61 protein-coding genes and 2 pseudogenes (1 of these 63 only partly in view) are annotated in these 57015 nt (G+C 41.7%); 40 read left to right on the top strand and 23 right to left on the bottom strand.

Going from position 1 to position 57015, the window contains the following annotated elements:
• Both SIC45_RS16490 and SIC45_RS16485 read left to right on the top strand, forming a co-directional pair.
• On the top strand, positions 1 to 265 hold the 3' portion of the coding sequence (locus SIC45_RS16490) for an AbrB/MazE/SpoVT family DNA-binding domain-containing protein (RefSeq protein WP_319633066.1). The gene continues 2 nt to the left of window position 1, outside the view; only the last 265 of its 267 coding nucleotides appear in the window; only part of the start codon is in view: it crosses the left edge, with 1 base visible at position 1; it ends in the stop codon at positions 263 to 265.
• A gap of 20 nt (positions 266 to 285) precedes the next feature.
• Complete coding sequence (locus tag SIC45_RS16485; RefSeq protein WP_319633065.1) at positions 286 to 699, top strand: type II toxin-antitoxin system death-on-curing family toxin; 414 nt, start codon at positions 286 to 288, stop codon at positions 697 to 699.
• Positions 700 to 1203: 504 nt separating this feature from the next.
• On the opposite strand, the gene SIC45_RS16480 is transcribed toward SIC45_RS16485, so the two are convergent.
• From SIC45_RS16480 to SIC45_RS16470, 3 genes are all read right to left on the bottom strand, one after another.
• Positions 1204 to 1494: a helix-turn-helix transcriptional regulator gene (locus SIC45_RS16480; protein WP_319633064.1), complete on the bottom strand. Its 291-nt coding sequence runs from the start codon at positions 1492 to 1494 to the stop codon at positions 1204 to 1206.
• A 28-nt stretch (positions 1495 to 1522) separates the two neighbouring features.
• Positions 1523 to 1951: a hypothetical protein gene (locus SIC45_RS16475; RefSeq protein WP_319633063.1), complete on the bottom strand. Its 429-nt coding sequence runs from the start codon at positions 1949 to 1951 to the stop codon at positions 1523 to 1525.
• A 185-nt stretch (positions 1952 to 2136) separates the two neighbouring features.
• Positions 2137 to 3054 (bottom strand): DMT family transporter, encoded by a 918-nt coding sequence (locus tag SIC45_RS16470; protein ID WP_319633062.1) that lies wholly within the window; start codon positions 3052 to 3054, stop codon positions 2137 to 2139.
• A 118-nt stretch (positions 3055 to 3172) separates the two neighbouring features.
• On the opposite strand from SIC45_RS16470, the gene SIC45_RS16465 reads away from it, so the two are divergent.
• On the top strand, positions 3173 to 4015 hold the full coding sequence (locus SIC45_RS16465) for a LysR family transcriptional regulator (RefSeq protein WP_319633061.1): 843 nt from the start codon (positions 3173 to 3175) through the stop codon (positions 4013 to 4015).
• 382 nt (positions 4016 to 4397) lie between these two features.
• Here the strand turns inward: SIC45_RS16465 and SIC45_RS16460 are convergent, their stop codons facing one another.
• Both SIC45_RS16460 and SIC45_RS16455 read right to left on the bottom strand, forming a co-directional pair.
• Positions 4398 to 4796 carry a hypothetical protein gene (locus SIC45_RS16460; RefSeq protein ID WP_319633060.1) on the bottom strand — a complete coding sequence of 133 codons (399 nt, stop codon included), beginning with the start codon at positions 4794 to 4796 and terminating at the stop codon, positions 4398 to 4400.
• A 16-nt stretch (positions 4797 to 4812) separates the two neighbouring features.
• Positions 4813 to 5418, bottom strand: a complete 606-nt coding sequence (locus SIC45_RS16455; RefSeq protein ID WP_319633059.1) for a TetR/AcrR family transcriptional regulator — start codon at positions 5416 to 5418, stop codon at positions 4813 to 4815.
• Between the two features lie 147 nt (positions 5419 to 5565).
• Between SIC45_RS16455 and SIC45_RS16450 the strand changes: the two genes are divergently transcribed.
• Positions 5566 to 6462: an ABC transporter ATP-binding protein gene (locus SIC45_RS16450; protein ID WP_319633058.1), complete on the top strand. Its 897-nt coding sequence runs from the start codon at positions 5566 to 5568 to the stop codon at positions 6460 to 6462.
• Positions 6459 to 7268, top strand: a complete 810-nt coding sequence (locus SIC45_RS16445) for an ABC transporter permease subunit (RefSeq protein WP_319633057.1) — start codon at positions 6459 to 6461, stop codon at positions 7266 to 7268. Before SIC45_RS16450 ends, SIC45_RS16445 begins: the two co-directional genes overlap by 4 nt.
• Positions 7269 to 7353: 85 nt before the next feature.
• Here SIC45_RS16445 and SIC45_RS16440 read toward each other — a convergent pair whose 3' ends face one another.
• The gene (locus SIC45_RS16440) at positions 7354 to 8235 is read right to left on the bottom strand and encodes a helix-turn-helix domain-containing protein (protein WP_319633056.1); all 882 of its coding nucleotides are present in this window, start codon (positions 8233 to 8235) and stop codon (positions 7354 to 7356) included.
• A 269-nt stretch (positions 8236 to 8504) separates the two neighbouring features.
• On the opposite strand from SIC45_RS16440, the gene SIC45_RS16435 reads away from it, so the two are divergent.
• The 3 genes from SIC45_RS16435 to SIC45_RS16425 all read left to right on the top strand — a co-directional run bounded on the left by SIC45_RS16435 (position 8505) and on the right by SIC45_RS16425 (position 13119).
• The gene (locus tag SIC45_RS16435; RefSeq protein WP_319633055.1) at positions 8505 to 11804 is read left to right on the top strand and encodes an efflux RND transporter permease subunit; all 3300 of its coding nucleotides are present in this window, start codon (positions 8505 to 8507) and stop codon (positions 11802 to 11804) included.
• 222 nt (positions 11805 to 12026) lie between these two features.
• The gene (locus SIC45_RS16430; protein ID WP_319633054.1) at positions 12027 to 12260 is read left to right on the top strand and encodes a hypothetical protein; all 234 of its coding nucleotides are present in this window, start codon (positions 12027 to 12029) and stop codon (positions 12258 to 12260) included.
• A gap of 106 nt (positions 12261 to 12366) precedes the next feature.
• Positions 12367 to 13119 (top strand): SDR family NAD(P)-dependent oxidoreductase, encoded by a 753-nt coding sequence (locus SIC45_RS16425; RefSeq protein WP_319633053.1) that lies wholly within the window; start codon positions 12367 to 12369, stop codon positions 13117 to 13119.
• Between the two features lie 180 nt (positions 13120 to 13299).
• On the opposite strand, the pseudogene SIC45_RS16555 reads toward SIC45_RS16425, so the two are convergent.
• A pseudogene (locus SIC45_RS16555) lies at positions 13300 to 13627 on the bottom strand (IS3 family transposase); the annotation flags it as partial.
• 468 nt (positions 13628 to 14095) lie between these two features.
• On the bottom strand, positions 14096 to 14683 hold the full coding sequence (locus SIC45_RS16415; protein WP_319633051.1) for a TetR/AcrR family transcriptional regulator: 588 nt from the start codon (positions 14681 to 14683) through the stop codon (positions 14096 to 14098).
• A 316-nt stretch (positions 14684 to 14999) separates the two neighbouring features.
• Here SIC45_RS16415 and SIC45_RS16410 point away from each other — a divergent pair, with 316 nt between their 5' ends.
• From SIC45_RS16410 to SIC45_RS16545, 6 genes are all read left to right on the top strand, one after another.
• The gene (locus tag SIC45_RS16410) at positions 15000 to 15860 is read left to right on the top strand and encodes a GvpL/GvpF family gas vesicle protein (protein ID WP_319633050.1); all 861 of its coding nucleotides are present in this window, start codon (positions 15000 to 15002) and stop codon (positions 15858 to 15860) included.
• Positions 15841 to 16074 (top strand): gas vesicle protein, encoded by a 234-nt coding sequence (locus SIC45_RS16405; RefSeq protein WP_319633049.1) that lies wholly within the window; start codon positions 15841 to 15843, stop codon positions 16072 to 16074. Before SIC45_RS16410 ends, SIC45_RS16405 begins: the two co-directional genes overlap by 20 nt.
• A 14-nt stretch (positions 16075 to 16088) precedes the next feature.
• Positions 16089 to 16391 (top strand): gas vesicle protein K, encoded by a 303-nt coding sequence (locus SIC45_RS16400; RefSeq protein ID WP_319633048.1) that lies wholly within the window; start codon positions 16089 to 16091, stop codon positions 16389 to 16391.
• Positions 16392 to 16416: 25 nt separating this feature from the next.
• Positions 16417 to 16770: a gas vesicle protein gene (locus SIC45_RS16395; RefSeq protein ID WP_319633047.1), complete on the top strand. Its 354-nt coding sequence runs from the start codon at positions 16417 to 16419 to the stop codon at positions 16768 to 16770.
• Positions 16771 to 16963: 193 nt separating this feature from the next.
• Positions 16964 to 17167 (top strand): SDR family NAD(P)-dependent oxidoreductase, encoded by a 204-nt coding sequence (locus tag SIC45_RS16550; RefSeq protein WP_413645998.1) that lies wholly within the window; start codon positions 16964 to 16966, stop codon positions 17165 to 17167.
• Positions 17130 to 17210, top strand: coding sequence for a hypothetical protein (locus SIC45_RS16545; protein ID WP_413646006.1), 81 nt, complete (start codon positions 17130 to 17132; stop codon positions 17208 to 17210). The genes SIC45_RS16550 and SIC45_RS16545 overlap by 38 nt, the downstream gene beginning before the upstream one ends.
• A gap of 594 nt (positions 17211 to 17804) precedes the next feature.
• Here SIC45_RS16545 and SIC45_RS16390 read toward each other — a convergent pair.
• Together SIC45_RS16390 and SIC45_RS16385 are read right to left on the bottom strand one after the other, a co-directional pair.
• Positions 17805 to 18392 carry a recombinase family protein gene (locus SIC45_RS16390; protein WP_319633046.1) on the bottom strand — a complete coding sequence of 196 codons (588 nt, stop codon included), beginning with the start codon at positions 18390 to 18392 and terminating at the stop codon, positions 17805 to 17807.
• A gap of 211 nt (positions 18393 to 18603) precedes the next feature.
• Positions 18604 to 19955: pseudogene (locus SIC45_RS16385) on the bottom strand (IS1182 family transposase); the annotation flags it as partial.
• A gap of 408 nt (positions 19956 to 20363) precedes the next feature.
• On the opposite strand from SIC45_RS16385, the gene SIC45_RS16380 reads away from it, so the two are divergent.
• The 5 genes from SIC45_RS16380 (at position 20364) to SIC45_RS16360 (ending at position 23161) form a co-directional block, all read left to right on the top strand.
• A complete protein-coding gene (locus SIC45_RS16380) occupies positions 20364 to 20591 on the top strand; it encodes a hypothetical protein (protein WP_319633044.1) in 228 nt (75 codons plus the stop codon).
• Positions 20592 to 20785: 194 nt separating this feature from the next.
• Positions 20786 to 21031, top strand: a complete 246-nt coding sequence (locus tag SIC45_RS16375) for a hypothetical protein (RefSeq protein ID WP_319633043.1) — start codon at positions 20786 to 20788, stop codon at positions 21029 to 21031.
• Positions 21032 to 21134: 103 nt separating this feature from the next.
• Positions 21135 to 21323 (top strand): hypothetical protein, encoded by a 189-nt coding sequence (locus tag SIC45_RS16370; protein WP_319633042.1) that lies wholly within the window; start codon positions 21135 to 21137, stop codon positions 21321 to 21323.
• A 310-nt stretch (positions 21324 to 21633) separates the two neighbouring features.
• Positions 21634 to 22443 (top strand): hypothetical protein, encoded by an 810-nt coding sequence (locus SIC45_RS16365; protein WP_319633041.1) that lies wholly within the window; start codon positions 21634 to 21636, stop codon positions 22441 to 22443.
• A gap of 307 nt (positions 22444 to 22750) precedes the next feature.
• On the top strand, positions 22751 to 23161 hold the full coding sequence (locus SIC45_RS16360) for a helix-turn-helix transcriptional regulator (protein WP_319633040.1): 411 nt from the start codon (positions 22751 to 22753) through the stop codon (positions 23159 to 23161).
• A 220-nt stretch (positions 23162 to 23381) separates the two neighbouring features.
• On the opposite strand, the gene SIC45_RS16355 is transcribed toward SIC45_RS16360, so the two are convergent.
• Positions 23382 to 23732, bottom strand: coding sequence for a helix-turn-helix transcriptional regulator (locus tag SIC45_RS16355; protein WP_319633039.1), 351 nt, complete (start codon positions 23730 to 23732; stop codon positions 23382 to 23384).
• A 117-nt stretch (positions 23733 to 23849) separates the two neighbouring features.
• Positions 23850 to 24365 carry a hypothetical protein gene (locus SIC45_RS16350; protein ID WP_319633038.1) on the bottom strand — a complete coding sequence of 172 codons (516 nt, stop codon included), beginning with the start codon at positions 24363 to 24365 and terminating at the stop codon, positions 23850 to 23852.
• Between the two features lie 422 nt (positions 24366 to 24787).
• Here SIC45_RS16350 and SIC45_RS16345 point away from each other — a divergent pair, with 422 nt between their 5' ends.
• The 4 genes from SIC45_RS16345 (at position 24788) to SIC45_RS16330 (ending at position 27277) form a co-directional block, all read left to right on the top strand.
• Positions 24788 to 25399, top strand: a complete 612-nt coding sequence (locus SIC45_RS16345) for a hypothetical protein (RefSeq protein WP_319633037.1) — start codon at positions 24788 to 24790, stop codon at positions 25397 to 25399.
• 47 nt (positions 25400 to 25446) lie between these two features.
• A complete protein-coding gene (locus SIC45_RS16340) occupies positions 25447 to 25683 on the top strand; it encodes a hypothetical protein (protein ID WP_319633036.1) in 237 nt (78 codons plus the stop codon).
• A gap of 239 nt (positions 25684 to 25922) precedes the next feature.
• A complete protein-coding gene (locus SIC45_RS16335; RefSeq protein WP_319633035.1) occupies positions 25923 to 26192 on the top strand; it encodes a hypothetical protein in 270 nt (89 codons plus the stop codon).
• An 875-nt stretch (positions 26193 to 27067) separates the two neighbouring features.
• The gene (locus SIC45_RS16330; protein ID WP_319633034.1) at positions 27068 to 27277 is read left to right on the top strand and encodes a hypothetical protein; all 210 of its coding nucleotides are present in this window, start codon (positions 27068 to 27070) and stop codon (positions 27275 to 27277) included.
• Positions 27278 to 27422: 145 nt separating this feature from the next.
• Here the strand turns inward: SIC45_RS16330 and SIC45_RS16325 are convergent, their stop codons facing one another.
• Complete coding sequence (locus tag SIC45_RS16325) at positions 27423 to 27707, bottom strand: DUF5839 family protein (protein ID WP_319633033.1); 285 nt, start codon at positions 27705 to 27707, stop codon at positions 27423 to 27425.
• Positions 27708 to 28120: 413 nt separating this feature from the next.
• Positions 28121 to 29038 (bottom strand): hypothetical protein, encoded by a 918-nt coding sequence (locus SIC45_RS16320; RefSeq protein ID WP_319633032.1) that lies wholly within the window; start codon positions 29036 to 29038, stop codon positions 28121 to 28123.
• Positions 29039 to 29380: 342 nt separating this feature from the next.
• Between SIC45_RS16320 and SIC45_RS16315 the strand changes: the two genes are divergently transcribed.
• Positions 29381 to 29791, top strand: a complete 411-nt coding sequence (locus SIC45_RS16315; protein WP_319633031.1) for a hypothetical protein — start codon at positions 29381 to 29383, stop codon at positions 29789 to 29791.
• 290 nt (positions 29792 to 30081) lie between these two features.
• Here the strand turns inward: SIC45_RS16315 and SIC45_RS16310 are convergent, their stop codons facing one another.
• The 4 genes from SIC45_RS16310 to SIC45_RS16295 all read right to left on the bottom strand — a co-directional run bounded on the left by SIC45_RS16310 (position 30082) and on the right by SIC45_RS16295 (position 32772).
• Entirely contained in the window at positions 30082 to 30432 is a 351-nt protein-coding gene (locus SIC45_RS16310) for a hypothetical protein (RefSeq protein ID WP_319633030.1), read from the bottom strand.
• Positions 30433 to 30455: 23 nt separating this feature from the next.
• The gene (locus SIC45_RS16305; protein ID WP_319633029.1) at positions 30456 to 31274 is read right to left on the bottom strand and encodes a replication initiator protein A; all 819 of its coding nucleotides are present in this window, start codon (positions 31272 to 31274) and stop codon (positions 30456 to 30458) included.
• 432 nt (positions 31275 to 31706) lie between these two features.
• Positions 31707 to 32009, bottom strand: a complete 303-nt coding sequence (locus tag SIC45_RS16300) for a hypothetical protein (protein ID WP_298788805.1) — start codon at positions 32007 to 32009, stop codon at positions 31707 to 31709.
• Positions 31996 to 32772, bottom strand: coding sequence for a ParA family protein (locus SIC45_RS16295; protein WP_319633028.1), 777 nt, complete (start codon positions 32770 to 32772; stop codon positions 31996 to 31998). Before SIC45_RS16295 ends, SIC45_RS16300 begins: the two co-directional genes overlap by 14 nt.
• A gap of 1674 nt (positions 32773 to 34446) precedes the next feature.
• Between SIC45_RS16295 and SIC45_RS16290 the strand changes: the two genes are divergently transcribed.
• The 5 genes from SIC45_RS16290 (at position 34447) to SIC45_RS16270 (ending at position 40525) form a co-directional block, all read left to right on the top strand.
• On the top strand, positions 34447 to 35241 hold the full coding sequence (locus SIC45_RS16290) for an SDR family NAD(P)-dependent oxidoreductase (RefSeq protein WP_319633027.1): 795 nt from the start codon (positions 34447 to 34449) through the stop codon (positions 35239 to 35241).
• A 28-nt stretch (positions 35242 to 35269) separates the two neighbouring features.
• Positions 35270 to 36757, top strand: coding sequence for an FAD-binding oxidoreductase (locus tag SIC45_RS16285; RefSeq protein WP_319633026.1), 1488 nt, complete (start codon positions 35270 to 35272; stop codon positions 36755 to 36757).
• A 106-nt stretch (positions 36758 to 36863) separates the two neighbouring features.
• Positions 36864 to 38312, top strand: coding sequence for an FGGY-family carbohydrate kinase (locus SIC45_RS16280; RefSeq protein ID WP_319633025.1), 1449 nt, complete (start codon positions 36864 to 36866; stop codon positions 38310 to 38312).
• A gap of 7 nt (positions 38313 to 38319) precedes the next feature.
• Entirely contained in the window at positions 38320 to 39624 is a 1305-nt protein-coding gene (locus tag SIC45_RS16275) for an MFS transporter (RefSeq protein WP_319633024.1), read from the top strand.
• A 178-nt stretch (positions 39625 to 39802) separates the two neighbouring features.
• Positions 39803 to 40525, top strand: coding sequence for a MurR/RpiR family transcriptional regulator (locus SIC45_RS16270; protein WP_319633023.1), 723 nt, complete (start codon positions 39803 to 39805; stop codon positions 40523 to 40525).
• Between the two features lie 155 nt (positions 40526 to 40680).
• Here the strand turns inward: SIC45_RS16270 and SIC45_RS16265 are convergent, their stop codons facing one another.
• The 4 genes from SIC45_RS16265 to SIC45_RS16250 all read right to left on the bottom strand — a co-directional run bounded on the left by SIC45_RS16265 (position 40681) and on the right by SIC45_RS16250 (position 42176).
• Complete coding sequence (locus SIC45_RS16265) at positions 40681 to 41076, bottom strand: VOC family protein (protein ID WP_319633022.1); 396 nt, start codon at positions 41074 to 41076, stop codon at positions 40681 to 40683.
• A gap of 2 nt (positions 41077 to 41078) precedes the next feature.
• On the bottom strand, positions 41079 to 41447 hold the full coding sequence (locus SIC45_RS16260; RefSeq protein WP_319633021.1) for a hypothetical protein: 369 nt from the start codon (positions 41445 to 41447) through the stop codon (positions 41079 to 41081).
• Between the two features lie 124 nt (positions 41448 to 41571).
• Entirely contained in the window at positions 41572 to 41844 is a 273-nt protein-coding gene (locus SIC45_RS16255) for a hypothetical protein (protein ID WP_319633020.1), read from the bottom strand.
• A gap of 89 nt (positions 41845 to 41933) precedes the next feature.
• Positions 41934 to 42176 carry a hypothetical protein gene (locus SIC45_RS16250; protein WP_319633019.1) on the bottom strand — a complete coding sequence of 81 codons (243 nt, stop codon included), beginning with the start codon at positions 42174 to 42176 and terminating at the stop codon, positions 41934 to 41936.
• A gap of 346 nt (positions 42177 to 42522) precedes the next feature.
• Here SIC45_RS16250 and SIC45_RS16245 point away from each other — a divergent pair, with 346 nt between their 5' ends.
• The gene (locus SIC45_RS16245) at positions 42523 to 43095 is read left to right on the top strand and encodes a hypothetical protein (protein WP_319633018.1); all 573 of its coding nucleotides are present in this window, start codon (positions 42523 to 42525) and stop codon (positions 43093 to 43095) included.
• A gap of 373 nt (positions 43096 to 43468) precedes the next feature.
• Here the strand turns inward: SIC45_RS16245 and SIC45_RS16240 are convergent, their stop codons facing one another.
• Complete coding sequence (locus SIC45_RS16240; RefSeq protein ID WP_319633017.1) at positions 43469 to 44737, bottom strand: Glu/Leu/Phe/Val dehydrogenase; 1269 nt, start codon at positions 44735 to 44737, stop codon at positions 43469 to 43471.
• A gap of 175 nt (positions 44738 to 44912) precedes the next feature.
• On the opposite strand from SIC45_RS16240, the gene SIC45_RS16235 reads away from it, so the two are divergent.
• From SIC45_RS16235 to SIC45_RS16190, 10 genes are all read left to right on the top strand, one after another.
• On the top strand, positions 44913 to 46328 hold the full coding sequence (locus tag SIC45_RS16235; RefSeq protein ID WP_319633016.1) for a sigma-54 interaction domain-containing protein: 1416 nt from the start codon (positions 44913 to 44915) through the stop codon (positions 46326 to 46328).
• A 110-nt stretch (positions 46329 to 46438) separates the two neighbouring features.
• Positions 46439 to 47332, top strand: coding sequence for an arginase (gene rocF, locus SIC45_RS16230; RefSeq protein ID WP_319633015.1), 894 nt, complete (start codon positions 46439 to 46441; stop codon positions 47330 to 47332).
• A 46-nt stretch (positions 47333 to 47378) separates the two neighbouring features.
• The gene (locus tag SIC45_RS16225; RefSeq protein WP_413645987.1) at positions 47379 to 48770 is read left to right on the top strand and encodes a YjiH family protein; all 1392 of its coding nucleotides are present in this window, start codon (positions 47379 to 47381) and stop codon (positions 48768 to 48770) included.
• A gap of 139 nt (positions 48771 to 48909) precedes the next feature.
• Complete coding sequence (locus SIC45_RS16220) at positions 48910 to 50118, top strand: ornithine--oxo-acid transaminase (RefSeq protein WP_319633014.1); 1209 nt, start codon at positions 48910 to 48912, stop codon at positions 50116 to 50118.
• Between the two features lie 14 nt (positions 50119 to 50132).
• The gene (gene pruA / locus SIC45_RS16215; RefSeq protein ID WP_319633013.1) at positions 50133 to 51680 is read left to right on the top strand and encodes an L-glutamate gamma-semialdehyde dehydrogenase; all 1548 of its coding nucleotides are present in this window, start codon (positions 50133 to 50135) and stop codon (positions 51678 to 51680) included.
• A gap of 319 nt (positions 51681 to 51999) precedes the next feature.
• Positions 52000 to 53058, top strand: a complete 1059-nt coding sequence (locus SIC45_RS16210; RefSeq protein ID WP_319633012.1) for a tyrosine-type recombinase/integrase — start codon at positions 52000 to 52002, stop codon at positions 53056 to 53058.
• Between the two features lie 87 nt (positions 53059 to 53145).
• On the top strand, positions 53146 to 54276 hold the full coding sequence (locus SIC45_RS16205; protein WP_319633011.1) for a PIN domain-containing protein: 1131 nt from the start codon (positions 53146 to 53148) through the stop codon (positions 54274 to 54276).
• 150 nt (positions 54277 to 54426) lie between these two features.
• Positions 54427 to 55212: a DUF6414 family protein gene (locus tag SIC45_RS16200; RefSeq protein WP_319633010.1), complete on the top strand. Its 786-nt coding sequence runs from the start codon at positions 54427 to 54429 to the stop codon at positions 55210 to 55212.
• Positions 55209 to 56294 carry an AAA family ATPase gene (locus tag SIC45_RS16195; protein ID WP_319633009.1) on the top strand — a complete coding sequence of 362 codons (1086 nt, stop codon included), beginning with the start codon at positions 55209 to 55211 and terminating at the stop codon, positions 56292 to 56294. Before SIC45_RS16200 ends, SIC45_RS16195 begins: the two co-directional genes overlap by 4 nt.
• 145 nt (positions 56295 to 56439) lie before the next feature.
• The coding region (locus SIC45_RS16190) for a protein kinase domain-containing protein (RefSeq protein WP_319633008.1) at positions 56440 to 57015 on the top strand (576 nt) is incomplete at its 3' end.

Raw genomic sequence — 57015 nt, 5'->3', positions numbered from 1 at the left:
GGCGCAGGCAGAGAAAAAATACACCCGTCGATTAAACCAATCAGGGAATAGTCTTTCAGCTGGAATACCTAAAGCAATTGCTGATCAGCTAGAATTGGCCAAGGGCGACGAACTTAATGTCTATTATAATGAAGAAACTGGGGAAATCATTATGAAAAAAGCGAACCGTTCCTTACCGGAAGGCGTACGGCCAGACGTATTACAAGCAATGAATCGCGCCGTAGATAAATATGACGACGCTCTTCGTAACTTAAAAAACAGGTGATAGCTTGGAGGCAATGATTTATGGAGGTATTTTACTTTTCTGAAGAAGAAATCCTCTTCATTCATTACACTATTATGGAAATGTATAACGACAGCGATCAAGCAGGTGTTAAACAATACGAGAGTTTCCAAACAATGCTGCATCGGCCAAAAACTGAACTATACGGTGAAGAAATGTATCCTTCCATTCCCGAGAAAGCTTGCTGCTATTATCATTCCATTGCTCGGGGTGGTCATATTTTTCGAAATGGGAATAAACGAACGGCTTTAACAGTTTTTGATTCCTTTTTAACCCTTAATGGCTACAAGCTTACACTTACTTCCAAGCAAGCAGAAGATTTCACCGTTTATTTAGCGTATGATGACAAATTCAAAGAGAATGATTGTATTCACTATATAATAGAAGAAATAGGGGAATATATTCAACCTGTATAATGATAGCTTTTTTAAAAAACCTCCAATAAAGACAGCAGAGCTTCAATATATTTTTCGCTCAAAATTATTAATTTTGAGCTTTTTTGTCGTGCTTTTTTCGCCGAGAATCGAGCTGTGTTGCATTTAGAAATAAAACTCTGAGTCGTAGTCTTCTAAATACAAATCTTAGCTTTCTATACATAGATTAAAAAGAGGCTTAAAATATTTCAAGTTTTTTATTTATGTTTACTTAAACTTAAACGTTTCAGTTAACTTAATATTTGGATTATGCGAAAATTATTTGTTCACTTTTTTTATCTCAAAATACGAAAGCCACTTATTATATTGAGATATGGTTTAATAACTTCCGATAAGATAGATTGTGTTAACAATAACCAGGCTATGGAAAGTGGTTTGCCTTCTAAATGGAGGTATCTTTTAATTTGTATGTTGCACCAATCCACTATTTAATACACGTAAAAACCGAGCATGAAGGTTTTAATATCACGCTCGGTCTCTTGCTACTTATAATGAAACTTTGTCATTTGTGTCTGTAGACGCTTCACCAAGCGAAAAGGTAATATGAAGTACTTGAGCAATGGCCAGGAGGGTATCCACTCGAGGTACCGTAATGCCTGCTTCGATACGACCAATCGTTGATTTTGGTTTTCCAATCGCATCTGCCAATTCTTGTTGGGAAAGACCTTGGCGCCGACGCTCGGTTTTGATGGTCGCTGCCAGAGCTGCTTCCTGTTTTAGCCGATCAATGTAAGCTTTTCCCACAGCTTCTTGGTAACGATCGAATGCCTTACTCATCACAATTGCCTCCTTTATTTTAATCGTTTTATTTGGAATCCTTTGCACCATAAGTGTCGTAACAACGTTCGGCTGGGACAATGTCCGGTCGCCGAATCGCGCCGTTATATGTCTTATCAAAATAATGCAGCAGCAACACTTTCTTCCCCTCATGAATCACAAACAATAAACGGTGATTGCCGGTTTTAGCGCCATCGATTCCCCAGCGGTACAGTTCCTCTAGTTCCGTATGTCGATATACCTGTTTGATCGACGGCGGTACAGCATCTCTCCTTGTTTGGTTCTCTTCCGGCGGGTACGGATTATATTCAAGGACCGCTCGCTGTCGAATGTACTGATCCGCGGTTTTGCCCCAGATCCCCTGACGACCTCGTTGTTGCCATTCCTGCGTTGCAGCATCGAATAGCCAATCTTCGAACGCTGGAACATTTCCTAATGCTTGTATGTCATATGCCATCATTGGTCCATCCATTCCTAGGAGAATATCTATACCCTATGATAGCATATAAGCTATCAAAAACAACTTTTCTTTCTTATCACCTCTAATGTTGCCTTTTTTAGAAAAATGATAGACTTTTATGGAAGGCACATGAAACATTAAAAAGCATTGGGCGGATAATGAAGGCCCCCACATCGAAATCATTAACGTTGGATATTGTTGGTTTGTAAGGTATGCGGTGGTGTACGACTAATGATGATCGAACCGATCACGACGATAACCCCCACGACCATCGGAACAGTTAGACGTTCGTTTAACAGGAATGAGCCGAGAAAGATTCCTACCAAAGGAATCAAATAGTTGGAAAACGAAGCGAACACAGGGCCTTCCACATGCACTAAAAGATTGTATAGCCAATAGACCAGGCCCGTTTGAAAGACGCCTAGAATGAGTAAAGCGGGCGTATCTGCCACACGGAACATTATTTCGGAAGTACCCGTCATGAACACCATAGGCCATAGCATGACGGAAGCCATCCATAACACGTTTCGCATGGAACGGACCACGGATTCCCCCGGGAGATACTGCATCAAAATAAGCGCTCCAGCATAACTACCAGCGGCTAGAAGAAGCGCGACAAGTCCTACCGTATCCGGAGAAACGATCGCCGTTTGAGCGCGACCGATGCCAGGAGCGAAAATGATCATAAGACCAATAAAGCCGCTTACGACTCCAAGCGTTTGATGTCGATGCAATCGTTCGCGAAAGACGATCCAAACAATTAATATGGTCCATAAAGGGGTGCTGCCAATAACAATGGAAGCCACGCTGCTGCTCACCCGAGTTTGCCCCCAGGCAACTAAGAAAAAAGGAATCACCGCCTCGAATAAAGCGACAGCCATATATAAGATATAACGGCGTCGATAAAGAAGGGATGGCCTGGAAGCAGATGGAGCACGAGGAAGTAGTAGGGCTACCAACGTCAGTGTGCAGGCTCCTATAGTTGAACGAATGGCTGCTAATGTCATGGGGGCTACCGTGTCTAATACTTGTTCGGCGAAATAAAATTGAGATCCCCACATGATACTAATGCCTAATAAAAACAGGTATTTTTTCATCATCTTGGTCCTTCCGTGATCGATTACTTTGTATCTTTACTATATACAAACGGGCAGGGCCAAAGATAAGGCTTAGATGTGATAGGCTTATCATTTTTTCTGATAGAGGAGGCGATAGGATATGGATATTGAAAATATGAGAGCGTTTGTGACCGTGGCGGAGCGGGCGAGTATCTCCCAAGCTGCCGCCGATCTTCATCATTTGCAATCCAATATGACGGCAAAAATAAAAAAGATGGAAGCTTATTATGAGCAGGAATTGTTTGATCGCCATCCAAACGGCGTCCAATTGACCGAAGCTGGAGAAACGTTATACGAGCAATTTCAACAGATCTTATTGCTATGGCAGGAAACGGAAAAGAAGATGGGGAAGGGGGAGGAACATCTCCGGGTAGGAACCATGATTTCGATGGGTGGGGACATGATAGCCCCCGCCTTAGAAGTTCTATATCAAGCTTATCCTAACCTTACGGTTACGTTCAAAACCGGTTCAACGGAAGAGTTAGAAGCGTGGGTAGCGAAAGGCGAACTGGATATTGCCTATGTGATCGGGGCTCTGCATCAACCAACGATTTATTATGAGGAAGCAGGGAAAGATGAAATGGTGATCATCGGGAAAAATATCCCTTCGGATGCCGATGTTTATACGTACTTAGATGGGAAAGATATGATTACGTTATCAAGCCAATGCTTGTATTTCTCCACGTTGGCCCAGGCGTACACGAAGTACCACCTCAAGCAGGGGAAGATCATCGAAGTGTCGGATTTTGACACGCTCGTTGGCTTTTCCACCATTGGCATGGGCCTGGCGGTCGTATCGAAACACGTGGCCCATCGCTACCACATAACCAACTATCTTGAGATTCCAGCTCCCTACAATACGATCAATGTGTATCGCATCCATCGGGGAAAACATGTCTTTTCAGCCATCGAACGTCAATTTCTGGAACAGATGCCTTCCTAAAATTAAATGAAGGGCGTTGGATTTATGTGCTTATTGCTGATGCCTAACGTTTGTACAATCATTCAAGCAGAATGAACCAAGGAAAAGATTGCTTCTCAAGATGCAAATACTAGGAACGTCAATCAAGCAGGTTCTAATAGATCGCCGCTTCGTTTCTCAAACCCTTAAGCAAGTCCAACATGCTTACATGCTGGACTTGCTCTTTATTTTTATATTCAGACATAAACCGCTAACTTCCGATAATCTACTGTATGTTAACACATTTCGATTTTTAAAATAAAAGGAAACTTCATTAGTGTAGTTGCATTGCTTGCTTTGTGCCATTCAATATAATAGCTAACATATAGACTACCCTGAGATACGCAGACCGGCTCAATATAACCTATGTATTTCGTCGTTCAATGGCGGCAAGTCCAATTTGGCGCCCAATTGATTTTCGATGCAAATAGCAAATAATCGGGCGTTGAGCAATGCGTTGGACTGCTTCATCGATCGCTCCTCTTGTTCCGTGACCACCGACCCAGGTTACTACTTGATCAATCACCTCATGAAACGCATCCACTTCTTCCCGTCGGTCATGATGAAAACCCAAAAGATCTACCAATGCTTTTAACCATGTCTCTTCGGCTCCAAGGAGGGTCTCTTCGTTTCGTCCCTGATCCAGCATTCGAATATTATGCTGGCAGATCTTCATATCAATCTCCATCTGTAACGTGACATCTGTCACTCCTGGATCGGCCATCATTAACATCTTTCCTTTCCGGCCCGTATCCCTATTCATCAATCATGCATGAACTTCATTGATGCTCAGGCGCCTGACCGGCCAATCCGTAAAAAAACAAACCCATGATATCTTCAAAAAAGGCTTCATCGTTGGGATACGTCCGACGAAGCGCCATGAGCTCATCCGCCTGCTGCTGAAAAGAGCGCAAATGAAACAGAATCAGTTCATCCGGGTATTGGTCATGAATTTCTCCATTCTTCCGGGCTTGATGAACGATGGTCATCAGTAGCGGTTGGATCCGGGTACGGGCCAGCTCGTCAATCACCGCTTTCATCTCAGGATCCTGAATCATCCAGGCATACAACCGATCAAAGGAATACGTAGCCGTTGCTTCCTCCTTGATGAAAATGATGCGCCGTACCAGGGTGACAAACGATGGTTCTTCCTCTACCATGCGTTCCATCTCCTCCACATACTGCTCGTAAAACATGCGAAGCGATGCACGAACCAAAGCATCCTTACTCTCAAAATGGTTATAAATACTGACTTGGGAGATATTAGCCGCCGCACTGATATCGCTGATCCGTAAATGGCGCGGATCGGTATGCTGCAACAGTTCCAGCACCGTTCGTTTGATGGTTTCCTGCATTCGTTGCTTACGTCGCTCAAATCCATTCATTCGCCTAACTCCTTTCGGCTTTATTGTAATTTTTGAAATGGTTTTATTTATATATTTCATTATATCATTGACGAGTGGTATCGGGAAGCTTATACTTTTTGTAACGAAATGATATTAATAGTTCATAATTTATTGGGAGGGATAAATATGATTCACGTGCAGCACCTTACCCGGTTGTTTCCCAATGGGAAAGGCATCCAAGACGTTTCCTTTGAGGTATCGGAGGGCGAAGTGTTTGGGTTTTTGGGACCGAATGGCGCCGGCAAATCAACTACAATCCGTCACCTGCTCGGCTACATGAAGCCCCAAAAGGGCCACGCGAGCATTGCTGGTTATGATACCTGGCGGGAACAGCAGGAAGCCCGGGATCGTATAGGCTATTTGCCGGGAGAAATGGCGTTTTTGGAAAACATGACGGGGCGCCAATTTCTTGATTTGATGGCCCGGATGCAGGGGAACCAGAACTCTCAGCGTCAACGGGAATTGATGGATCGACTGCAATTGGACCCGAAGGTCCCCATTCGAAAAATGTCTAAAGGGATGAAACAAAAGGTCGGTATTGTCGCCACCTTTATGCATGATCCCTCGGTCTATATTCTGGATGAACCCACCTCAGGGCTGGATCCGTTGATGCAGCAGACGTTCATTGCGCTCGTCCTGGAAGAAAAAGCGCGGGGCAAGACGTTTCTGATGTCCTCCCACAGCTTTCCGGAAATTGAACGCACCAGTGACCGGGCGGCGATTATCAAAGACGGTCGCATTATCGATATCCGCAATGTGCATGACCTGCAGGCCATGCAGCGCAAACAATTCGATTTAACATTGAAAAACAAAGACGATCTCGCTCGGATCTACCATAAAGACCTTACAGTCGTCGATCAGTTATCAGAGCTGGTCGTCCGGGTGGAAGTGCAGAACGACTATCAAAAATTCTTTCGCCGGCTTTCCGATGTGGATATGGCTAACATCGCCGTCAGCGAACAAAACCTGGAAGACATTTTTCTCGATTATTACCAGCACTCCCCGAAGGAGACCCCGTTATGAACAACGCGCTGTACTGGCAGATGGTCAAATCAAAAATCAGTATCTTTGGGGCCTTTGCGATCGGATCCTCGCTGTATGTCCTCCTGATGGGTTCCATCTATCCAACCATTGCCGATAATACCGAGGACTTGAACCGGCTGTTGGAGATCTTCCCGGAAGCGCTTCTTAACTTTATCGGCTTGGAAGCCCTGACGAACTTTGATCAGTTTTTATCCGCCGAATACTATGGGCTGTTTTTCCTTTTTATTGCCGGAGCCTTCAGCGTGTGGATGGGCGTACAGTCCCTTGCGACTCTGGTGGATCGTGGCTCCATGGCGTATCTGTTATCAACCCGGGTCAGCCGAGGACAAATTGCCGGTACGCAGGCACTGGTCTTACTGACCGGTCTGTTTCTGTTCCTTGCCTTCAACTTTTTGGCTGGGTATCTGGCCGGCCAATGGTTTATGGAAGACGCAAACTCGTTGGATGTTAGCTCATTTCTCTCGATTAACGTTGGTGGCTTTTTGCTTTTCTTTGCCATCAGTGGCTATGCGTTTCTCATTTCGGCTGTCATGAACGACGAACGGCGAGCATTAGGTGTAGCCGGCGGCCTAACCTTTTTGTTTTATGCTCTGGATGTGGCTGGAAGACTCGCTCCCGACATGGAGTGGCTCCGTCACCTCAGCCTGTTTTCACTTTACCGTCCCGCGGAACTGGCCAGCACCACGGGCGACTTCTGGGGGCCCTTTTTGATCTTAACCGCGATCGGGGTGGCACTATTCGCTGGAGCGATTAGCATTTTTCGCCATCGCAATCTGCCCCTGTAAACAGGATTATTACTGTCACAAGCTCTTGGCACCGTACAAGAGCCCTTTCGCTATTTCATGACAAGACGATCGTTACCGATTTCTGTTACTGGTCAAAAGAAATATTTAATAAGGATGCTATGTGTTGGAGGGGCGCGGAAAATCCGGAGTATTCCCGAAAGCTTAGGAGTAATTGTTTAAAAACAGCTGTTTTTATTTCTGTATGTTGGGCTTCTTCCAATAAAAAAGAAAGAATGTCGTTCATTTCTTGTTTTTGAGTATCTGGAATTGATATTTCAGTGGTCACTGCTTGCATCTCCTGTAGCAATGCCCGAAGTCGTTGTTGCTGTTGATGAGGATCGGAATCACGAGACAACTGAAATACGCTATCCTGAAGCAACGGCGTATCTTCTTTCTGCATCATGCCATAAGCCAGTTCATGCATCCGTCGAACCACAAACCACGTTAATGTTTCGACATCCAGCACCGTATCATCGAACAAGAAGAGATGACTTACGGATGTCCGCATGGATTCCAGCAGTAAAGCGCCATCAAAAACGTAAGGAGCGAAAGCGTCCCCGTACATGTTTAACAATATTTTACAATCAATCTCATATGATTGCGCCCTTGTTTGTTGGAACAGATCAAAGAACTGCTGATCAACGATAAAAGACTGTTCTCGAATATTCATGATAATCATATCCCGGTTTTCTTGTAACTCTTTCAAGTAGGCGTGGATCGACCGATAAAACTTGGTTTCTGCCGAAAGATTCTCTTCATTGATATGTTCAATGTGCCTTTGCATCTGTTCATGCGTATGTTGAAAGCTGCTTAGGATCAAATCGTTTTTGGAGGAAAAATACAAATACACGGTGCCTTTGGACACATTACTATGATCCGCGATTTCCTGGATCGACGTGGCATAAATACCTTTTTCGGAAAATAATTTGATCGCTTCTTGAATAATGGTTAATTTTTTATTATTCATGGGAACACCCCTTTTCCTGTCTAGGATTTTAAAACAACTCGGCCGATGACTAATTCGATGACTACATAGTCATTCTATTAAAACACATCTGCTCAAGAACGAGAACCGATCAGTATCGATTTTGTGTCTCCAATGTCCTCCACTGCGGATATGAATGATTTTTTTATTGAGAGTATATATTACTTGAAAATGACTGTATGGTCAGTTATATTTTATGACTGTACAGTCATCAGAATTAAACTTATATGATAAAGGAGCGAAAGTAACACATGAAGTTATGGAATTCGTCGATTAAACGTCCAAAATTTACGATCGTCGTCATGATCGTTTTAGTCCTCTTGGGATCTGTATCACTATCCCGGTTACCCTTGCAGTTGTTTCCCAATGTGGAAGCACCAGCTGCGGCGGTAACCACCAGTTATCCTGGAGCAGGACCGGAAGAAGTACTTAATGAAGTCACGGAAGAAGTCGAGAGCGACCTTTCCGATATTTCGGGGGTCAACGAAATCACCTCTCAGTCGATGGAAGGCTCATCCATTGTCATTATGGAATTTAACCCGGGAACCGAGATTGATGATGTGAAAACCGATATCGTTTCGACGATCAGTCAAACAGGTTTACCGGACAATGCCGGTTCTCCCTCCTTTTTAGAATTCGATCCTTCCATGCTTCCGACCATACAGATGGCTTTATCCGCCGGTGGGGATAACGTGAGCGATTTTCAGGATCAGGCCACCGAATTTCAAAACGAACTTCAACGCACCGAAGGGGTGGCAGACATTTCCGCCTCCGGCACCCTTACGGAACAGTTTGATGTCGCGCTGGACCAAGCAGCTCTAGAAGATAACGGATTAACACAAAGCGCAGTGGTTCAAGCCATTCAAAGCCAGCAAGCCACCGTACCTGGCGGAATTATCGTGAATGAAGACGAGCAAGAAACCATCTCTACACGCGTCATCAGCGATTTATCCTCAGCGGATGAATTAAGCAGTATCACGGTTGGCCAGGGCACAGAGTCCGGCGAATCCATCGCTTTATCCGATGTCGCCTCGGTCTCCCTAAACACGGAAGAACAGAACGTGATTACCCGAGTAAACCAGGACCCGGCCATTCAAATGGGGGTTATGAAGGAAGCCGATGCCAATACGGCTCAGGTTTCCACCAACGTGAATGAAGAAATGACTGATCTGTTGGATGAATCCCAGTACGATGATTTGGATGCGATCACGCTGTTCGATGAAGGTGAATTTATCCAGGATTCCATCGACAGTGTCACAACGGCTTTAATTAGTGGTGGACTTTTAGCGATGGTGGTCCTATTTGCCTTTTTACGGAATTTGAAAACGCCGTTAATCATTGGCATCGCCATCCCATTTTCGGTTATTACCACCTTTGCCCTGTTCTTTTTCACCAATATCAGCCTTAATATCATGACCCTTGGCGGTCTTGCGTTAGGGATCGGCATGCTAGTCGATAACTCCATTGTGGTGGTCGAAAATATCTACCGGCACCTGTCGATGAAAAAAACGCCTAAAGAAGCGGCAGCAGATGGTACCCGGGAAGTTGCTGGGGCAATCACCGCTTCTACCTTGACCACCGTCTCGATCTTCCTGCCTGTTGTTTTCATTACAGGCATCGCCGGAGACCTTTTCGCTCCGATTTCCATTGCGATTGCCTTTAGTTTGTTTGCGTCTCTGTTTGTCGCTGTCACCATCGTTCCGATGCTAGCCAGCCGGCTTCTCAAAGCACCAAACGAGAATCAGGAAAACAAACGAAAAACTTCTACGTTTATGAAAAAAATGGGACAGTTCTCGCGGTGGACCCTTCGAAGACGACTGGTCGTTCTTACTATCACCGCAGTGACATTTCTGATCGGTGCGCTCGGCCTGACAACCACAGGCGTCGAGTTTTTGCCTTCCAGTGATCAGGGGCAAGCAACCGTGGAAGTGGAAATGGAGGAAGGAACCGCCCTCTCCCGCACCGAAGAAACCGTCCAGGCCATTGAAGAACAACTGGACGACGAAAGCGATGTGGAAAACTATTTAAGTACTATTGGTTCCACTGCGCAAAACGCCGGGGTTAGTTCGGAAAGCAATGTTGGAGAAATCACCGTCAACCTCGTCAATCCGGACGACCGGGACGGAAGCACAGATGAATTTGTCGATACGTTCTCCGAGGACATCGAAGATATTGACGAACAAGCAGATATCCAGGTTCAAAGTGCCGCCCAGGCGGGCGTCGGTGGCGAACCCAACACGTATAGTTTCACCATTGAGGATCCTAATGCCGAGCGGTTAGGCAACACCAGTGAAGAAGTGGTCGAGGAGCTGGAGAGCGAAGACACCATTCGCGAAGTGACCAGTACCGAAACGGCTTCCGGCACCGAACTCCAGGCCAATATCGACCGGGAAGCAGCCCGGGATAACGGCCTGGCCCCGGCAGAGATTGCCCAAGCCGTCAACGCGGCCACGAATGGAGAAAGCGCCGGGACCATTACCACCGACAGCAACAACACGTACAGTGTCAATGTGCAATACAATCAAGATGTGCTATCCAACAGAGAGAATTTCGAAAGCATAGAAATTCCGAACCAGGAAGGCGAATATGTACAACTTTCGGAGGTAGCGACCATTGAAGAGGGGGCCGCCCCGACGCAAATCAACCAGGTCGACTCCGTGCGCAGTGCCGAATTCACGGTGCTATATGAGTCTTCTGCCGAACTCAGTAATGTCTCTGAAACCGTGAACGACGTCATCGATGACGTGAATCTGGCTGATAACGCCGAATTTGTCGTTGGCGGCAACCAGGAAATGATTAACGACCTGGCCGCCGAAGCAGCGATCGCTTTTGCGCTTGGTTTAGCGTTCATTTACCTGGTCATGGCGGCTCAGTTTGAATCATTCAAGCAGCCACTGATTATTATGTTCACCGTGCCGCTATTTGTGATCGGCGTGATGTTATCGTTGGTGGTCACGCAGAAGCCGATCAGTGCCATGGCTCTCATTGGGGTCATTGTACTCGCCGGGATTGTGGTCAATAATGCCATTGTGCTTCTCGACTATGTGAACCAGCAGAAAGCCAAAGGCATGGGAACGGTAGAAGCGTTGGTTACCAGTGTCCAGAACCGGACCCGACCGATTTTAATCACCACGATTACGACCATTTTAGGGGTATTCCCTTTGGCCTTAGGGATTGGTCAAGGCTCTGAGACCATTCAGCCGATGGCCATTGTGATCATCGGTGGTCTGTTGAGCAGTACGCTGTTAACCCTGTTTGTCATTCCGGTGATTTACAGCCTGTTTGATAAAACAACTCGACACATGAACAAAAAGTACCTGACGCCGGACGGTCAGATTATTTATCGCCGGGAGTACTTGGAAAACAGTTCCCATGCTACATCTGACGAAACCGATACAACTTCTCGTGAGACATCAGATGATGAACAACCATCAGAACAAACCACTGATCGTTCCACGTATTCGGAAGAAGAAATTTTAGATGCCCTAGAGAACTTGCGCCACCAGAAAAAGCAGTCGGATTCCTCCAAAGACGATCCGAATCGTTCATAAATACGAATCGGAGAAGCCCAGAACTAGCGCTGAGGGCAGGAACATTTCTGCCTTTAGCTTCCTTTCCATGGACGAAGGGCTGTCGATTGCATTTTTCTCCTCCATTCGTCAAAATAGCTTCGATGAGGGAGGCCGTCTCCCTCATTTGAGCGATTAGCTAGTTGCTCTACGGCTCGATATTCAACCATAGCAATGTTCGATGCAAAGCAAGGAGGGAAAGCCATGGGATTCAAAGTTGTCTTTGATTCTGGATTAGCCGGCGAGTACAAGGTGCAAGTCAATGACGAGATCACCTTGACGTATCATTGTGAACACTTTGAACCGGCCAACGCCCCACCATATTTTCTCGTGCATTTTCATACCGACGATGCGTTTGATCCTTCCGAAGGAACGGTGGAATTTGCCGGGACGAACTCACGGGTCGATCACTATGGGCATGTGTTTTATCTCTTATAAGCACGCAAATCAGAACATCGATGCTTTTTAATTTATTCATGTGTAAAAATTCTCATATAGGGAAGAAAGACCATGACCCTATGACTAAAGAAAGAAGGAAAAAATTATGGCTGAACAGCATACGGCCATCGTGACAGGTGGCGCAAGCGGACTTGGGAGAGCAGTAACGTTAAAGCTAGCCGAGCAAGGCGTTAACGTGAGTATTGTCGATATTTCGGAAGAAGCAGGAAACGACGTGGTTCAAGAAGTAGAAAGCCATGGAGCATCGGCGATCTTTGTTAAAGCCGATGTGACCAAACCGGACGAAGTGAAAAATTACGTAGATAAGACAGTGGAAGCTTTCGGGGCTGTGACGATGTTTTTTAACAATGCGGGCATTTCCGGGTCCGGAAAGAAATTTTTGGAGCATAGCATCGAAGACATTGATCAGGTTCTCAATATTAATCTTCATGGCATGTTGTACGGTATCAAGTATGTCGTGGAAGCGATGATAAAAAATGGTGGCGGCAGTATTGTTAATACTTCCTCTTCCGCCGGGCTTGTCGGTCAAGTCGGGGTTGGGACATACTCCGCCACCAAACACGCGACGATTGGGATCACGAAAACCATTGTCGCGGAATATGCTTCCGAGGGAATTCGTGCGAACGCCGTAGCTCCAGGGGCCACAGAGACACCCATGGTGGAAGAATATATGAAGAACAATCCACAAGCCAAAGAAGTAGCCATTGATCCGGTGCCCCAAAAACGATTGGGCACAGCAGAAGAAGTCGCGGAACTCGTGGCGTTCTTGTTGGGAGACAAAGCGAATTATATTAACGGAGCCGTTGTTCCGATTGACGGTGGGTTTACAGCCGTTTAACAAGGACGAGAGAGTTCGCTCAGTGGAGCGGATTCTCTCTTTTTGTTTTCGACAAGCAAAGAGCCAAAATTGTATTACATAGCAAAAGACTCTTCTAACATCCGAAATATACGGTTTGACATGGGACATGATCAAGATACTGTTGGGAACTTCGATTTCGATAACATTCCTTCTCTTTATGAACGTTTCGATATCAAAGCAGTTGCCTCGGCTCGACATACTTGTGATAATGCCTTTTTTGTGCGCTTCTTCCTGAAAGGCATAAGATATGTACTGGCAGTCCTGATCGCTCTGGAGGATCGTGCCGCTGGGCTGGCCCGTACGGCAGGTACTTGATATTTGTGACTCATTTTTCATTCGGCTGCCGGGCCTGAAAGTTAATTCAGCCGATTTGGTACTGAAGGCAGTACTTCTGCATAATACGCTGTACGGTGCACCGATGGTGGACATAAATTCCATGCTCCTTTTCCAACAATCCCCGGATAGTCTGGTGCCCCATCCGAAACTGCAAGGAACGGAAAAGGTCGATGACCTGTTAGTCGAGCCCGGAGGGCTCCCACGACTTCCGAGACCACCTCCTTTCAAGTTCCTAGTACTTTCCCTGCAACGTCTCCTTCACTTCGTAGTACTTTATCTGCTGCCGCAACCGGCCGATTTCGCTGTCTTGCAGGCCTTTGCCGTACGTGTACTGCTTGCCAACCGGTTGGCAAAGACGATGCTCTTCTCCGTTCTGGACCCATATGGCCCATTGCTTGATTTGCCGTACATGCTTAATGCTAAAAGCATTCATAAGCGACCGATCGCTTTACCCTTCCTCCCATTTAGGTCGGGGAACTTTCCGTTTCACTTCTGCTGGATACCGCCGTTTGCTTTCTATCATAAGAAAAACACCTCCATCTGTCGCTACTACTACGAATACGACGTGAGAGGTGTTTTTATCTGTCTCATTTATTTAGGTCACTTCACTTCTTGTACATTAATGTTGAATGGAGAGAATAACACGGCTCATGAACTGTTCGGTTTTTTCTTCGAGGGAATAGCCTTCATCGGTTTTGCACCAATCCAGCATGATGCCCTGCATGATAATAAGCAGGTATTCCGTCATCTCTTCTTCGCTCATGGAAGAAGCAAAGATATTCTTAGCTTGACCGATTTTAATGATTTTCTGTAATGCTTCACTCATATACAAATCCTTATAGTAAGGAACAGGACCTTCCTTGAATAAGGAATATTTAACGATGTTTAACCCTAAAGCCGAAACATGACGGGCCAGCTGAAGAAAAAAACTGATAAGAAGGTCTTCCCCGGCCTGTTGATAATCCTCGGGGTTAAAGTCACGAAAAAGCTCTTCATCAAGTTTTTTAAACATACTCAAATAAATATCTTCTTTGGAATGAAAATAATAATAGAAAGAACCGACGGAGACGTCTGCTTTTTTACTAATTTCTTCGATCGTGACTTCGTCGAAACTTTTATGTTGAATGAGTGTTAAAGCGGCGTTATAGATAGTTTGTTTCGTTTGTATCGCCTGCTGTTTTCTTTTTGTTAATTTGGTATTTTCCATAAAAATGAACTCCTATTCTAATGGTACGGCTTAAAAAAGAGATGTATTCAGTGTATCGGCTACAAAAGGAAGGATCAACTCTTTACGTAAGAGCACGGGTTTGAAAAGCTTAAGCACTATGATTCGAAAAGACATCAAAGGAGAAGTTTTTATTTTTGTTGAACGTAATTCAATGAATGAATTTCAGTTAAAAAGGGAATGCCTCCCATAAGGGCAATAATCCCTTCCTTCGAATGAGAAAGCAGGGCCAGGACCAATAGTTTTCTGAATGTAAGCCATCATTATTAAAAAATATCGAAACAAGGAGTGACGGATGTTGCAAACGAACGCAGGAGCTCCGGCTTTACTATATGTTTACGCTTTTGTGCCCACCGAAGAATATCAGCAAGCGCCAATGGATCCTGTAGAAGGGATGGAAGCAGGGAACAATATCGATTTTTTTGTCCAGGAGGAAATCACAACGGTAGTTTGCCTGGTGCCGGAAGCAGAATTTGCCGAGCAGCAGCTGCAGAAAAATGTGGAGAATATGAAATGGCTGCAGGCGAAAGCCTTCCACCATCATGAAATTATGAAACAGCTACACGACCGTTACACCACCATCCCGTTAACATTCGGCACCATCTTTGAACAGAACGCCAACCTGACAGAGATGATTAAGGATCACAAGGAAGACATTTTATCGAAATTTTCTAGCCTGGCCGGGAAAGAAGAGTGGAACGTCAAAGTGTATGCTGACCAGCAGTTGTTTATCGAGACCGTCGTTCAGGAAAGCGAAGAAATTCAGGCGAAAGAGGCAGAAATTGAAAGCCTACCGGCCGGGAAACGTTTTTTCGAAAATAAAAAAATGAAGCAATTTATAGAGGGGAAAGCGGATGATTATATTGAACAACACTGCACCTCTTTGCATGAAGAATTAAAAACCAGAAGCGAAGGGACAGAAATCAAGAAAAATTGGGAACGAAAAGTGACAGACCGGGAGAAAGACATGGCCTGGAACGCCGCTTATTTAATCGATGCGAACGACCGGGAAGCCTTTATTCAGTTTATTGAAGACCGTCAGGATAAAGAAGAAGCAGCCGGCACCGGATTGGATTTGGAGTGTACCGGGCCATGGCCGTCTTTTCATTTCTCTGAACTCAAAGACAGGAGTGAAACGTATGGCTCGGGACAGTCTTGAAAATAGGGAAGTGTCTTTGCTTGATGTATTGGATTCCGTACTCGAAAAAGGGGTCGTCCTTCAAGGCGATTTAACGATATCGATCGCAGGCATTGACCTTGTGTATGCAGATCTACGGGTGCTGATTGCTTCAGTGGAAACCCTGCGCCAGGCGGAAACCAAAACTCAGAAGGAGTTCATTTCTAATTCACAAATCTCTTCTCATCCAACATAAAGGAGGCAGAGCTCATGGATAAGAATCCACAAGTAACAGAAGCTCAACAGCCAACAGGACGTATTTCTCTCGACCCAGACAAAGCGGAAGAAGGATTGACCCAGTTGGTCATGACCGTGGTCGAACTGCTTCGTGAACTTGTCGAGCGTCAGGCCATGCGACGAGTCGAGGGCGGTGATTTGACAGAGGAACAAATTGAACAGCTTGGAGAAGCTCTCATGCAACTCGAAAATAAAATGGAAGAAATGAAAGAAATATTTAACCTGACCGATGACGATTTAAATATTGATCTTGGCCCCTTAGGAAACTTAATTTAATAGACCATCAAGGAGGATATTCTTTATGAGTGAACAACCTGTACGACGCTCGGCAGAACCGGCTAATACTGATAATTTAGCAGGCGGGCTCGTCGAAATCCTGGAAACAGTGTTGGACAAAGGCGTGGTCATTGCAGGCGATATTAAAGTCAACATTGCGGATGTAGAACTCTTGACTATCAAAATCCGTCTCGTCGTTGCTTCCGTCGATAAGGCCAAAGAAATGGGCATCGATTGGTGGGAAACGGATCCGCATTATTCTTCCAATGCGAAAAAGCTTGAAGATGAGAACCAACGCTTACTCGAACGCGTAGAACAACTCGAATCCTCCGAAGCACCCCAAGAAACGGACCCTAGAAATGAAGAAAATAAAACCTAAAAGAGGGCACGCTAATGATTTTTCGTTATTTCTCCCAAGATATCGACCAATTAGTGAAGCATATTCGGATACAGAAAATGATCAGTTCCTAAATATTAATCTTCATGGCATGCTGTACAGTCTTAAGTATGTTGTTGAAATAATGGTGCAAAATGGGGAAATAGTATTGTAAACACCTTCTCATCCGCCGGGCTTGTTAGCCAAGTGGGGGGTTGGAAATTATTCCGCCACTAAACACGCTACGATTGGAATTACGAAAACCATTGTCGCGGAATACGTCATCGAAAGGATTTGTGAGAACGCCATAGCGCCTGGTGCCACAAAAACGGTTAGGGACGGCGGAGGAAGTCGCAGAACTCGTGGCGTTCCTGTTGGAAAACAAAGCGAATTATATTAACGGAGCCGTGGTTCCGGTTGACGGTAGTTTCACGGCCGTTTAAATCGGTATAAACGTAGAGCATGGAAACTCCTATTTCTCTGACAAGAGGTTTTTGCTGGACAAAATCAAATGAAACCCAAAAAAAGCTCTGAGATGAAACCTTCAGCGTATTTGCGATGCGTTGGGCACTTTCTCATCGGGCTTTTTATTTTAAAGAAGTTAAAACTTTCTTACCGATAAGCGCAATGATGTAAATGACGAAGAGAATCATGCATGCCTGGGGAGATATATTCCTCTAGGCATCTTTTTGTTTCTTCGGCCTTTAAAAAACAAAAGCGAAGAGCACCGTTTCAATGGCCATAGATAAGTACAGCAAAAGAGATAAAATAACCAGATGAAGCTTCTTCAGCTTCAAGGACAGGAGTGTTGCAGCCAAACCCGACAGAACAAGAAGAAACATCAAAAGGAAGATCCCGGAGATGCTCTGATAGAGAGAAAAAGAACCCTCCTGTGTGAATGGAGTGAACCACTCAATCGGCAAGGTAAGAGAAAGGTACACGAGCGTTCCCACCAGGAGAATATTCCAAACCATAATGGACATTATGGGTGAAGTCATAAGCATCAAATCCTTTAACGAGAGGAACGCAACTCCAAGCTACGCCCCATTACGTTTTCTTTTAGCATAAATGGTCGAACGAGGAACGCCCGTCACTTTCACGATATCATTCACACTCATCTTGTTGGTCGCTCGGTTCTCAAAGAGCTGTAAAGCTTGCTGAACAGCCTTATCCGATTGGCCTGGACGACCCATATGCTTCCCCTGGGCTTTCGCACGTTCCCTACCTTCCGTGGTACGCTCCCGGATCAGGTCGGCCTCAAACTGCGCAAAGCTCCCCAGCACGTTAAACAACAGTGTCTGCATGCTGTTGGTATCATCTTTGGAATTAAATTCCATATTATCTTTTAAAAATAACACTGAAATGCCTTCGGACGCCAGTTCATGGACGATATTGTTCAAATCAATAATGGAACGGGCCAGGCGGTCAATTTTTGTCACCACGAGGATATCACCGGGGCGGGCGTACCGAATGGCTTCTCGCAGCTGCTCCCGTTCAATGGCCGTTGTGCCTGTCACTTTCTCGGTAAAGATCCGATGGCAGCCGGCTTCTTCTAGCAACTGCTGTTGGGAGCTGAAATCCTGGTGAAAGGTGGATACACGTGCGTAGCCAATCCGTTGCGTCATTTTGTTTCCTCCAAAGTGTCTAAAAGTCTGTTAGGTATTGTACATCATATTATAGACGAACTTGTAGATGGAAAACACCCCGTTTTTGACGATAAAAACGGGGTGTTTCAGATTGTTGAGAAACACAATAGCAGTGTCGCTTTTGTTCGTGGATCGTTCGATCCACGTTCTTTTTTGGCTGGTTCATCAAAAAAATCGCCCTCTACGTCATCTGTTTGGTGAGGATGAGGGCGATTTTTTTCATATTCTGGCAGGTAGCGGTCAGGTATGCCTGCTCCTGGACAAACGGGTGCCCTCGGTACCGGGCATACCGAAACGCATGGAGCTCCTTGGAATCGCCAAAACTGCGTTCGACGGTCTGGGTCCGTAAGTGGTACAACGCTTTGCCGGTGTTGGTCCGTTTCCGGGCACGCACCAGATCCTTGAAATCCTCCCATAAATGCCGGCTCACCACCCGGGATGTTGCCGATGGGGAAAAACAATCCTCCCGCAACGGACAGCCCTGGCAGTCCTGAGGGCGGGAGCGATAGTGACGATAGCCGTTCCGGTCGGTCGTACGATAGGTTAACAGACAGCCCATCGGGCAGACATACGCTTTTTTCTGCGGAACAAAACGAAATTTGCGTTTCGGCATGTACGGGCCGCTTTTCCCCGGGCGCCGGTACCCCATGACGGCGTAGATGCCCTGTTCCTCCAGTTTTTTGCATAGATACGCCGTGAAGTAGCCGGCGTCGAGCGCCACGGCTTCCACCTGAAATCCAAATTTGGCCCGTTGAACCTCGAGGCGCTCCAGGTAGGGGTCAGCATCATGCACATTGCCCGGCGTAATATAGGTGTCGGTAATGATATTATGTTTGGCGTCCACCGTGCGGTGGTCCAGGTAAAAAAATCCCTGCGGCTTCCCCTCCCGCATCAGGAAGCCGCTGTCCGGGTCGGTTCGGCTGACCCGGGTCATCTTGGTGGGAGCTGGCTTCCCCTCCCTCCGCGGTCCCAATGCTTTTTTCCTTCCGCTTCCCGGTGGGCCTGGACATCCGCTTCCAATTCGTCCAGGTACGCCGGTACTTTGGGCGATTTGGCTTTTCGCAGAAACTTGTTTTTATTGGCATTGGCTTTCACATGGGTGGAGTCGGTCAATAAAATCCGCCCGTCGACCAGGCCGTACGCATCGGCCTGCCGGACGATGGTATCAAAAATATCCTCGAAGACCGTCGTATCGAGGAAGCGGCTCTGCCGATTCCAACTGATCGTGGAATGATCGGGGATACGGTCTGTCAACGAGAGACCAAGAAACCACCGGTAAGCCACATTCGTCTGAAGCTCTTTTTCCAGCTGGCGTTCCGAACGGATCCCGTAAAAATAGCCGATAAACATCATTTTGAACAAGGTGATCGGCGGAATCGAAGGCCGACCGACGGTCGGCGAATAATACGAAGCCAACTGCTCGTCAATGAACCGGAAATCAATCATCGCATCGATGGTCCGAAGAAAGTGATCAGCAGGCACTAGGTCTTCCACAGCAACGGTCACTTGATCCAGTCGGTGATTTTCGGCTTTGCCAAGCATGGCGTATCGCCCCTTTTCTTTTTAGTATACGACCCTTCGGGGCACTTGCCTACAAAAAACTGTCGAGAAAGGAGACTTTCTCGACAGCCTGGAACAAGAAGGAGCTAGGTGGCTCCTTCTTGTTTGATACCTGCTAATTACTGAAAGTATGTAAAAGATTAAGGGTTTTAAACATAAAGAAATAACGCAAACTCATCGTCTTTATAATAGAAGGGTGAATTTACTTTTTTTAAATTTATCTAATAGGGCGGTAGAGATTTACGATTCATTTGAACATGGAAAAAACTTTTAACTAGAGACTATATCCTTTAATTTATTCCTTAAAATCCATTGTTTACCATATCCAAAGAGAGGTAAAATATATACAACCAATCGCAAAATGATAAAGATGAAAACGGAGGTATGGGCATGCAGCATCGATTGATGCATATTTTAAATAATTCTTGGTTTCTTTTAGCCATGGCATTAGCTGCGACTTTCGTTGCTGCTTTAAGAAATGATGTTCCAGGATTCAATACTCAAAGTTTATGGTATTTTGGGATGGAATGGTTATTTCTAGCCGCATTGTCATTTATCATTCTTAGGATCGTTATTTCTTTCGTGTTTAAACGGTTTATTAATCGCGTAAACGATTAACTTATCAGTGCAGACAACATAGTCTTACATAAGTATTTCGGTTTCTTTTCGATTTTATTATTACTAACTTTTTAAAATGATAGCAATCGTTTTTGTATTAACATTTTTACGTGCATTGGCCGAAGTCTATTCTTCCAAAAAATTAGTGATAAATCTTTGCAGTAATTTCAAGTCTCAACCAGTAGGAGAAAAAGATGCCTTACAACTCTTATCAAGATCGAAAACAACGCATGGAGGATCCTCTCCAGCCTCGACGAAAAGAAAATAAGATCGACAAATTGCCTATTGGAAAATTGTTTGTGGTTATATTAGTTATTTTTGTGCTTTATTACAGCACATCTATGGTTTTTGATTACGAATTAGAATTTGTGGAGAGCTCATTTGAGTGGATTTACAATGATCTTCTTGGAAGACGTGGTGGGGAAGATTTAGAACTTTAAAAGAAGTATTTCTATTGGAGGAAATGCTTCTTTTCATTTTCCTAATAGAAGAGCAACAGGGGTTATTTTACATTCTTTTTTTTTATTAAAGGTGAGGTTTTTTATGCATGAATGGCAGACAGGCATATTATCAGGTGTATTGGCGACCATCAGTTTTATTCTGTTGGATTCCTTTTTTGCGTTGCCTTATCTGTATGAAATGGTGATTAGTTTTGTTTTTACGCTAACAGGCACATTGGTAGTGGGGAAATTGCTCAATGACAGAAGAAAACGTTCCAGAAGGGAAGCATGAGGATGTTAAGAATGTTTTATAAATTATTTGGGACGATTTCGTTTGCTCTGATTCTTATGGACGTGCGCAAGATTATTCATATGCCGGGGTGGTTATTTCTATCGTTGTGTCTTGTTCTGGCAATTTCTATTGGTATTTTCTTTTACCTTCAACGAAAACAACCAAGCCATTCAGCCGACGATAGAAATTAAAGAAGATTATTACGAAGGAAAGTGAAACGGAGACAAACATAAGCCTCATAGCCCATGAAGGCAAAGTAATATACGAGAAAAGAATGGTATTAAGACATACATACAAAGGAGCGTATTTATTGAAACAAGGGAATATTATCTTTATTACATTGTTATTGACCATTCTGCTTGGTGTTGTCGAACCCTTGCGAGCACTATTCACAGCTCACGAATTGAGTGAGAACTATGTTATAAATGTAGGTCTTTGTGTTGTTTTACTAGTTGTGCTGGCTCTTTATATTCTATACATGGTGAGATCTCGACGAAAAGCCCAAGAAAATGTATCATCATTGAGTCAACAGGATTTATCTCCGCTATCCGGCCAAGATTATTATTATCAAGAACCGATGCAGCAGTTCGACCAGCATCCAGTAAGGATAGTCAATCATGCTGGTCACCATGCGGCTGTTTTTGACGTTCGATATAAAAACGCATGGGAAAAATGGATGACTGTCCTAGGTTTGTTCGATTATAGCAATATTGAATTAACCACCAATGACACCGTGGTTTACTATGAACAACTTCCTTTGCAAAAGGCGCTTAAACGGCCAAAATGGAACGTGTTTGTCAATCAGCAGCACCGAGGCTTGTTAGAAATGGCGCCATTGTCTAAGGCGGGCCTCAAAAAACAAGCCGTTTTCTATTATGATGTCCGTGACCACCGATACATCATCCAGAGTCCTCGCATCAATCCTCATACGTTTATTCAAAATGACCAGGAACAAACATTAATGCAGGGGGAGCGTACGATGTTAGACGTAGGGAATAAAGGAAATGATGGAGCTAGAGGCAAAAAGCACCATGTGATAACCACCGATACAGGGGACTTATCGACGGCCGAAAAACTTGGCTTGTATCAGCAAATCATGATGAAAATGAAGCAATCGTAAACCACTATCCAGCTTATGAATGAATTTTTGTCATAAGCAGTAGCCTCGTATAAAACAAAGACTACCTATAATCGTCATTATGTAAAAGGCTAGAAGTTTTAGACAGTATATATGATTGTTAGACTTCTTGCTTTTTTACATTAGATGTTTTTTCTTGTTGGACAGTCTACCCTTTTAGTTCCTCGAAGGAAAAAGTTAGAAAATGACTGAACATGAGCCCTAGTAAACCATTCGTTTACACTTTTTTACCAGTCGTTTATAGTCGTCTTCCTCTTATTGTTATAAAGTGGAAATAAGAGGTGAGAAGATGAATGTAGGGGAACAATTACGACATTTACGAGAACATCATGACATGAGTCGTGAAGAACTAGCTCAGGAAATGAATGTCTCCAGACAAGCCGTGTATAAATGGGAAACCAATAAAGGCTATCCGGATATTGATAACTTAATTCGATTGAGTGAATTATACGAGTTCACCCTCGATGAACTCATTAAAGTCGATCCAGCTTTTCAAAAAAAAATAGCTATTGATGAACAAAATGATTTATCTGATCCTGGTTTCTACTTAGGAGCGATATTGGTGTTGATTGGAATTTTTCTAGATTTCGGTACCTTCTCTTATGCTTTGACCATCTTTGGCCTTCTCACCATGTGTTTTTATGAGGAGTTCAAGAAGATGTTTTGGCGTATCAAACGAGATTTTCAAGAAGAAAAATAAATAATGAATGAAAAGAAGCGTTTCTTTCAGCAGAAATGCTTCTTTTGATTGGCTAAGCGAGTTAGACATGGAGCATATTATGTAAGTATGACGTTGCTTCGCACATTGGGCTGTTCGGTTTTTCGCTTATATAACAAACATGGCGACGCAGTGCCCCCTAAGCGTTCTGTATGATTTCCAGGAGACCGATCGATGATCCCCCTATTCCCCCTAACGCTTTTTACATTAACCGTTCCACCACCCAGACAAAGACGGCAGCGATCGGAAAAATGGTCCACCAAAAATCAGCGAAGAATGCCGTTAAGGTATTCAACCGACTAGGTCCGATGTACCTGGTATCATATTCCCCCTCTAACACTCGTTGTTTAAAATCTGTATCTCCTTTGATCAACTGATCTAATGTAATATCAAACAGATCACTCATGGCCACCAACATATCCAACGAAGGATCGCTTCTTCCACTTTCCCATTTCGAAACGCTTTGCCGGGAAACATGGAGCATCGCTGTCAATTCTTCTTGCGACCATTCATGATTTTCTCGTTGCCTTCTAATGGTAGAAGCTACGTTCATGAAATCCCTCCCTTCCCCAAAACATACACGTTTTGTTTTCCTTAGTCACGATCGTATGAGGAGCATCCAACGCAACTGTTGGTTGCTGTTCTTTCGGAAAAGCTTGTGTTGGCAGACTTAAGGCCGGACATGCTTCAGGCTGAAGGTATAAAACGCGGTCACCAACAATTCCTCGGCCATGTCCAAGGCGGCTGAATCGTAGGTCACTTCGTGATGGGTTAACGACAGACCCTGGATCTTCATAGTTGCTAATACTTCTCCTTGGGCTTCCAGCACAAAGGTTTTTCGGCCTGTATCACTTTTCATAACCGCTTCGTTCCCGTTATAACGGATCGTGAGCCGCATATTTGTGTTCATGGTGGAGGTGTTGGTCATCGTCGCGACTTGTTCTTGATGCTCTCCGTAGACGATCTTCCATTGGTCTCGCGCCTGTTCCGTTTGTTTGGCATCCGCGAGGATATGGTTGTGCTTGTCAAATAAACGAACGTTCTCTGTTCTTGCCAGCTTCAGCAACTCTTTGCGGGAGTCATAGTATTTCCCGCAGTAATACTGGAGACGTTGGTGCTCGTCCGTTACCTTTACTTTTCGGCTGGAAAAGATAATAAATGGTTTGCGAAAATACAATGTTGCCATGTCTGGACCTCCTCGTAATGGTTTCTTTGAACGTTATACACGTTTCTATTATTTTTCAAACAAACCACTTATTGGATAAAAAAGAAAAAATAGTTTTGATCGTTTCGGCTTAGTGAATAGGAAAAAAGAAGAAATACATACTCAAAGGAGCGACCATCATGCGTAAGTTATTACCTGCCGCTGCGTGTAGTTTATTGCTATTATCCGCCTGCGGAACCGACGAAGACACGGAGACCAATACCTCCGACGAGAAAAGCAACCAAGATCAAAATGAGGATCAAGCAAACACGGACGATGCCAATGCTGACAGTAGCGAATCGGACGAGAACGAAGCTCCGAGCGCCGAAAAGGTAGTGGAAGAAGCCGTCGCTTTCTATGACGACCTGAACAGTCTCTATTTTGTCATAGAGGGAGAGACGACCATGGACTTGGATGAAGAACAGGAAAACGTGCCGGAAGGTAGCTTTACCACCACGACGCGAGAAACCCAGTGGGACTATGTTCGGGACGGGGCCTACTATAATCGCCTGGAATTAGATGTCACCACGGAAGGCGAAGAGAATGGGGAGTCGTTCTCGGAAGAGGAACCCACCAGCTACCAGTTCACGGATCCGGAGGACCCTGCCTATACCATCACTTATGACGAAGGCGATGAGGAAGCCATTCGGTATGATGCCGGCAGAAGCGACGAGGGCTATGACATGAGCCAGGGCGCGGCGCCTTACGAGCAGTTGCTGGAAGAGGCTGATCTTACCTATGTCGGAGAAGAGGAAGTGAATGGTTACGATACATACCACATTCAGGCGGAAATGAACGACGGCTCTTCCGACTACTGGTTTGATCAGGAAACCTATTACGAAATCAAATCCGAGCGCGAAACCTCCGCGGATGAAGAACAGGCGGCCGGAGATGCCACGAGCAACATGGAAGTCGTAGACTTTGAAGTGAACCCCAATTTTGACGAATCCTTGTTTCAAACGCCAGAGGATATCGACGTCGTGGACGGCGAGCTTGAGGATACCGTAGGGAATTAACGACGTTTGGAAGGGGAGGAACCTTTTCTGTTGCTGGGGGGATAACGATGAGCCGAAAAAAGAACCTCTTTAAGCCTGATACCAACGCTAAAACAGCCAAAGATACATTCGATGATTTTCTTGTCCGAAAACGGGAGCAACGATGGGAAAATCGAGGAAAAAAAGGATTAATCGTTCTTGCCTCTCTCGTGTTGATTGCTTTGTTTTACCTTGGTTCCCATTGGTTCGGCTACAGCACCGAGACCTTCGAGGCCATCATGGACGCGCTGAGCCGTCATGATTAAACCCATCGCATTCAAAAACTCCAAGAAAAAGGAAGGGGCTATCCAAGCCATCGGATAGCCCCTTTCTACTGTTTGCTGACTACTGATGATCATCAATATGGTAACTAAATGTTTGATAAGTACGGTAGATGAAATTTAGGTTGAAGCGATCTTTCTTGGGAAAATGTATGAAATTGAGAAATCTTCGGCTCTCCCCTCGTTGCTACACGGCACGAAAGACTTTTTTCTTGAGGAGAGCTATGATCCCGACTTATTTGAAAATCATCATTGGTTTTTCGATAGGAAGTTTTATGATTCATTTTTTATCCTTGTTTGGCCTATGGTCGTTCCCCATGGGTTACTCCACCCTTGTTTTTGCGTTGTTTTTGTTCAGTATGGCCCGGGAATTTTATCGGCAGTACCAGGGGGCGTCGCGGCGTTCTCTCATTACGGTGCTGATCGTGGTGGGAATCATGCATACCGGCGGCGGCCTGTGGAGTTTTGGGCTCACCTATGGATGGATCCGGTAATATTAATCGGCATCATGAGATAAATAGAAAAAATCATCCCTAAGCGCTCTCCTCAATACCCATTGGTGAGGCTTGTTCCTTGAAAGTGTAAACCTGTTGTTGTCTTTCCTCCAGATTCCTGTTTCGATATCTAAGTTTATTTTTATATACCTTAAGGAACAAGGTTAAGGGTGTTCTTAACGAACATCTCTTTCTTAATCGTAATGCTTAATGATTTTTTGTTCTTGCAACGAGCGTCTGCTCGAGGATCGAGAGACGTTCGTTGTCGATGTTTATGGCTTTAATTATTTGGGAAAATAATTACTGTACGTTTTCGTTTCATCTCTAATAGGGGATGCGACGTCATGACTTTCAACTGCTTTCATGCAAAAGCTCTCCGTGCTCGCTTGCGGAGGGCTTTTGTTTATTTTTATCGGCGTTCATTGATGAAAAAGGACCCTACGTTGGATGATATGATCAATCAAAAAAGTTGGGGTTTTCTTCCTAAACAGGTAGACTATTCTCATAGAGTATGTACTCTATGAGGGGAATTGTTGCACGTGCAAGAAGCTGGTTCATGCCTCTGACAACAAGGCGCAGCTAGTAGCCAGGCGCTGCCCCCATCACCGCCTGATGCCTTCCCTTTGCATTGCAGAGAGAGGGCTTTTTTTGGCTTCCTATTCGATTCCTTTTTTCGACAGGACGCTCGGATATGCGCATAGTGTTTCCGTGACAGAGAAGCTACCAGCAAGCCATAGAGCGATCCTTCCTTCATAAGGAATAAGTAAGGCTCATCGAACCATTGAAAAAGCCTGTGCGGCTTCTCTGGGGGTTCTAGCACGGCAAACACCTCGTATGTTATCCTTGATTTACCATTTTGAACAAGGAGGGAGTTCATGCGTGGACGTTCTCTGCGAATCGCCCAAGCCATCATGTTTGGCGCGGCTCTCATCATTGGCGTCATGCTCATCGTGATGGCCGGAACGGGCGACGTCTCTTCGGCCATGCTGACCAGTGGTATCATCCTGATCGCCATATGCGTGGTGAACGGCATTAGTATGGCCATCCAGACACGGCGAAAGCAGCGGGAGATGTTTCGGCCTTAACCATTGCAAGACTGCCACACGAAGTACAAATCATCCCAAACGAAACCTTCGAAAGTCCAGGCCGTCGCCTGGGCTTTTTTTGTACATCATTGTGATCTTTTTTTCTGATCCCAATGATGTACAATCGTGTTGGGAAGAAGGGTTGTTACGATTCCTGAGCTTTGCTTTCCGGCGCTCGTTCGAGCACCTTGATCACTTTTTTGTATTCCCGGCCCGTCTTTTCGATGTCTTCCCGGAACACCTTCATCACAAGAACAGACCGTCGGCCTTTCTTGGTCGGAACCTGGACAATGTCGCCCGGCTGGATCGGTTCCTCGCGCAGCCGTTTCGGAATGTTCCAGTGATACAGTTGGTTCGTATTTAAGACCGGAGCGCCGTTTTCGTCCCGGCGGAAAATATGATACGCCGCAATCGTATTGTTCGTTTTCATGGTTCTTCGTTCCTTTCGTTGGTCATTCCCCGTGTCGTTTATCTGCCAGAGGGGTGATGGTTGTTCACTGAAGAGGTTCACTTACGTCACTCATTGTTGCGATGTTGGTCCCTAAAAATATGCGTAAAGTTATTTCTGGAATGTTCTATTTATAACTTTAGGCATCTTTTTCATGTTCGCTTTTGTTCGCAGCATGCGAAAAACTTCTGAAAAGAAGGCGCAAATATCGGTACTTTTTTAGTACCTTGAAGGGTACATAACTAGTACTTTTTCGCGTTTTTGTGACCCCAGCGTTTTGCCAGGCTTTGCCTGGATCCCAACCCTCGTTGGGGTCAAAAACCCCTTATGCTCTTTACAGATTTTTCTCGCGAATTTTCGCTACGAACGTATGAAGTGTTCCGCCCATTACTTCTTTAAGTATATATATCTGTGTGAATATAAATAGTGCAAATAGCTTCAAGGGCCGTTTTTAATGCTTGCTGTGCTTCTTCTTTTTTGAAATCTATTTCTTCCCCGTGTCCTATTTTATTTCTTTTTCTTAAAAGCTTTTCCCATTCTTTATTTACACTTTTGTTTATTTGCAATCCATTACCTTCTAATTTCTCCAGCAACTTGTGCGTTTTTGTTTGTATGTTTCCGACCGATTCCAATATCAAATAACTCGTCTCGTCATTTAACCCTTGGTTTTTTAAAGATATAAACAAACTCTTATCAAGAAAACTTTCGAACATGATTTCAGAAGATAAAATAGCAGCACTGTATTGCTCTTGTTGAATTTGTTTCATAATTTGGGAAAGTAGTTCGATCCATACTTCATTCTCTCTTTGGTCTTTGGTATTACCGTATGCATGATATTCAATTTCTACCCAGTCTTTTATTTCAGGGAGCCCCCTTTTCCATCCACCCGATGCCAGTATTTTGTTTTTAGTCTCTGGATTTAATTCGGAAGAGATAACATCAAAACTTTCTATAAATCCTTCCCTTGAATAACTAGACGATAACTTTGCAGGTGCCTTCGTACTTAATACGACTTCTTTTAATTTCATTTCCTTCGGAAGTTTAATCGTTTTCATTTGGCCTAGCATAATAAATGTTCGATCACGAAACGAAAAATCATACATTAAATCGAAAGCTCTAAATAATTTTGCGGTTATGATTCCTTCAATCATACCTTCATAAAAAGTGAAGTTTTTGTCGCAGTACCTACAAGTTATGTTTTCACTAAGCATAGATTTTAATTGTTGCTGGCTTAATCGTTCCATTTGCTTCTCTTCCAATTGCCAAAAAAGAGAACAATGAGGACAATAATTTTTGCTAATCAATTCATTCATGAACTATCTCCTAAACTTTTGAATGTTTGTTATGAACATCATGAAACGCTTCTTTATGTGATTAAGGAAAAACGAAAATGAAAAAATAATTGTAAAAGAGCATAAGGGGTTTTTGTCCCCAAATGGGTGGGGAACCCCGCAACGCCGGGCAAAACGATGGGGACATGAAAAAGCACTTTTACACACCTTTTCGCACACCTATTTACACACGATTTACACATGCTTTTTGACGTAGCTTTTCGATATAGAAATTTCAACAGGTCACGAAAATGTCTTCCGGTATAACAACCTTGAACTCCCTGGACGATAAAACAAGAAGAAGATATTCAGGGAGGTTCACGTATGAGTGCCAAACAACGAAAGAATTATATGCTATCCGAACAAACGATTGCTTACATTGATAAGGTCAAAGAACAACAAGGGATATCGGCTAGTGCTGCTCTTCATCAAATTGTGGAAGAACATCGAGATCAGGAATGGCGACAAGAGCTCTCGAATTATTTAATCGATAAGGTGGCTGACGAAGTTCAGGATAGGCTGCACGATGATTTAAAAAAGATTCGTATAGGAGCCAACACCGCTGACCGTAAAACAAGCATATTATTAGAAGTGATGAACGTGTTAATGATTCATCATGATTTGAAAGACTATGTGTCTACAGCAGAAACGTTATCACCGGTACTAGATGGGGCAGATGAATATATAGCCGATACCATTTCTAAAGCGAAGCAGCGAAAAGATAGTCGGAATTAAATGGACACATAAAAGCGAATGAAAAATTTATCGCATTAGCGAGTACCACGAATCATACATATTTGCCCGAGTCGAACTTGATTAGTCGCATTGATTGGCCCCTCATTATCAAGCTTTACCAATGCGAACCCGAATGGCCTCAAGGACGAACCACACACACGAGGTGTCCGAATCCTTTTCGTGCCATAAGCTTCTTTGTTGATTGCTCTTCTGAAAAAGACCTCCATAACAGAAAAAAGGTTCTGGATATGGATGTGTTTGCTCTACGGGGTACTCATCATCAACGATGCTTACGTTGCATCGTTTCCAAAGGTCTTCCAGAGCTTCGGAATCTTGTTCGCTTTGTGCGACGAAACCACGTAATGGGTAAACGACTGCTTGGTTTCCGGATCCTTATAGGTATTGATCTCATACGTCTCCGTAGGAGACGTAACCACGACTTCGGCGGCCCACTGCGCTTGTTTTTTTCCTTTGGATCGACGATCACTTACCGTAATACCGGGAACCCGGCCTTCATTGATGATCAAATACTGCGTCATGCTATTAGCATCCGCTTCGATCTTCACATGAAAACCGATCGTTGTTAATTCTTTTTCCAACTGTTTCACACTTCGATTAATTTTGGAGATGGTTCCTGCCATCGATTTCTTCCTCCTCCATGGATTTATGAGCCATCCTGTAGCCAATTATAATTCAGTGGATGATTAGCTGGTAAATGCGGATACGGTTGGTCAATCACGCCTCGTTTCAGGCGATGTTTGTATAAGGTATTGTCGAGGCACGTTCGCAGATAGGCTTCATAATGACGAACCGGTTCTTGTTTGTTGGCAATTTCATCTTTGACTCGTTGAATGACTTCAGGGGATAATCCTTCTTGGATATATTCTTTTTCGATTTCATATGTATTCATCGTTTCCGAAGAAGAATTGTTAACGTTATTGTTAACAATACTATTATTCATATCAGTCTTACTATATTCAGTCTTATTTCCGTATGATTTTGATACTTCTTGATGTATCATTTTCATATTTCTGGAGCTATCATTTTCATAGTTCCGGACATATGATTTTGATAAATCCTTGTCCCCCAAGGATTCTGGATCATTTTCCTTTTTAATTTTATATATATCATCATCAGATGCTAGGGGCTTTTTAATATATAATTTGTTAGGTTTGTTTAACCCTACACGTACTTGATAAAGAAGATCGGCTTCAGTTAATTCTTTTTTAATCTTAGAAATTTTATTTGGACTTTTAATATTCAAGATGTCCATTAGATCATCGTTTGTATAAATGAAATAAATATTCCCATTCTCATCAAACCAATTGTTTTTTATAGAAAGTTGAAAACGGTCCTTTAAAATAGACCAAGCAATTTTTGTGTCATTACTCATATTCATATACTTTTCATTTTGAAAAAAAATTTTAGGCAGTTGGTAATAAGTTAATCCTTGTTCCTCATAGATATTAAAGAATGTAGACATAATAAAAACTCCCATCTGTTTATTAGATTGAGAGTTACTTTATACACACAGATATGCTATATGAAACAAATTATTGATATAGCTTAAACGTATCCCTTGAAAAGATATGAGAATATGCTAAACTAAAGTCAAATAGTTTCTTCTAGCCACAGAAGAATTAGTGTATAGAGTTAACTCTCTACGAAAGCAGTCGGTGTATCCAGCACCGGCTGTTTCTCGTTTATTAAGTATATTTTATCTGAATAAAAAGCAATAAGCAAATCGCTTTCAAAACATTACCAGCTAGAATAAAATATTCTTAGGCTCTTTGTTTAAATACATATGGCCATCCCTTAAATAAGTCACTTCTCTCCAGGGAGTGGCTTATTTTTTATTATTCAAAGCATAACCTACAATTGTTTTCTTTGTTGAGCTTTTGCATGAAAAATAGACTTATAACATGTCTTTTTCTTTCATAGCTTTTTTAACGGCTGCATTAACAAACTCAGAAATAGATCCTCGTCCGTATTGATTTTTTAAACGATCTAATTCAATCAACACCTCGGGGTCAAAATAGATTCCTTTAACCTTCGGCTTTTCTTCATTTTTGTTCTGATGTTTTTTAAAGAAGTTGTCTAGTTCGTCCTCATTATTAACCTCTTTATCATTATCAATATTAACATTATCATCATTGTTAATATTACTATTGCCTGCAACTTCTCCAAATCCTGCAATATTTCTTTTATTTTTTGCCATTATCCAGTTCCTCCTTAATATTGAAATAGACTTCTGTAGCTGGGTTCTTTTTACGATTCATAACAGCAGGCTGCTGTTCATATGCAATACTGTTAGCAAACTGCACCGATCTAGGGATGATCTGTTTGAACATACGTATATTATTTTTCTCACAGTACTCTTCACATTGCTCAAGAATCTGTTTGTGTAGAACAGTTCTACTATCTACCAACGTTCCAACGACTCCACTGACTTTTAGATTTTTATTATGGCTTCCTCTAAAGTTATCTATTACTTCTAACATCTTAATAAATGAACGCATTGAATAATGTTCTGGTTGAAATGGAATAATTATATCTTGGACAAAAGATAAGATATTACCTGTGATAAGTCCAATATTAGGAGGGGCATCCATTATTATTACATCATAAGATGCTAACAAGGGTGTAAGTTTTTCACGCATGATATGAAAAGGCTTAGGATAATCATTAGGATTTGATAGTACATCAAACTCTAAAAATGCTAACTCATCGTTAGCTGGCAGTATATGAAGATTCGAGTTTATTTTATCTATTGCAGCCTCAGGAGAGACGTTTTGGGCCAATACGTCATAAATGGTGTATTCATATTGATCTGGGTTGCGGCCATATGTAAGAGCTACGTTGCCTTGATTATCAGCATCAATAATCAATGTTTTTTGCTCCTGGGAATAAATTGAGGCCAGACTTGTAGCAATGGAGGTTTTTAATACCCCGCCTTTGTTAGTTGAAACGGCTAGTAACATATTCTTTCCCTCCTTAGATGAATTCTAAGATTTTATAATAATTATTATGTCGTACATAAATACCTTGGGCTAAAGGATAGTCGTCGGCGAACTCATAAATTTTATTAATAATTGTTGTTTGATTTATCATTAACCTACATCAGTTTATATTTGTTATAGATAACCATAGCATAACTATCTTGAAATATAAATAGTTATTAATAAAAACATTAAAGTTAACATTAAAGTTAACATTAAAGTTAACTTTAATGTTTGAAGGTTAACGGAAAAGTGTTTACTAAAAACAAAGATAGTATTAAGTAGACAAATATCATATAAAAATAATAGTAGGGATATTACCTTATGTTTGCGCTAAATACCTTCTCATAAAGCTATTGATTATTAGCATAAAATTAAAATTTTTATTATTGTTATTATTTATATTAATATTAACAATAATAATTAACGAGAAAAATACTATGAAAGTATTGAAAACAAAATAAGTATCTTAGAATTGTAAAGCAACCAACAAAATAATATTAGATGATATAAGAAGATCAGGAAATGTCAATAAATTTGTGTGATTGACTGTCCTTCGGGACCGTCAATAATTTTGTGTAAACGGCTGTCCTCTTCCAGCCTTGAAGTTAACCCTGCCGTTGAAACATGTCTTCCAATTGATGTTGGGCCTGGGCGAAGTCTAGTTGGAAGCGAATGGGGAACTTTTGATTGTACGCGTCGAACCAGCTGATCAAAAATTGTTCGATGGGTGCTTCATTCAGAAATTGTTCTTTTCGTTTAATGTATTTTTTCAGCTGTTTGTTGAAAAATTTCGATGAGGTTGATCGAAAATAGTCTCCGCCAGGTAGCAGAGGAGAAATAATAAAAAGTAAGTAAGATGAGGGATCGACGAGCACCCGACGAAGCGATGGGTAGAGTGGCAATTAATCGGTGATAAATGCGGTGAGAACCTAGACCGATTCATCACGGTTGTTGACTCGTCACACGGTATTGTTTTAATTATTAATGTTAATAATATTATAAATGTTAATATAAATATTTTTATCAAGTGAAAATAATATTTATTATGCCAAGGTTATTTGAAACTATAATTCCGATAAGGGCCGTTATGTTTAGAAAAGCTGACAAAGTTTTATGATTTCAAACTTTGTATGAACAAATGACTCTTATATTGCATGTTAAAGAAGAAGAATCCCATAGATACGGTGCAATGACATCGACCAAAACACCATAGATAAAGGATTCATGAAATTTATCGGTTTCAGAGTTGTTTGAAATGAAGTTTCTCGGGCGTGGTCATTGGTTTCCGATTTTTCTACGTCCGAAGAAACGTACCAGTTTTTTCTTTGCCACCGATCTCTCGGTGACAGCGTGGAAGGTACTATGCTGGTATCAGTACCGGTTGTATACGGAAAATTTTTTTAGTAAACCAAGGTCGAACCGTCGATGGGCGAACGACTCCGGAAACCATGTAAAGAGCCTACTGTGTAGCTTGAAGTACAAAGCAGTCGCTTGGATGATATTAGTGATTGTAATAAAGGTGAATAAAAAGAAAATTTTCTTATGAAATCGATATTTTAAAATTTTTAAGGAAAATTTATTGTTTTATTGTTGGAAACATACTATGATTACTTCAAGAAAGAAGCAGGGACAGAATAAAAGGAGTTGAAGGCAATGAATGAAGAAGAACAAAAAATTACAGATTTCAACATGGATTTTTTTAGCTTAAAAGGTAAGGTAGCCATGATCACAGGAGGAAACTCAGGACTAGGCCAAGGTTTTGCTTTAGCATTGGCTAAAGCTGGCGCTGATATATTTGTCATAAGTATGGATCACGACGATGATCAAACTAAAAATTTAATTGAAGCTGAAGGTGTAAACTATCACCTGGAAATCGGTGACATAACAGAAAAAGATCGATGTAAACAGTTAGTTGATAAATGTATTGAAACATTTGGTAAAATAGATGTTCTTTTGAATAATGCTGGTATAGGTATAAATGAACCCGATGTAACGAAATATACTCGTCTGCAGTGGGACAAAATGGTTTCTGTTAACTTGACAGCTCCTTTTGAATTGGCCAGTGAAGTTGCTAAACATATGATTCTAAGGAAAACCGGAAAAATCATTAACACATGTTCTCTGTTTTCGTTTCTTGGCGGTCAGTGGTCTCCAGCTTATGCAGCTACTAAACACGGCTTGGCTGGATTTACTAAGGCTTATTGTGATGAATTGGCTCAATTCAACATTCAAGTAAACGGTATCGCTCCTGGATACTTTGCTACTGAATTGACAAAAGCAACAAGAGAAAATGAACAAGCAAATCAAAAAGTTATGGATCACATTCCTGCAAATCGATGGGGAACAATTCTCGATTTAATGGGGAGTATTGTGTACTTAAGTTCAGATGCTTCAAATTATGTAAATGGTACCTTACTGACTGTTGATGGTGGATATTTAGTAAGATAAAACTAAAAAACTAAAAGGAGTACGTTAGATGGACAATTCAAAAACTGAAACAGTGATGGACGAACTAAAAACGATAATTTCAAAATCCCAAATTTCCACTAATACTGAGGAATTATACGATGCTTCTGCAGACCGTTATAAGAAATTTGCTAAAGTAAAAAATGCATTGGATGTCCCGTTGCCGATGGCCATTGTTTATCCGCATTCTACTGAAGAAGTGCGATTGCTTCTCACTTTTTGTAATGAAAATGATATTAATGTTATTCCTAGAAGTGGTAAAACAGCTACTGAAGGTGGATTAGAAAACTGGAAAAACGAAACGGTTGTCATTGATGGGTCTCATATGGATCAAATAATGAAAATCGACACGTATAACATGCAAGCCACTGTGCAAACCGGAGTAAAACTACAAACATTGGAAGATGAGTTACGCAAGCAGGGGTACACCACGGGACATTCACCACAATCTAAACCAGTTGCTCAAATGGGAGGGCTAGTCGCTACTAGAAGTATCGGTCAGTTTTCTACTCTCTATGGTGCGATTGAAGATATGGTTGTTGGATTGGAATGTGTTTTTCCCGAAGGAGAAGTTTCTAGAGTTAAAAATGTACCTAGACGTTCAGGTGGGCCTGATATTCGCCACATCGCTATTGGAAATGAAGGGGCATTATGCTATATCACAGAAGTAACCGTGAAGATTTTCAAATTTTACCCAGAAAATAATACCTTCCACGGATATTTAGTAAAAGATATGGACACTGGTTTAAAAATTCTGAGAGAAGTTATGGTCAATGGATTCAAACCTTCAGTAGCCCGTTTGTATTCTGAAGAAGACGCTCGACAACATTTTGATCATTTTTATAAAAATAAATGTGTTCTTATTTTTATGGCTGAAGGACCCAAAGGAATTGTGAGTGCCACCAATGAAGCTATTGAAGAAGCATGTGACAAATTTGCGCAAGATGTAATAGAACAAGTGAATTCTTCTTTAATTGAAGAATGGTTTAATAATTTAAATTGGGATCAAAGTAGAATCGACGATGAAATTAGAGAAATGCAAGAAAATAATACGCACGATGGTTTTACCACTGAAGTGTCTGCTGATTGGGAAAATGTTATTAATATTTATAATAGTGTCATGGCTCGAATCAAGAATGAATTTAAGAGAGCTGATGAATTGACCATGTTAGGTGGCCATTCCTCTCATAGCTATCTTAATGGAACTAACATGTATTTTGTTTATAACTATACAATCAATTGTGCTCCTGAAGATGAAGTACAGGTATATCATCACCCTATACATGAAATTATCATTGAAGAAACTCTGAAGTTTGGTGGCTCTATGTGCCACCATCATGGGATAGGAAAATATCGTTCAGAATGGACCAAACAAGAGCATGGATCTGCCTATTATATGCTAAATAAATTAAAACAAGGTTTCGATCCAAAGGGTATCATGAACCATGGGACAATTTTTCCTCAAGAAAAAGAAATAAGTAAATATATTAGATCTTAGATAAATAGAAAGGCCTCCTTGGTATCGAAAAGTTCTTGAGTTACGTCAAAAGAGCTTTAATAAATAGCAAGGAGGTTTTCTTTTAAAAACGAAAGGCGTGGTTTTTATGACGCAAACTAAATATGTTATAGGCATTGACAACGGTTCACAGAGTACAAAAGTGATTCTGTTTGACGTAGAAGGAAGAGAGATAGCCTTTGGTTCATGCAAATTAAGAGAACCATTAACCCCTGAGCCTGGAGTAGTTTTACATCCAGATGATGACTTATGGGATAGTGTCTATCAAGCAATGCAAGAATGTTTGAACAATTTTAAAGGAAATCGTGAAGATATTGAAGGGATTGGTCTGTGTTCAATCCGAAGCTGCCGCGTTTTATTAAAAAAAGATGGTTCGTTGGCATATCCAGTCTTGAGTTGGATGGATGAAAGGTTAGCGGAACCGTATAAGCATGAATATAAAGAAGTACATTATGTTACAAGTACATCTGGCTATTTGGGTTTTAAGCTTACCGGAGAGCTCAACGACACTGCTGGAAATTATGAAGTGAACTGGCCGTTAGACCGTCAAACACTAAACTGGTCCAAAAATGATAGCGTTATCAAGAGTAATGGATTAAATAGAAACATGTTGTTTAATCTTGTGAAACCAGGAGAAAGATTAGGAATTCTCCGACAAGAATTGGCAACAGAATTTGGTTTGAACGATAGAACTCCCGTAATTGCTACCGCAAATGATAAAGCGGTAGAAGCACTTGGAGCGGGAGTGAAAGATGAAAGTTCAATTATGATATCTTTGGGAACATTTATTTCCTCAATGCTAATAAGAAATGACGATTTTGATAACGCTACCAATTTCTTTCCAACCCTTGCAGCTATTCCATTTAAATATGCCTACGAATCGAACGGTATACGGCGTGGGATGTGGACAGTAACGTGGTTTAAGAAATTAATTGGAGAAGAATTAGTTGTTAATGCTGCTCAACACGGTCTTTCTGAAGAAGAGTTCATGAATAAAAAAGCAGAGCAAGTACCAGCCGGTAGCGATGGGTTAATAACAATATTGGATTGGTTAACCAATTCTGAATATCCTTATCGAAAAGGTTTAATGATTGGGTTTGATGATAGACACACCAAATATCATATCTACAGATCAATCTTGGAAGCCATTGCCTTCAATATTAAAAATAATATTGATGATATGTTAGAAGAAATCGAAGAAGAAATTTCAGAAATTGTTGTTACAGGTGGTGGCTCCCAAAGTAATGTCATTATGCAAATCATGTCAGATCTCTTCGGCTTGCCAGTTCATCGAAGATTAGGAAATAGTAGCGCTTGTTTAGGGGCTGCTATTAGCACATGTTACTACTTGAATATCTACCATGATTTTCCTGAAGCAATGGATAAAATGATTGAGAACGAAACAACTTTTTATCCTAATATGCGTAATAACGCTTTTTATAATGAAATAAATGAATCCGTGGTTAAGCATGTAAGAACTTATACGGATGAAGTTCTGAAACTTTCTAGCTCCATATTCAATAAAAGAAATGAGTGATAAATATATGCAAATGAGCAATCTCAAACGTTATTTTCAATTCTCTCTTATTGTTTTAGCTGGCGGAGCGATATTTCCATTAATTTATTTAAGAACGAATTATCAAGAAACCATTCTGGAGGTATATGGTTTACAATTATCCGATTTAAACCTAATCTTATCTGCTCTTGGTATTGCATTTGTAATTGGTTATTTTCCCAGTGGATGGCTTGCAGATAGATTTTCGGCTAAGAAACTTCTGTCTATATCGCTTTTTATTGTAGGTTTGGCAGGAATTTGGTTTGCTCAGGTTCCTAGTTTTCCTTTTATTGTAGCTATATTTGTTATTTGGGGAATATTTTCAGTACTAACGTTTTGGTCGGCGCATTTAAAATTGGTAAAATTGATTTCAAAAAAAGAAGAGGAAGGACGCTTTTTTGGGATTCTAGATGGAGGCAAAGGCGTTGTCGAAGCAGTATTAGCAAGCATTGCTGTTTCTATTTTTTCGGCAGTTTTAAGTGGGGGTACTTCAACCGCTGCTAAAGAAGATGCATTAATTTCCGTAGTTTATATGTATTCTGGAGTATTAATTTTGGTTTCCATGCTCATTCTGATATTCGTTCAAGTTGATGAACCAACCACAGAAAATCAAACAAGCAATACTAAAAATGAAACGGCGAACCGAAAGAAGGGCATAAATTTAGAAGCGTTTAAAAAGGTATTCGCTAACAGGTACGTTTTACTATTAGGTGGCATTATCTTCATGGCGTATATTGTGGCTTGGACAGTATATTATGTAGGTGGTTTCTTAGAAGTGAGTGTTGGGGTTTCCGCTTCTGCTGTAGGAGTTATTACAGTAATAATGTTATGGATGAGACCCGTGGGCGGAGTATTAGGAGGTTACTTGGGGGATAAGTTTGGGAAAAGCTTGATTTTAACTATCTCTCTCATTTTAGCTACCGTAGCTTTGATCATTACGGCAATACTCCCATCGACAATATCAGCGATGATATTTTATGGGTTAATTCTTATCATAGGTTTAGCAGTTTATTCTATTAGAGGATTGTATTGGTCCTTGCTAGGAGACTGTAAAATAGAGGAAAAGTCGCTTGGTTTAGCGATCGGTCTTGTTTCATTTATTGGTTACTTGCCTGATATTCTGTTACCTTTAGTGGTTAGTGGATTAATGACTAGTTTCGGCGATTCTGGTTATAATGCATACTTCATCTTTAGTGCAAGTGCAGGGGTCATTGCTATTATTTTCACGGTCATTTTTGGTAGAATGGTAAAAAAAGCAAATGAAATTTCTCAAGAAGACGATATGGCATCTTAAGTAAATAGAAATATGAGCACAGCTAGTAAGGCAATCAACTCTTTTGAATTTATTATTAAAAGTGGTTGATTGCTTTTTGTTGTCATATGTCATTCTTTAATTCACAAGATCGATTGGTGAATATAAAATAAACTATAATAGAGATATTCTCAAAGACATTAGGAGTTAGTGATAAAAAATGTTACGTCTAAACGAGGAAAAATTGACGAGATTGGAAAAAAGGATACATGAGACACTTTCGGAGACTGTGATGACACGCAGTAATTTGAAGATAATTGATGCAGCAACACTGTGTGAAACTTCTCCCTCAAAAGTGTCAAAACTTGTAAGGAAGTTAGGTTTTGAAAACTTTAAAGAATATAAATTATATTTTAGCGGTAAAAGTTTCGACATCACATCAAAACAAAAATCAAGTGAAATTGAGCGTTTGATTGCGTTTTTAACTAATTATGATCCAAAAATGGTGGATGAATTTCTCAATGTTTTTATGAAATTTAACCGAATAATTATTTTTGGTTTAGGGCCTTCGTTTATCAGTGCAGATTATTTTGCGTACAAGCTTAACACGCTAACCGATAAAAAAGTTTTTGCTACACAACACGAAGACTATGTTGGGCATTTAGCAGATGAGCACACACTTCTTATAGTGTTCTCAGTAACCGGCGCTTTCTCATCTTTTAAACATCTATTTACCTCCGCTAAAGAAAAGAAATCTCAAATTATGTTGATATTAGAAGAAAATAAAAATACTCGCGATTTTGAAGTAGACTATATTTTTCGGTTATCTAAATTTCCTCAAAATGATGAATTATTAGCGTTTGAAAAAACAAGGACCATCTTTTTTATATTTATTGAAGAAGTTATTGCCCGTTTAAGAGAAAAATTGAACGAAAAAGAGTGATAAGTGCTGTATGTATTGAAACATGAAAGAAGCTTCCTTTCTGTATAATAAGAATTGCCGATAAAAAGACCTTTTTAGTAACTTCTGCTGATAACTACGATTATGTTAATTAATATTTCGATCAAAATGGTGATTGCCTTTGGATAATGATTCCCTTACGAAGGGGCTACAAGCTCTACTTTTATTCGCTCTGGGTCTTCAAAATAAACGGCATAATGATCTTCACCGCCAGCATAAGGGTGCTGGTTTTCATATAAGATCGGAATGTTGGAGGCTCGGAGTTGTTCAGTCACTTGGTCCACGTGCTCACGCGACCGGGCATGGAAAGCCAGATGGTTCAACCCGGGGCGACATCGATGGAAAGGAACATCGAGAAAGCGCTCCTCCGCTTGCACAAAGACGATATACGAAGGGGGCAATCGAAAGCTAATGCCTTCGGACCACTGTTGATAAACCTGATATCCGAGATCTTTCAGTAACCATTGCCATAAGACTTTCGACCGTTCAAGGTCCGAAACGTAAAGTTCGATATGATGAATAACTCCGTTCATGCTTAGCACTCCTGTTCGTTCGAAAAGTAATCGTGCGAAAGACGTTGCAAGGCCCCGGTTAAACCGGGGTTATGAAACAATATCGCTTCGCAGAGGGCCTGCCATTCGGTCAAAGATAATTCGCCGGTCTCTAGAGGAAACGGGAGGTAATAGGAAGCTACCGGATCTTTGAGAAGAATCAGGGGACGGACCGCCTGGTGGGCAGCTTCGTACATCCCACATCCGACGATAAACGAAAACGGAGGCGGTGATAGATACAAAATGAAGGAGGTGTTCTCCGGCAGCTGGTCCGGAATCAGCTGCTGCAATCCATGGGCCCACTGGCGAAGGAAAGGGTAGTGGTGTTCATGCAGGATGCTTTTCCGATTCATCAAAGAAGCCCCTTTCTCTATGGATGGTCTGCTGTTCCCCGTGGTGTTTGTTCTAACGAACCAATCCTAAGGCTAGTCGTTGGAAGAACGGTTCCACCGAAAATAAAGAGATGTTCTTCAATCGTCAACGATGGCCCTCATCCTTACCATTGGCAAATGCCCAACTCATGCTCACACCCAGGAGAATACAAAAGGCGAGTGCGCCGTAAGCGATACCTGAGAACGGATCTTCCGGCACAAGAAAACTATAAATGATGATCGCTAGGCCTGTAAGTCCCAACAAGCCACTGCTAAGGATCTTTCCACGACGAGAAAAAAAGTAGGAACTAGCCCACACGAGACCAGCAGCCACCAGAATAATAGCGATGAAAAATCCGTATTGTGATAAAAAAGTCATTGGCCTCTCTCCTCGTTATTATTAGTGATGGGGGCATAAAAGAGTAGAGACAAGAGAAACATCATTGAAATGATTGGTATCGAGCGTTGTTACTCAAACATAAAATAATAACCTACCGCCATGAAAACAAAAAAACTGTTGGCCATGATAAATGTCGGCAAAAGAAGCCACCATAGCCGCCCAATGACGGCTAATACAAAACCAACAGCTCCAAACCCCTGGCCGATGAGCCAGTAACCAAAACCGTAATTCCAGATCAGGTTGGGCAGCCACGACGTCAGGCTAAGCAATAAACACAGGGCACTCCATCTATAAAGCAAACGTTGGCTCATGCAACACCCTCCTCCCGATGCGTTCAAAAAAGGTGTAAGTTATTTCCATTTTCAAGGTTTTGAGATAGAGTTGCAACCACGGAATTTCTTGCGGAAGTAAAATGAAAAATTTCATGGACCGTATTTTTCTATAAAATACTTACTTAGGAATATCATCGATGATCTAATTTCTAAAGAAAGCGGGCATTTCTTCAGAGGATCTCGGCCATCAGACTTATCAATAAAAGCATGCCTCTCGTATTTCTTTTGAGGACATTGGTTGGTACGATGAATAGCGAAGAAGAGTTAAGGAGCGCAGCCAGAACAAGCTTGGAGAAATAGGCAACGAAAGGAGAGACGGTTGTTCATGAGGCATGGCTTGTTGTATCGGACGCTAACATCCATGGTGTTATCCAGTTTTCGATTTGTCACATACATGTTGATCGGGACCTGGGGAACAACTCCTTATCGAAATAAAAGGATCAGTGAAGCCGCCCAGCAAATGAAGTTCTTAGAGGAACTGCTCATAAAAACCGGACAATTGAATGAAGAGGGGAGAAAAGGATCTGAACCAGCTCATACGAAAGCAGATCGAAAAGTCATCCATGCTTTCGTATCTCAGCGAGATCAGCGAGATAAGAAGGATTTTTATATCTATGTGGCCCGGGCGTGGGTGAAGGAACTAGAGCGAAAAAGTATTCGAACATCGATCAAATGGGCTTGTTTGAATGCCGGGTTATTTGTCGTTGCGATGGGATTCGTACACGTATGGGGTAGCATGACAGGAATTTTGGCAGGAGGATTCATCGCTATCGTCATGATTTGCTCGCTGTGGGGCATTTATCATGCATTGCGGGGCCAAGGGTGGCAAAGAGTGCTTATGGTCAGCGTACATGGCATGATTTTTTATCCCTTTCTTCAATTCCTTCTTGCGGGTTAACCTGTCCATCCATCCATCCTATGGAAGGTCGCTATACCTCTTAAACCTCTTAATCATGAGAACAAATTAACTCTCTCAAAAAGTACGCTTTTTGATACGTATTATCGATTTTCACCTCTAGCATATTTCTCGTTTCAATACGTTACGAACGACTTTTGAAACCAACCAAGTGGAAGGGGGACATTTTGAAACACCCATGAATCCGGAGTATCAAAAATACAATCGTTATTATTTCAACCACGTTCAAAAAAGACTTTCTGTATGAATGATATGCCCCCCTCTAAGCAAAACAGAGGATTAATTTTATCTGTCTACCGAAAGGGGGAGTGCGTCATTATCTCTAGAATTATTCTTTTAACTTATTTGAAAATTATTATACCCACCCGCGGAATTCAGAGGCTGCGGCTATTCTCCGTATACCTACAATGTAGGCAGCAGTACGCATATCAATTTCTTTTTCTTGAGCCATGTGATAAACGGAACGGAAAGCGTTTCTTAATTTATGCTTCAGACGGGTTTCAATTTCATCCAGCGTCCAATAATACCCTTGATTGTTTTGTACCCATTCAAAGTAAGAGACTGTAACACCGCCGGCACTTGCAAGCACATCTGGAACAAGTAAAATATCTCTGCTATGCAGGATTTTGGTTGCTTCAAAGGTCGTCGGACCGTTGGCTGCTTCTGCTACAATTTTGGCCTGGATGCGATGGGCATTGGCATAAGTAATTTGGTTAGAAACGGCAGCGGGAATTAGAATATCGCACTTCTGCTCCAGTAATTCTTCATTGGTAATAGTGTTTTCGAATCGGTTGGTCACCATCCCGAAGCTGTCTCTTTGTTCTGCAATCTCATACACTGGAAGCCCCTGGTCGTCATAAATTCCGCCCAAGACATCACTGATGCCTACGATAGAAGCTCCTTTGTCGTAAAGAAGCTTTGCCAGGTAGCTGCCTGCATTACCAAACCCTTGAATAATAACCTTGCTCTTTTCCCAAGTCATATTTTTTAATTTTAATGCTTCTTCCACAGCTACAACGACTCCTTGAGCTGTCGCTGATTCTCTTCCCAGGGAGCCGCCCAGCTCCAGAGGCTTTCCGGTAATGAACCCTGGGGAGTCAAATTCTCGGATGCGGCTGTACTCATCCATCATCCAGGCCATGACCTGGGCATTAGTATAAACATCAGGAGCGGGAATATCTTTAGTGGGACCTACAATTTGGCTGATAGCTTGCACATATCCTCTGCTGAGCCGTTCCAGCTCGCCTAAAGACATCTGGCGCGGGTCACAAACGATACCACCTTTTCCGCCTCCATATGGGAGATCCACGAGTCCGCATTTTAAAGTCATCCATAATGAAAGAGTGTTTACTTCTTCGATAGTAACGTCCGGATGGAACCGGATCCCTCCTTTGGTAGGTCCGACAGCATCATTGTGCTGGGCCCGGTAACCAGTGAACATTTTTGTTTTTCCATCATCCATACGGACAGGGATGCGGACAATCATTGTACGAAGCGGTTCCTTGAGCAGGTCGTACATATGCTCTGAATAGCCCAGAGTGTTTAAGGCCTCTCTGATTAATTCTTGGGTATGCGTATAAAGAGTAGTGGAAGAAGGGATAGTGCCTGAGTGCGTGGTAACCATTGTATCGGCCGCCTTTCTTGGTATTAACTTAACTATATTCAAGAATCATGCCAACTTGAAGAAGCTGGAAAAGAGGATTATAGTATAAAGAAGAAAAATTATTTGTCGTTATTTTTAAATTGATACTTCTGAAAGAAGAAAATTTTTTCTAACGAAAAATTAATGAGGTGATTGAATGGTGGAACATGAAATGTACGAGAAGTTAATGGAGGAAGTGGATATTGGAGTCCATGCTGTAGACATGAATGGCAATACAGTCATTTACAACACCAAAATGGCGTCCATTGAGAGCATGGATAAAGAAGAAGTAATAAACCGATCGATAGACCAGGTGTTTAAATTTAAATCCGGAGAACCAAGTACATTGGAGCGTGCCCTGCAGGAAGGCGCAGAGTTTAAAAATATTAAACAGTCATATTTAAATAATAAAGGGAATGAAATTACCTCGGTCAATCATACATTCCCGGTGTGGAAAAAGGATACGATCATTGGGGCAGTGGAGTTGGCCAAAGATGTAACTATGCTGGAAAAGCTTATTCAGGAAAATATGGACCGGGCCCAGAGAAGTTATTCCTTTGAAGACGTGATCGGCCAAAGCACTGAAATTAAAGAAATTATTGAGTATGCCAAGCGTGCGACAAGAACCAGTTCTTCAGTCCTGATTATTGGAGAAACTGGAACCGGCAAAGAAATTTTTGCCCAGAGTATTCATAATGGCAGTGATCGGTCTTCCAAGCCTTTTATCAGCCAGAACTGTGCTGCTTTGCCTGATAGCCTCATTGAAAGCATCCTGTTTGGAACCAAGAAAGGGGCTTTTACAGGTTCGGCTGACCGGTCGGGATTGTTTGAACAAGCCGAAGGAGGCACACTTCTCCTGGATGAAATCAACTCTTTAAGTATGCATCTGCAGTCCAAGCTGCTGAGAGTGCTCCAGGAACGGAGTGTCCGGCGGATTGGCGATACTAAGGACATTAGTGTTGACGTCCGTATCATTGCCACCAGTAACGAGGATCCTATTGAGGCTATTACGAACCAGCGCCTTCGGAAAGATCTTTATTACCGCCTTGGAGTTGTTTCTTTATTTGTTCCTCCTTTAAAAGATCGTAAAGACGATATTAAGGCGTTAAGTGATTATTTTATTCGGAAATATAATGCTTTATTTCAAATGAACATTGAAAAAATTGACCAAAATGTCATGCATTTTTTTATGAATTACGAATGGCCGGGAAATGTAAGAGAACTGGAGCATCTTATTGAAGGGGCTATGAATATAACTGATTACGAAACAGCTATACGGGCTTCACATCTTCCTATGCATATACATAAAAGGATAAAAACAGCTTCAGATAGTTCAAAGCCAGCTGCTCCAGATTTGCCCCAGGAGAAATACGTCGAAGAGGAAGAACCAGCAGCTTCTACTGAACAGATGGGGTTAAATGACTTTCTGTACTATCAGGAAAAACAATTCATTTTAAAAGTACTGGAAGAAAACAATTATCATGTGAAGAATTCAGCGGCCCAACTGGGCTTAAGCCGTCAGAGCCTGCATTACCGGTTAAATAAGCTGAATATCCAGAAGTTACGGTTATAGATGCGTGCTCTAAAGAATTCCTTTAGAGAATTTTTGTTTTTTTATTTTTTTTGGCATAAAAATTGCATTATTTGATTATGTAAGCGAATACATAAATAGGAGGATGCAAAATGAACACTAAAATAGCTATTCATGGAGTACCGATGGATTTAGGCCAGGGGCGCAGAGGAGTGAACATGGGTCCGAGCGCCATACGTTATGCAGGGATGTTTGACCGATTGAGCAGGTTAGGTTGCGAGGTGGAAGATTTTGGTGACATTTACGTAGATACGAGGCAAAAAGCGAACGAGGACCGCTCGAAGAATTTACAGGAAATCACCAGGGTAAACCAGGAGCTTGCAGAACGTATTTCGACGAATATTGAAAAAGGTTATTTTCCACTGACAATTGGGGGAGATCACAGCATTTCTATTGGCTCTATTGCGGGTGTGTCCACGCATTATGAAAATCTGGGGCTGATATGGTATGACGCTCACGGAGATCTTAATACGGATGATACCTCCCCTTCAGGCAATATTCACGGTATGCCGTTAGCTGTAGCCTTAGGGCTTGGGAATCAGCAGTTAACAAATATTCAGCATGCAGACCGAAAAGTACAGCCGGAAAATATCGTTATCATTGGCGCGCGCTCGTTGGACGAGGGGGAGAAAAAGCTTATTCATGAGTTGGGTATACGGGTTTATACGATGCATGAGATTGACCACTCGGGCATGTCTCACGTGATTAAAGATGCAATCGCTTACTTGAGCTCTAAAACGGATGGCATTCATCTCAGTCTTGATCTGGATGGCCTGGATCCGGAAGAAGCGCCAGGGGTGGGCACACCTGTTGTAGGCGGGATGAGTTACCGGGAAAGTCATTTAGCGATGGAAATGCTTGCAGAAGCGGATATTATCACTTCTGCAGATTTTGTGGAAGTAAATCCTATTCTCGATGAAAAGAACAGGACAGCGCAAATCGCAGTCGAATTGATGGGGTCATTGTTCGGAGAGAAACTGCTGTAAAAAAGCTTATGATTTCATCATCTTACAAGGGAAGAAGGCGATATGCATGAAAGATGATCTGTCCCGTTTAAATCCAAGGGGAGAAATCGAAGAGACGGCCTCCTTATCGAAAAAAAATATAAGCAAATTTGTATTTCCTTCCCTATTAGGCGTGTTCTTGTTTATGACTCCCCTTTCTTACGATGGGAGCGTCACTATTCCAGTAGCACTTTTGGCAGGCGTCCTGCAGGGTGCCCTGAGTACCGCTTTACCTTTCATTATCACTGCAGCCATTGCGTTAACATTTGTTTGTACAGTTCTTATGAAGTGGACCCAGGCTTCTTTCGTTGTAGAAGGCAGTTTTTTTTACAGGTTATTTCATGTCAGCACGCCCTGGGCCGTTATACGCGGAATAGCCGTGATTGCTGCCGTTATGACGGTGTGGGAAATCGGACCGGAATTTATTTGGTCCGAAAACACCGGGGGCCTGTTGATGTACGATCTGCTTCCTATTTTGTTTACGGTTTTCTTGTTTGCAGGTCTGTTTTTACCCTTGCTGCTTAATTTTGGATTACTGGAATTATGCAGCGCTTTTTTTACGAAAGTGATGCGCCCGCTGTTTACGCTTCCGGGACGTTCGTCGATTGACTGTTTGGCTTCGTGGTTGGGAGACGGCACGGTAGGCGTATTATTAACCAATAAACAATATGAAGAGGGATATTATTCCGAACGCGAAGCTGCTGTAATCGGCACGACGTTTTCGTTAGTATCCATTACGTTCAGCATTGTAATCATCACTTATCTGGATCTTTTGCACATGTTTGGGCCTTACTACTTTTCCATCGTACTTGCTGGAGGGGCCTGCGCTTTGATTATTCCCCGGGTGCCGCCGCTTTCGAGAAAATCACATAAGCTATCGAATGGAAGCTATCAGAAAGCAGACGAGGAGAAGCCGGCGCATCTCAATATATTTCAATGGGGCGTTAGGAAGGCTACAGAAAAGGCTGCAGACACAAAAGTGTTTTCGTCTATCTTTCGGGGCGGGGCAAAAAACGTTTTAGATATGTGGCTCGGCGTTCTTCCAGTTGTTATGGCCTTTGGCGTCATTACACTAATTATTGCCGAATATACTCCCTTCTTTAACTACCTGGGAGCGCCTTTTATTCCTTTATTATCACTAATGCAAGTGCCTGAAGCTGTACAGGCAGCCCCGACAATGGTGATAGGGTTTGCCGACATGTTTCTGCCGGCAGTTATTGGAAGCGGCATTGAGAGCGAATTAACCCGCTTCGTGATTGCGGTGGTTTCTGTCAGCCAGCTTATTTACATGTCTGAAGTCGGCGGGCTGCTGCTGGGCTCTAGAATCCCAGTGAAAATGAGTGATCTCATCATCATATTTTTGCAGCGCACGGTGATTGTGTTACCGGTAGCTGTGGGAATGGCCCATCTCTTATTTTAAAGACAAATATTTTTTCAAAGCGCCGAAAAAATATTTGTCTTATGACAAAATCCAAAGAATTATAATCAGTAATTACAATGAGTTTCTAGCATAGATTTTGCATATAAGTAGAAAAGAAAGAATAAGGAGGTTGTTCAAGATGAAAACAAAAATTTCATCCGAGAATATCATTGAACGAACAAGCGCTCACGGAGCCAAAAACTACAAACCATTGCCGGTGGTTATTGCTGAAGCCTCGGGCGTATGGGTGAAAGATCCTGAAGGAAATGAATATATGGATATGCTAAGTGCGTACTCTGCAGTCAATCAGGGACACCGTCATCCTAAAATTATTCAGGCTCTTAAAGACCAGGCCGACCGGGTTACATTAACGTCCAGGGCCTTTCATAATGACCAGCTGGCGTCTTTCTATGAAATGGTCTCAACATGGACAGGAAAAGAAATGGTGCTTCCGATGAATACGGGCACAGAAGCAGTTGAGACGGCAGTCAAAGCAATCCGCCGCTGGGGCTATGAGAAGAAAGGAATTCCGGAAGGGCAGGCGGAAATTATCGCATGTGAAGGGAACTTCCACGGCCGTACCATGAGTGCGGTTTCCCTTTCCTCTGAGTCAGAATATCAAAGAGGATTTGCCCCTCTTTTGCCTGGAATTAAAGTGATTCCTTATGGAGATACTGAGGCTCTTCAGCAGGCAATCACGTCGAATACGGCCGGTTTTATTTTTGAGCCCATTCAGGGAGAAGCCGGAGTAATTATTCCGCCAGAAGGCTCTTTGAAAGAAGCACAGGCGATTTGTGAGAAAGAAAATGTTTTGTTTGTAGCCGATGAAATTCAGTCCGGTCTCGGGCGCGCCGGTAAAACGTTCGCCTGCGACTGGGAAGACGTTGTACCGGACATGTACATTATCGGCAAAGCCCTCGGCGGCGGTGTTTTCCCGGTTTCCTGCGTTGCTGCAAATGAAAATGTGCTCGGTGTCTTCACCCCGGGCTCTCATGGATCTACGTTCGGCGGTAACCCGATGGCTTGTGCGGTTTCGGTAGCCTCGCTCGAAGTTATTCAGGAGGAGCGGCTGGTGGAACGCTCCTTGGAGCTGGGGGGTTATTTCAAAGATAAATTAGCTGCTATCCATCATTCTCATATCAAAGAAGTACGGGGGCGCGGTTTATTTATCGGCATGGAGCTCACTGTTCCAGCCCGTTCTTATTGTGAACAATTGAAAGAATTGGGACTGTTATGCAAGGAGACCCATGAAAATGTCATCCGCTTTTCTCCGCCGCTTACGATTCAACAAGAAGAATTGGATTGGGCGATTGAGCAAATCAATAAAATTTTTACGAAAGAACAATAAGAGGAGGTTTTCATATGTATACGACGTACCGTCATGAACCCTTTACGGATTTTACGGATGAACAGAACCGCAAAGCATTTGCTGACGCGATCAAGGAAGTCGAAAAAAACCTTGGCCAGGATTACCCGCTGATTATTGGCGGCGAGCGGATCATCACGGGCGAAAAGCTGGTTTCCATCAATCCTGCTAATAAAAAAGAAGTGGTCGGCAGCGTCTCCAAAGCCAATCCCGCACTGATTAATCAGGCCTTCGATGCGGCAAGCGTGGCGTTTCAGTCCTGGAGAACGACAAGTGCCGATGCCCGTGCGGAAATGATGTTCCGGGCAGCCGCAAAAATGCGCCGCCGGAAGCACGAACTCTCGGCTACGCTCGTCAAAGAGGGCGGCAAGCCCTGGAAGGAAGCCGATGCGGATGTAGCCGAAGCCATTGATTTCGTTGAATATTATGCCCGCCAAATGCTCGAGCTGAAAAACGGCAAATCCATTAACAGCCGGGAAGGGGAATACAATCAGTATGTTTATCAGCCGCTCGGCGTGGCCGTTACGATTCCCCCATGGAATTTCGCCTGCGCGATCATGGTGGGCACAACGGTCGCCCCGCTGGTCACAGGCAATACCGTTTTGTTAAAGCCGGCCGAGCCGACGCCGGTGATCGCTGCGAAGTTTGTCGATATTTTAATGGAATCCGGCGTGCCGGACGGCGTCATTAACTTCGTCCCCGGTGAACCCGAAGAAATTGGCGACCACCTCGTGGATCATCCGAAAACAGCACTTATCAGCTTTACCGGCTCCCGGGCTACCGGCACACGTATTTACAAAAAAGCAGCAGAGATTCAGGAGGGCCAGCAGCATCTGAAGCGGGTCATTGTTGAAATGGGCGGCAAAGACACGATTGTTGTCGACAGCGAAGCGGATCTTGATACGGCCGCTGAAGCCATTATCGTTTCTGCCTATGGCTTTTCCGGCCAGAAATGCTCGGCAGGCTCCAGGGTCGTCGCTCATCAGGACGTATACGACGACGTCCTGAGCAAAGTGGAAAAAAAGGCGAAAGCATTGTCTGTTGGTGATCCGACGTCCTATGACAACTACATGGGCCCTGTGGTCAACCAGAAAGCATTCGATAAAATCACCGGCTATATCGATATCGGCAAACAGGAAGGCCGGCTTGTGGCCGGCGGAACAAGCGACGATTCCAAAGGATACTTCATTGATCCGACCATTTTTGCCGATCTGGATCCGGAGGCACGCATTATGCAGGAGGAAATCTTCGGGCCGGTCGTTGCTTTTACGAAAGCCTCTTCCTACGAAGAAGCCATTGCTATCGCAAACAATACGGAATACGGCTTAACCGGCGCCGTCATTTCCAATAACATCGACCGTCTGGAATACGCCAAGCTTCATTTTCACGTCGGCAACCTGTATTTCAACCGCAACTGCACGGGCGCCATCGTTGGCTATCATCCATTTGGCGGTTTTAAAATGTCCGGCACCGATGCCAAGGCCGGCGGCCCGGATTACCTGATCCAGCACCTGCATCCAAAAACAATCAGTCAAATGCTTTAATAGTTACGACTAAAAAAGGCCTCTGCCAATACAAGCAGGGGTCTTATTTTAAAATAAAAGAAGTGAAAATGAATTAAAAATTATTGAACACCGAAGAAAGTTTCTACAGAAATAAAATTATTATTTAATGGTCAATATACTCTTACTAAATAAACAATTACGTTTACATAAATGTAATTGTTTATTTAATTGAACTATAATGTAATTTGTGTTTTTAACCAACAGTAATTTGTCTGAACATGGTAAAATAAGTCTAAAGAAAGCTTCAATTTCCTTAGGTTTTGGAATAAGAATAATACCGATGGGGGGAGGGCGTAGAATGAACCACCTTGTTTTACCAGGAAATCAAACACAAGCTCTTTCATTAGAAAGCTCTCACTCGTTTTTGAATAGCGATTTATATACAGATATTTCTGCAGAAGGTTTCGAAGGAGTGGAGTGGGGACAGATACCTGATGAATTTCTAATGTACATCTATTTACATAAAAACAATACGCTGCGTAAACAGCGAAGCGAACGAACAAAGCGCAAATATTTAGAAACGCTTGTCCCATTCCTTACTTACGTGAAAGAGTTCGGAGGATTAAGAGAAATTTCTGCTCAACGTATTTATGCGTATCAGCTATATCTCGAGCGAGAAAAGGGATATAAGGCGAGCACGTTGGCACGTCATAGTACGGTCATTAAACAGTTCCTACGGTTCCTCGTGAAGGAGGATATGGTGGAAACAGATTTGACGACAAAAATGGCGCCCGTTGCTCAACCGAGAGAGGAGCTCGTAGACCGAGATCTCCATGAGCATGAAGTTCAGCAATTACTCTCTTATTTCAAACAGAAAGATTCGTTTGCTTATACCTTGTTAGTCGTTTTAACGAGCACGGGCATGCGGATTGAAGAGTTGGCAAATGCCAAATGGCGTGATCTAGAATGGCGTTCGCCAGAAGGTGCCTTTTTTCTTCACATTATGGGGAAGGGCGAAAAAGAGCGGCCGATTTTTCTTTTCGCCGATGTGATGCGTATACTCCAGAACTTCCGGGTGGAGCGGAAAATGGTCACAGAGACTTTTACAGGGGACTCTGCGTTCTTTCCAAAGAAAAATGGGGGACATTATCATGTAAACTACTTAGGGGATCGTTTCAGCAAACTCATGGTCTCAGCGCCATTTCCATTTGTACAGCATCGTAGAGACCCTATTACACCGCACACGTGCCGTCATTATACGACGTATTATATGTTAGAGCATGGAGCTGACCTTGCATCGGTCCGGGATATGTTGGGGCATGCGTCGATAAGGACAACAGAGCGCTATCTCCTTCGAAGAAGAAACTATGGAGAGCATGCTGGATTGAAAGTGAACGTTAAAAGCTTTACGAATTAGAAAAATAAATCAATGTTTATCTACAAATAGAATAATATTGTAATTTTATTAATAATATGAAAGTAGGGATTTCGTATTTATATTTTTATGGATACAAATATTTTTCGGGGATTAAACTTTAAATTTAAAAGTAGATTTTTTCAAAATGTTTTAAATGATTTACGTAAACACGATATTAAATTTCTAACTACAGATATACATAAGCAAGAAGTCGAAAAGAAAATTAATGATTGGATCGAGGAGAATCATTTAACAAATAAAATAGTTAGATCCAATAAAATATTGAATGAAACAGAAGAGCAAGTAGATGGATGGAATGATATAGAATTAAAATTAGAGAAAAATAAAAAAGAACTAATTGAACATTATAAAAAATCTTTTCATGATCTTTTAAATGACTTATCAGCCCGAACTTTGTATGTTGATGACGTTAGACCCGCTTCTGTATTTAAATCTTTCTTTGAGATAGCCCCTCCTTTTTCTACAAATAAACGTAATGAGTTTAGAGATGCTTTTATCTTATATGCTATAGCTGATTTTGCTATTAATGAAAAAGAAATAGTACATATTATATCTACAGATGCTGATTTTAGAAATTTCTTTGAAGAAAATTCTAATATTAAATTGCATTCCTCATTAGATAATTGGAATGACTTTTTAAACCGTAGAGAAAGATACTATGAACAGATAATGCAAACATTTCAAGGTGATATGGTACAAATAAATATTATAGAGTATGTTAGTGAACACGACTTCATTGGTCTTCGAAACTATGTAGAAAAAGAAATCGTAGAAGGCAATGTAAAGAATATAAGTTTGGATAAAACAAAAGTTCCAAAAGGAGCCGAAATTAATTTAGTTAAAATTGAAGAGTTTTCTGATGTATTACATGCAGAAATTTCTATCGAAGTTAAAATGAATTTTTCTTATGATATTGAAACTCCTGATAAATTTTCATTAATTAATGCTTTTAAATATGATTCAGAAGAAATTAAAAGAAACGGCATTATGCTAGATGGTGTCTTAGAACAAGTACTAATTTTTCCTGTACATTATTCTTTAGAATTTCGGATAACAACCGATGAAAATTTAGAACTTTCAAGTGTAAAATTGACAAACTTCGATAATATTTATGTAAATAAAACAAATATGCCGATAACTTCACTAGATCTTATAGAAAATTTTAAATTGATAAAGAAAATGAATTTTAAGCTTTGATTACCTTGTTAGGATAAATATATAAATAAATTGAATTATTTATAATTAAAAAGCTAGCCCATCCTTTTATGCTAACTGTCGACTTCCAACATGTTTATGTAGACCATACCAACGTTTTAGTAAAATATAAATTGATTAAGGGGAATGAAGATGCAGAAAGTAATATGTTTCGACGAAGGTTCAGCTACGGATATTTTACAAATAGAATATGGAGGAGAACTACTTTCTATTGACGAAGAAAATGGCGCAGTCCAATTTGGTAGCCATGCTAAAGCTTCAGCTGAAATAGGGGCAGGAACTAGTTTTTTTACGGCTATCAAAGCTGCTTTTAGCACAAAAGTAGGTGGAGAAGCTTCTAATTCTAAGGAGTCACTTGTAACAAAAACCATTTCTAATACTATTTTGGCTGATTTTTATGCCATTAGTGGCAAATTAATCGAGAGTAATAAAATACATAAATTTGAAAGTTTTTACCTGCATCCTATTAAGAATTCTTTTGCTTTTATTAAAATGTATACTCCCTACATGAAAATTATCAAAGAAGATTCTCCAATCATGGAAGATATGAAAGATTATGATATTCGCAATTTTGATGAAATACTTGAAAGTGCGAAGGGCTATTATGAGCTTTTAGCATACCCAGAAGACGGGAAGTCACAAGAAGTGATCTTAAGATTCAATATTAATACTTTTAAAAATGCTTATAGTTTAATGGATTTACCGAAGATGAGGCTTGATTATTACGCAGTTGAAGTAGGAAAAGCAAATGAAACTGATTTAGATATTGAAAATGAAATGAGTATTGAAAAGAATACTAATGATCTTAATATCACTGATTTTTTAGAGGATGAAGAAGTAGAAACTGAAAATAAATCTGATAAAACTTTAAAAGTATATGATGTTATTTTGGCAGGCATAGAGGAGCACCCCAATTGAAATATACAATTTTCAATGGTCCAAGAAAAGAATTTGATAAAAGGGTCCCTTTAGACGGCGTAATGACATTGACGGATATGGTGCGATTTATAGATCCAGGAGGAAACGATAGCGTAGAGCCTATGTATCCTGACATCCTTGTTATCCATTCTGACGAATATTCTGGTGTTGCTGATTTTTTTATAGAGGGTTTTTTATTTTATAGTTCCTCATTTGCTAAAAGGTTTGGATATGGAGAGGTGTTATTGCATAATCCTCCATTAAAAATTAAACAACAACTTCAAAATTCTCATGCTGACTATATAGAGGTCGAAGAAGAGAATCATCAATATACTAATCTTAACCTAGAACATTTAAAAGCAATCAAAAACAATTTCGAAAAAACCATTCACGGTCAAAAAGAGGTCAAAAATCAAATTTTAACCTCTTTATATAGTTTGACTAATTCAGGTAAGCACAAACCAACGGTGGTTATGTTATATGGACCAACTAGTGTTGGGAAAACTGAAACTGCAAAATTAGTAAATATAATAATTAACCCCGAATACAAATTATTTAGAAAACAGCTTTCCATGTTCCATAATGAGAGTTTTATGAATTATATATTTGGGGATAAAAGTACATCTTTTGCTAAAGATTTATTAGATAGAGAAACTAATATTATTTTACTAGATGAGTTTGATAAAGCTCATTCTATGTTCTATAGTGCCTTTTATCAATTGTTTGATGAAGGAGTTTACGTAGATAAATTTTATGAAGTAAATTTAGAAAACACGATTATTTTTTGCACATCAAATTATCAAAGTAAACAAGAAATAGAAAAAAATCTTGGAGCACCAATTTTTTCCCGTTTTGATCACTTTATTGAATTTGAAAAATTAGATAATGAAGCAAAAATGAATATTATAGAGGAGGTTTACAATGAAGAAATTTTAAAGTTTAGTCAAATAGATCAGCAAGAAATTCAAAATCAAAATGTAAAAGAGAGACTTAAAAGTAAGGTTTCATCTCTAAAGCATGCTAGAGAAATAAGAAAGCTTACAATACAATTAATGGCACGCCTTCTCATTAACAAAATTTAATAGATAAGCTTGTTTTGTTTTAAATTTTTTAATCCATGCATATCTAATAGCACAACATTATAATTAATGAAGTAATAATATTTTTAAATTTCATTTACTATATTTTTAGATTAATCTTTAACAGAGATGAAGAGGGGGATTAGCTATGATAATTTGGAAAAAAGGGGAGAAACTCAGTGAAGAAAGCGGTTTTGGTGATGTATTCAAAGCTATTAAGGTAGTAAATGAAGAAGAGCAGAAAGAAAAATTCGTTATAAAAGAATTAAAAAAATTAGATGAAGAATCTATTGAAAGATTTAAAAGAGAGGTAAGATATCTTAGAACATTAGATCATCCAAGAATAGTAAATTGCGAGGGGTTTAGACTTAAGGGTGCTCCTTATTTTTATACCATGAGAATGTATAACACCAGTTTAACTTATGTTCAAAGTAAACTTTCTAAAGATTACGCTAGACTTAAAGTGATCTATGGTAACATTTTAGAAGGTCTAGAATATCTTCATAGTGAAGGATATTATCACAGAGACTTGAAGCCTGGGAATGTGCTTTTAAATTCTGATACAGATTTAGTATTAGGTGATCTTGGTTTATGTGTGAACCCTTTAAGTGAAAGGGGCCATAGAATAACTAGAACTCATTCAGGGATTGGCACAGATTTTTACTGTTCTCCAGAGCAACTTATATCATTAAAAAAAACCGATCACAGAACTGATATATATAGT

Source organism: Marinococcus sp. PL1-022 (assembly GCF_033845285.1).
GTDB lineage: Bacteria > Bacillota > Bacilli > Bacillales > Marinococcaceae > Marinococcus.
Note: the sequence above shows the minus strand (reverse complement) of the source record. Positions and strands in the feature narration are given on the sequence as shown.

Coding starts and splice junctions, on each gene's coding strand:
- SIC45_RS16475 (WP_319633063.1), bottom strand. CDS start 1,951: ATGGCATATGACATACAAGCATTAGGAAATGTTCCAGCGTTCGAAGAT.
- SIC45_RS16360 (WP_319633040.1), top strand. CDS start 22,751: ATGAATGTAGGGGAACAATTACGACATTTACGAGAACATCATGACATG.
- SIC45_RS16340 (WP_319633036.1), top strand. CDS start 25,447: ATGAGCCGAAAAAAGAACCTCTTTAAGCCTGATACCAACGCTAAAACA.
- SIC45_RS16325 (WP_319633033.1), bottom strand. CDS start 27,707: ATGAAAACGAACAATACGATTGCGGCGTATCATATTTTCCGCCGGGAC.
- SIC45_RS16470 (WP_319633062.1), bottom strand. CDS start 3,054: ATGATGAAAAAATACCTGTTTTTATTAGGCATTAGTATCATGTGGGGA.
- SIC45_RS16220 (WP_319633014.1), top strand. CDS start 48,910: ATGAAAACAAAAATTTCATCCGAGAATATCATTGAACGAACAAGCGCT.
- SIC45_RS16440 (WP_319633056.1), bottom strand. CDS start 8,235: ATGAATAATAAAAAATTAACCATTATTCAAGAAGCGATCAAATTATTT.
- SIC45_RS16405 (WP_319633049.1), top strand. CDS start 15,841: ATGGCTCGGGACAGTCTTGAAAATAGGGAAGTGTCTTTGCTTGATGTA.
- SIC45_RS16320 (WP_319633032.1), bottom strand. CDS start 29,038: ATGAATGAATTGATTAGCAAAAATTATTGTCCTCATTGTTCTCTTTTT.
- SIC45_RS16465 (WP_319633061.1), top strand. CDS start 3,173: ATGGATATTGAAAATATGAGAGCGTTTGTGACCGTGGCGGAGCGGGCG.
- SIC45_RS16255 (WP_319633020.1), bottom strand. CDS start 41,844: ATGACTTTTTTATCACAATACGGATTTTTCATCGCTATTATTCTGGTG.
- SIC45_RS16375 (WP_319633043.1), top strand. CDS start 20,786: ATGCCTTACAACTCTTATCAAGATCGAAAACAACGCATGGAGGATCCT.
- SIC45_RS16400 (WP_319633048.1), top strand. CDS start 16,089: ATGGATAAGAATCCACAAGTAACAGAAGCTCAACAGCCAACAGGACGT.
- SIC45_RS16330 (WP_319633034.1), top strand. CDS start 27,068: ATGCGTGGACGTTCTCTGCGAATCGCCCAAGCCATCATGTTTGGCGCG.
- SIC45_RS16295 (WP_319633028.1), bottom strand. CDS start 32,772: ATGTTACTAGCCGTTTCAACTAACAAAGGCGGGGTATTAAAAACCTCC.
- SIC45_RS16260 (WP_319633021.1), bottom strand. CDS start 41,447: ATGAATCGGAAAAGCATCCTGCATGAACACCACTACCCTTTCCTTCGC.
- SIC45_RS16305 (WP_319633029.1), bottom strand. CDS start 31,274: ATGTCTACATTCTTTAATATCTATGAGGAACAAGGATTAACTTATTAC.
- SIC45_RS16380 (WP_319633044.1), top strand. CDS start 20,364: ATGCAGCATCGATTGATGCATATTTTAAATAATTCTTGGTTTCTTTTA.
- SIC45_RS16390 (WP_319633046.1), bottom strand. CDS start 18,392: ATGACGCAACGGATTGGCTACGCACGTGTATCCACCTTTCACCAGGAT.
- SIC45_RS16205 (WP_319633011.1), top strand. CDS start 53,146: ATGGATACAAATATTTTTCGGGGATTAAACTTTAAATTTAAAAGTAGA.
- SIC45_RS16225 (WP_413645987.1), top strand. CDS start 47,379: ATGAAAGATGATCTGTCCCGTTTAAATCCAAGGGGAGAAATCGAAGAG.
- SIC45_RS16315 (WP_319633031.1), top strand. CDS start 29,381: ATGAGTGCCAAACAACGAAAGAATTATATGCTATCCGAACAAACGATT.
- SIC45_RS16445 (WP_319633057.1), top strand. CDS start 6,459: ATGAACAACGCGCTGTACTGGCAGATGGTCAAATCAAAAATCAGTATC.
- SIC45_RS16370 (WP_319633042.1), top strand. CDS start 21,135: ATGCATGAATGGCAGACAGGCATATTATCAGGTGTATTGGCGACCATC.
- SIC45_RS16265 (WP_319633022.1), bottom strand. CDS start 41,076: ATGAACGGAGTTATTCATCATATCGAACTTTACGTTTCGGACCTTGAA.
- SIC45_RS16395 (WP_319633047.1), top strand. CDS start 16,417: ATGAGTGAACAACCTGTACGACGCTCGGCAGAACCGGCTAATACTGAT.
- SIC45_RS16345 (WP_319633037.1), top strand. CDS start 24,788: ATGGACTTGGATGAAGAACAGGAAAACGTGCCGGAAGGTAGCTTTACC.
- SIC45_RS16415 (WP_319633051.1), bottom strand. CDS start 14,683: ATGGAAAATACCAAATTAACAAAAAGAAAACAGCAGGCGATACAAACG.
- SIC45_RS16200 (WP_319633010.1), top strand. CDS start 54,427: ATGCAGAAAGTAATATGTTTCGACGAAGGTTCAGCTACGGATATTTTA.
- SIC45_RS16300 (WP_298788805.1), bottom strand. CDS start 32,009: ATGGCAAAAAATAAAAGAAATATTGCAGGATTTGGAGAAGTTGCAGGC.
- SIC45_RS16235 (WP_319633016.1), top strand. CDS start 44,913: ATGGTGGAACATGAAATGTACGAGAAGTTAATGGAGGAAGTGGATATT.
- SIC45_RS16350 (WP_319633038.1), bottom strand. CDS start 24,365: ATGGCAACATTGTATTTTCGCAAACCATTTATTATCTTTTCCAGCCGA.
- SIC45_RS16290 (WP_319633027.1), top strand. CDS start 34,447: ATGAATGAAGAAGAACAAAAAATTACAGATTTCAACATGGATTTTTTT.
- SIC45_RS16430 (WP_319633054.1), top strand. CDS start 12,027: ATGGGATTCAAAGTTGTCTTTGATTCTGGATTAGCCGGCGAGTACAAG.
- SIC45_RS16450 (WP_319633058.1), top strand. CDS start 5,566: ATGATTCACGTGCAGCACCTTACCCGGTTGTTTCCCAATGGGAAAGGC.
- SIC45_RS16310 (WP_319633030.1), bottom strand. CDS start 30,432: ATGGCAGGAACCATCTCCAAAATTAATCGAAGTGTGAAACAGTTGGAA.
- SIC45_RS16485 (WP_319633065.1), top strand. CDS start 286: ATGGAGGTATTTTACTTTTCTGAAGAAGAAATCCTCTTCATTCATTAC.
- SIC45_RS16250 (WP_319633019.1), bottom strand. CDS start 42,176: ATGAGCCAACGTTTGCTTTATAGATGGAGTGCCCTGTGTTTATTGCTT.
- SIC45_RS16460 (WP_319633060.1), bottom strand. CDS start 4,796: ATGAATAGGGATACGGGCCGGAAAGGAAAGATGTTAATGATGGCCGAT.
- SIC45_RS16480 (WP_319633064.1), bottom strand. CDS start 1,494: ATGAGTAAGGCATTCGATCGTTACCAAGAAGCTGTGGGAAAAGCTTAC.
- SIC45_RS16435 (WP_319633055.1), top strand. CDS start 8,505: ATGAAGTTATGGAATTCGTCGATTAAACGTCCAAAATTTACGATCGTC.
- SIC45_RS16280 (WP_319633025.1), top strand. CDS start 36,864: ATGACGCAAACTAAATATGTTATAGGCATTGACAACGGTTCACAGAGT.
- SIC45_RS16275 (WP_319633024.1), top strand. CDS start 38,320: ATGCAAATGAGCAATCTCAAACGTTATTTTCAATTCTCTCTTATTGTT.
- pruA (WP_319633013.1), top strand. CDS start 50,133: ATGTATACGACGTACCGTCATGAACCCTTTACGGATTTTACGGATGAA.
- SIC45_RS16355 (WP_319633039.1), bottom strand. CDS start 23,732: ATGAACGTAGCTTCTACCATTAGAAGGCAACGAGAAAATCATGAATGG.
- SIC45_RS16245 (WP_319633018.1), top strand. CDS start 42,523: ATGAGGCATGGCTTGTTGTATCGGACGCTAACATCCATGGTGTTATCC.
- SIC45_RS16240 (WP_319633017.1), bottom strand. CDS start 44,737: ATGGTTACCACGCACTCAGGCACTATCCCTTCTTCCACTACTCTTTAT.
- rocF (WP_319633015.1), top strand. CDS start 46,439: ATGAACACTAAAATAGCTATTCATGGAGTACCGATGGATTTAGGCCAG.
- SIC45_RS16425 (WP_319633053.1), top strand. CDS start 12,367: ATGGCTGAACAGCATACGGCCATCGTGACAGGTGGCGCAAGCGGACTT.
- SIC45_RS16335 (WP_319633035.1), top strand. CDS start 25,923: ATGATCCCGACTTATTTGAAAATCATCATTGGTTTTTCGATAGGAAGT.
- SIC45_RS16210 (WP_319633012.1), top strand. CDS start 52,000: ATGAACCACCTTGTTTTACCAGGAAATCAAACACAAGCTCTTTCATTA.
- SIC45_RS16285 (WP_319633026.1), top strand. CDS start 35,270: ATGGACAATTCAAAAACTGAAACAGTGATGGACGAACTAAAAACGATA.
- SIC45_RS16455 (WP_319633059.1), bottom strand. CDS start 5,418: ATGAATGGATTTGAGCGACGTAAGCAACGAATGCAGGAAACCATCAAA.
- SIC45_RS16270 (WP_319633023.1), top strand. CDS start 39,803: ATGTTACGTCTAAACGAGGAAAAATTGACGAGATTGGAAAAAAGGATA.